Raw genomic sequence first — 45351 nt, 5'->3', positions numbered from 1 at the left:
GGCTCACTGCGTTACCTCAGGAGTATCGGTTTTTTTTGACAACGCTTTTTCAAAAGCCTCGGCAATACCGCGGGCTCTTTCAAGTTCAAGCCGAAGATTGCCGATTTCATCAAGTCGCTCTTCCGTTTCCAGCAGCCGACTCTCCAGCTTTTCTTTATCTGATATTGCGGTCCTGTATTGCTCTTGCATCATATGAGATTCCCTGGCTCCAGCCAGAAGGCTACGCACCGCACCTAGTAGATTACCCTGATCACTGTCCAGTAGCACCATTAGCTGATTAGCAAGCTGAACCGTGGCTTCTGTCTTGCTTTTCTCTGAAGACAGATTGTTTCTTTCTTCGCAAACCTGAATATATGCCTTCGACTTGCTGTCCAATCGGCTTTGCAGCTCCAGATTATGTTTTTTCAACTCCTGCTGTTCCTGGAGCTGGTTGCTTATCTTCTTTTCCAATCCCTGCTTTAACCTTCGCTCATCATCGACCACGCCAATCCAGTGATTCAGTTGCTCCTGGCTCCGTTGATCCATCTGCTTCTCCAGGTTGCTGATGGCCTGAAGATGAAGGGCTTTTTGCTCAGCAGCAGCAGATTGTAGTTGTTCAGTTTGTCTCTGTTCTGATTTCAGCAGTGACTCCAGTTCTTTCAGGTTCTGAGTTCTTTGTTGCAAAGTGAGCTTCGTTGCCTCGAGCTCTGCACTGATATGCTGAACCTGGTCCTGAAGTTCAGAGTTGTTGTGAGATAGCTGGCTATTCTTTTCTAAAAGCTGACTCAGGCTTTCTTTTAGTTCATCGATCTCCTGGTTTGCAGACTCTTCAAAATTCCGCTGGTCCTCGGACAATTGATGCTTCCACTGGGCAATGCCTCTTTTCAGGCCTCTGACCAGATCATCCGGCAATTCAAGCTCTTCGGCTTCACCAATAGCCCCTAGATATCGCCATTCATTGTAATAAGGCAGTACGGTCTGCTTTCCCATTTTCCCGATGCGGGCGACTTTGTCGGCGTTAATTCTCTCACCTTTCTCTTTCAAGTCATCAAGAATGCTGAAAATGTGCTGCCTTCTGACTTTGTCCTGCTCTGAGTTCTTCATATTCGCTGTAGTATTCCAAAATATAGAACCAATAATACCGGTATTGTAATACCAGTATTATCAGTACCACAACATAAACCTTTACTGCCGGTAACTGAACTTATCGGCAGTAATTTGCATTTGATAGCGGATATGGATAGCAATAGCCAGAGGGCAAAGCCTGTTGACGTTTTATTGATTGATTCGACGTATCAGAGCGTCCTTATGACGAGACCGGGGCACTTCAGGAATAAGAGACTTTCGTCGGGGTTTTGCGACAGCTTCAAAATGTCGAAGAAAAATGCTGGTTAAGACCAGAGGTAGATACAGTGAGGATAAGAATGCATGGGAGGAGGGTTAGGGCCCCTAAGAGTAACTTCTACAATACTCCTACAACCGTGTAGAGCCCTGGTGATACTGGTTTGTTCATTTCAGATATCGAGCTTTCTGCTTGATTTTTTCCACCAGTTTTTTGCCTTTGGCAGTCAGTGTCAGCTTAAAATAGCGACCATCATCTTCGTGCTGAACCTTTTTGATCAGCCCCAGGCCAGGCCTGTCGTGCCGTCCTTCACCCAGACGTTTAACACTGACCGCAATATCACTTGGGGTACCACAGGTGAGCTTTTCAGCATTTACAAGATCTGTAATGGTTTCTCCGGGGTTTTCTGCAACCACGAGGAGAATTTGCCATTGGATAACCGTCAGTGGTTGTTCCTGCATCAACTGGGTTAATTTGATAAGACCTTTTAAAGTCATTGGCAGTTACCTTTCTCTAGTTAGTTATGAGGTTTGTTGTGGACTAGTAGCGTCGTTTACTTTCCATGCTATTAGGCTTAAGCCTAGTCTGTACAACTGTTACGGCGACTGCTATACCAGAGTAAATGTTAGACAGTTTTCTACTGTTATAGCAAGTTTCCGTTCACAGTCGTTAAACATTTCGGCAATGAGTAACAAAACTGTTACGTTAGGAAACAAACGCTCAGAGGGAGATCCTTTCAGTCATGGAGCATCCGGATCGTCATTCAGCCCGCCAATTATTACGACTGAAGGCGGATAGAACTCAATGACGTCTAATGAGCAGTGTCTCCTTAATATCGGTAAAGAGTTAGACAACGATTTTTGGAAAAAATTCTCTAAAAAAATACATTACGCATATATTGTCGTGAAGAAAGCCTATGACAGGTGTTTTTTTTCTGAAAGATAGTGTTTATATCGATGAAATTAATATTCGCATAATATATATTATGTTAAATTAGAAATATTGGTTACATCCTATCGACGGCAACACCAAAACTACCCTGAACCTGCCCTAAGGTCATGATAAAACGATGAAAATAGTCAGCTTTAATGTCAATGGTGTGAGGGCGCGCTTACATCAACTCTCCCAAGTAATTGAAGACCATAGTCCTGATCTGATAGGCCTTCAGGAGATCAAAGTATCTGATGAACACTTCCCGGTGAAAGCCATTGAGGATCTGGGCTACAGCGTCTTGTGTCATGGCCAGAAAACCCATTACGGCGTTGCATTACTCAGTAAGACGCCTGCGGTGAGTGTTCAAAAAGGATTCCCTACGGACCTGCCTGACGCCCAGCGTCGTGTTATTATTGGCGACTATGAATTGAACGGGCAAATGTTGAGAGTCATTAATGGTTATTTCCCCCAGGGAGAAAATCGCAGTCACGAGACCAAGTTTGCCAATAAAGCTAAGTTTTACAATGATTTACAGGCTTATCTGCAAAGCTCCTGTTCCCCCTCCTCCAATATTTTAGTGATTGGTGACTTTAATATCTCTCATACAGACCTGGATATTGGCATTGGTCCCGCTAATGCCAGACGATGGCTAAGAACCGGCAAATGCAGCTTTTTGCCAGAGGAGCGGGAATGGTTTGACCGACTGCTTGGGTGGGGGCTAACGGATTGTTTCAGGGAGCTATATCCTGATGAAGACAATCTCTTCAGCTGGTTTGATTACCGAAGCCGTGGGTTTGAGAGTGAGCCAAAGCGTGGCTTGAGAATAGATTCTATTCTGGCAACGAACTCTTTAATGCAGATATGCCAATCCATTTTTATGGATTACAAAATCAGAGCCATGGAAAAACCCTCTGATCACGCCCCCGTCATCGCTGAATTTTCTGAGTTAATATAAATTCATTTTTATAGGATATTGATAATCTTTGCTCTATTTATCATGTGATAATCATTCGTATTTGCATCTTTGCAAAGCCTGTCTATTCTAAGCCCATTCAATAACAAATGATTGGGATATAAATATGACCGCTTTGCAAAAAAGCAGAATGCTTTTTATCATTCTCTTTGCTTCTCTTCCCGGGTATTGTCTGGCGGAGCTGGATGATGGTGTAAAAAAGCATGAAATATCATTAAATTATCTGGGCAAGGGAACATTTAAAGGTCATATTTGTGTGCAATGCTCTGACCCAAATAATGCTTGTGAATCTGTCCTGGAATTTGAACAGGATGGTGATTCTCCATACCTGCCCTTTTTAGCAGAAATGAAGTTTCATGGGCACTTTCAAAGAGATTTAAATGACTTATCAGAGCTGGGTTCAATCACCGCACAAAAAGACAGCAGGGAAACCAAAATTCCATTAGGTATTGATTATGATGAACTGTCGCTTGGTGATAAAGACAATTCGACCACCAGGGCTGTGATTGCGCATCTACACCCGTCCTTAATCCATCATGCCAAAAAAGAATTAGACAACATTACTGAGGCTGCAGACTACCTGAAGGGTACAACCAGAAACTCCCAGACCCTGCACTTATTTAAGCCGGAACCACACAACCTTTCATTTAAAGATTCAGAGAAGCTGGCAAGCTCTGTCCATGGCGATTTTATGGTGCTGGATATTGGTGAAAGTTACTCGATGGTCCTTATATTCAACCAGGAAAACATTCCGGAATTTATCTACGTACTTGACCGCTGGAAACTGTACAGAGATCCAATATTCAAAACCATTATCGGCTATGGTGATCTGGTTGGCCTGGTGTTGCACGGCATGGACTTTATCAAGTACAGCGGCTCATTGCTGGGCATAACAAGCCATGGTCATCATCATTCACACTTTGCCTTTTTGAAAAATCTTGCCGGTTCTGCTGGCATTGGACCGACGGTGTATCATACTTTGACCAGTCTGATAAGTTCCGGCTTCCATATTGCCGAGATAATTGACCATAGCCATGGTATCAGTGAATTTATCAGTGGTGGTCAGAAGCACTACCATGATCACCATCATGGTGCATGGGAAAACCTCTTTGGCCACATGCATTTAGCCCATACGGTTGTGGAAATGATTGCCGAGCCTTCTCTTGCCCATGGGCTTCAAACGATTTTAACCTTTGCCAGCTTTGGCTATCACCATGTGCCACATCATTATTATGAACATCCAATGTCGGATGTTCTTCGTCCGGTAATATACTCACGGGGTCAATCTACTCCTGATGCTAAAACTCTGAACTAGTGCATCCCATTTACTCAGAACTCTGATCACTTCTGAAATGGTGGTCAGAGCCTCCCTTCCCTTTTATCACCCGGTTGAACTATAAGAAACTGGACGCATTTCTTATGGGATATTGCGAGAATTCCGGATCTTATGGATACTAATACGCGTCCGGCGTTGTACTTTTTATAAATGATTCTTATCAATGCTTCGGTAACTCGCCGGATAGACGATGTAATACTACTACACGTCAGGGCAATGACTGCCAGCTCAGAATAAAAATATGATACTGGGGTAAACAAGAGTGCAAAAGTTAGTCAATGTAAACGGCTCATGGTTAGCCGCCAGTGTTATAGCGGTTGGCATTGGTATCTTCCTGCTGACTGCGGATGTCGTTAATATAAACGACACTGAAAAAGTCAGCCCTCCTTCCCGGGATAGTCAGGAAAATACGGTTATTCCCGTTGTCCAGGCCTCTCACTTTGAGCAATCACCGGTCAATCGTACACTTACACTTTATGGCACCACAGAAACTGACCGGACCGTCACAGTCAGTGCTGAACTGGCAGCCCGGGTTATTAATATCAGTGCTGAACGTGGTCAGCTGATGGCGGCGGGCGACGAAATTATCCGGCTACGTGAAGGCAGTCTGAAGGCTCAACTGAAGTCTGCTGAAGCTCGTGTCAGACAAGCTGAGCAGGATTACCAGTCAGCCCTTATGCTGCAAAAGAAAAAACACATTGCTGATAATCAGATTACTCAGCTAGAGGCTTCCCTGGCTGAGGCGCTGTCGCAAAAAGAGCAGCTCCAGACGCACTGGGACAATACCCTGATTAAGGCCCCCGTTTCCGGCATTCTTAACAAGCGCTATGTGGAAGTTGGTGACTTTATTGATAAAGGAAAACCGGTGGCTGAAATTCTCGACCTTGACCCGCTGGTGGTCCATGTCGATGTTCCCCAGAATCATATTAATTATTTTACCTCCGGCCAGAAAGCGGTTGTCCAGTTTCTCGGTGGAGCGACCAGCAAAGCGACTATTCGGTTTATTGATCGACAGGCTGATCCATCAACCCGGACATTTTCTGTCGAGCTAACCATCCCGAACCCTGATATGAAAATTCCCGCAGGCCTCAGCGTTGAAGCTGACCTGTTGATGGAAGCAGTTATGGCACTGGAAATAAGTCCTGCATGGCTTGCGTTGAGTGAAGAAGGCGAGCCGGGGATTAAATGGGTGACAATGGACAATCGGGTCGAGTTCACCCCCGTAGATGTCGTCAAATCGGAAAGTGACCGCCTCTGGGTGACAGGCATTCCCGAACAGGCCAGGGTCATTACCCGTGGTCAGGGCTTCGTTCGGTCTGGTGATCAGGTTGATGTCATCAACCCTGATGTTGCTCTGGTTGCCGGGGAGTAATGACCAATGCACAGTCTGATTGCTGCATCACTCATGCGGACCCGTACGGTCATGATGCTGCTGGCGTTAATCCTGATGACCGGGCTGGCCAGCTATCTTACGATTCCCAGGGAGTCGAACCCTGATATTACGATTCCGGTCATTTATATCTCCGTATCACACGAAGGCATCTCGCCGGAAGATGCCGAACGGCTGCTGGTACTTCCCCTGGAGAATGAACTCAGGGCGATAGAAGGTGTTAAGGAACTCAAGGCCACAGCATCCCAGTCCCTTGCCTCCATTACCCTGGAGTTTATCGCCGGACTTGATACGGATGAGGTCCTTGCCGACGTCAGGGATAAGGTTAACCTTGCCAAAAGTAAGCTGCCACAGGATACCGATGAGCCCATCATCAACCAGATTTCCTTTGCCAGTATGCAACCGGTGATTACGGCGGTATTGTCTGGCAATTTGCCTGAACGCGCATTGGTTAGAATAGCCCGGGAACTTAAGGATGTGCTGGAATCCAGAAAGCAGATTCTGGAGGTGGATATCGCCGGCGACCGGGAGGAAGTGGTTGATGTTATTATTGATCCACTCAAGCTGGAAAGTTACGGGCTGGTGCCTGCGGATGTGATCAATCTGGTCTCCCGGAACAACCAGCTGGTTGCTGCCGGCAACCTGGACAATGGTAAGGGGCGGTTCTCGGTCAAGGTCCCCGCCGTCTACAAAACCGTGGCTGATATCCTCTCACAACCCGTCAAGGCAGACGGTGATCGGGTGATTACCTTTGGTGATATTGCCAGCGTTCTCAGTACCTTCAAGGACGGTGGCGGCTACGCCAGAATGAACGGCAACAATAGTATCGCCCTGGAAATCAAAAAGCGCCCCGGGGAAAACATTATTGAAACCGTGATGCTGGCCAAAACCATTATTGCCGAGGGCCAGAAACTGGCACCGGAAACCCTGAAGGTTGATTATGTGGGTGATCAGTCGGTGGATGTGTTGGCTATGGTCAACGACCTGCAGAACAGCGTTCTGGCGGCCATCACTCTGGTGGTAACGGTGATTGTCGGGGCGCTGGGCCTGCGCAGCGCGGTGTTGGCAGCCATTGCCATTCCCGGCTCTTTTCTGACCGGTATTCTGATCATCGCCATGATGGGCTTAACCATCAATATGGTGGTCCTGATCTCGCTGATGATCGCCGTTGGTATGCTGGTTGATGGTGCCATTGTGGTCACAGAATATGCTGACCGAAAAATGAGTGAGGGGGTTGCCCGCAGGCAGGCCTATCAGGAAGCCTCGTTACGCATGGCATGGCCAATCATCGCGTCCACAGCCACCACACTTGCGGCCTTTTTCCCGCTGATGTTCTGGCCGGGCATTATGGGTGAGATGATGAAGTACCTGCCATTAACCTTGATTGCCACCCTCTCCGCATCTCTGGTGATGGCGCTGATTTTTATCCCAACCATCGGTTCCCTGATTGGTAAGCCCAGAAAACTCAGTGAGCTGGAAAAAAGGTCCATCACCGAAGCGGAAACCGGAGATTTACACAATGTGCCCGGTTGGGCCGGGATCTATATTCGCATGTTGGCGAAAGCGATCCGGCACCCTTTAAAAATATTGTTCTCTGGCATGGCGATGGTGGTAGCCATTTACGTTGCATTTATCAGTTTTGGTAAAGGCGTTGAGTTCTTTCCTGATGTTGACACCAATAACATTATGATCAAAGTGCGCGTGAACTCCAGCAACCTGTCCATAGATGAAAAGGATGAGATACTGCAACGTGTAGAAGCGATTCTGCTGCAACAGCCAGAATTAAAAACACTGTATGCACGTACCGGTGATAACCAGGAAGTGGGGACTATCCGCCTGAATATGGTGGACTGGAAATATCGCCGCAAAGCAGCCCTGGTGGCAGAAGAGATTGATCAGAAACTTGCTCATTTCGCCGGTCTCGATATCACCGTTGAACGAAGAAAAGATGGCCCTCCCCAGGGTAAACCCCTGGAGTTGGTGATCAGTGCCAAAGACCTTGATGTCCTCCACGAAACTGTGGGCAAAGTCAGAACGGTTCTGACCGGTATTGAGGGCTTTACCAATCTGGAAGACGATGGCCCTACTTCCGGCTATGAGTGGCGCATCGATGTAGACCGCGCCGGAGCTGCCCGTTATGGTGCCGATGTCAGCAGTGCCGGTGGTCTGGTACGGATGGTGACCTCTGGTTTAACGGTGGGCGGTTACCGTCCGGATGACAGCAGTGATGAAGTGGACATTCGTATTCGTTTTCCTGAGTCAGACCGCCACCTTGAGAGCATTGATCAGCTCCGGCTGATGACCCCGGCGGGCCTGGTTCCCATCAACAACTTCACGACCCGGGAGATTGCCCCCAAGGTTGACAGTATCAAGCATCTGGATGGTAAACGAACCGTCACAGTCAGTGCCAACCTGGCTGAGGGCATTCTGCTCAATGACCTGCTGCCCGAATTGCAGGCGCAGCTTGATGCATTGAAGGTGCCAGAGGAAGTAAGCTTTACCATCAAAGGACAGAATGAAGACCAGCAGGAAAGCAGTCAGTTCCTGATCAAGGCATTCGCGGTTGCCCTGTTTGTGATGGCTATGATTCTGGTGACTCAGTTCAACAGCTTCTACCAGGCATTCCTGATTATGTCAGCGGTGCTACTGTCTACCGGAGGTGTATTATTTGGCTTGCTTCTGGCTGGAAAACCCTTTGGCATTGTGATGTGCGGTATCGGGGTCATTTCCCTGGCAGGCATCGTGGTCAACAATAATATTGTGTTGATTGATACCTACAATTTGTTGCGCAAACAGGGCATGAAGGCTGAAGAAGCGATTCTCCGAACCGGTGCCCAGCGTTTGCGACCGGTGATGTTGACCACCGTCACTACTATTCTGGGGCTGATGCCAATGGTGCTCTCCACCAATATTGATCTGTTCAATCATCGACTTGAAATTGGTGGCCCCACTGCCCAGTGGTGGAATCAGCTATCAACGTCCATTGCCGGTGGATTGGCCTTTGCCACTCTGCTGACCCTGGTTCTGACGCCCTGCCTTCTGGTGATCGCTGGTCATAGGCAAGATAGAAAGATAGCTCAGAAATGATCTTCAAGAAGGAGTGAGAGGTATATACATTTGTTGACACCTTTCTGACTGCTATCTAGTATCTACATAAATAGATACTAAAAAGGTTTTACATGGAAACTGAAATCAAACGGTGGGGTAATAGCGCAGCTGTGCGATTACCCGCTAAAGTTCTCGCCAAAGCTGGCCTTGAGGTAAATAGCAGTATCCAGATTGAAGCACTTGATGGAGAAATCGTTATCAAACCTGCCAGCTCCCATAAAGAGTACACAATGGACGAACTGTTATCAGCAAGTCCTGCCAGTGCCTTCATTCTGAATGAAGAAGACCGGGAATGGCTCAATGATGCACCAAAGGGAGAGGAGCTTCTGTAATGGCGTATATTCCCGAGCGTGGCGATGTGATCTGGGTTGACTTTGATCCAACGCGAGGCTTGGAAATACAGAAGACTCGACCTGCACTGGTTTTATCTCCAAAAGCATTTAACCAGAGGACAAAGCTGGTTCTGGTAGCACCTGTCACCTCCACTGCTCGTGGTCATGCCTTTGAAGTTTCAATAGCGGGCAATCAGGTTTCCGGGGTTGTAGTGTGCCAGCAGGTTCGAACGGTAGATTACAAGGCAAGACACATAAAAAAGGTGGAAAGGGCTTCAAAATCGGTCATTGATGAGGCTCTCGCCAAGGTCAGGGCTATTGTGGCCTGACGAAAAACGACATCAGGCAATAGCATGTCCTATTGCCTGAATAACTCAATATTCCAAAATCGTAACCTTATCGCCTATCCGGATAATGCCTTCCCGGTCCGGAATAAGGTTCTGGCCAAAGATAACCCCCCTTTCCGTCCGACGATATTGAGCCAGCGTAAACAGCGGTTCACTCCCCTCTTTCTGCCCGGTTTCAGGATTGACTGTGGTCATCACACACCGTGAACAGGGCTTGGCTACCCGAAATGTGATCTCTCCTACCCTGATCACTGACCAGGTGTCTTCTTCATAGGGCTGTTGACCACTGATGACAATATTGGGCCGGAAGCGGGACATCGGCACTGCATCAGTCAGGCGTTGATTCAAATCAGCCAGAGATGCTTCATTGGTGAGCAGGAAAGGGAAACCATCGGCAAAACTGGTGTGATCCTCTGGCCGGGAGTATCTGGCATCGATTGGTCTGATTGATTGTTCCGGTTGATAAAACAGCCTGCATTTTATAGCCAGGAAATCACTGAACCACTGGGCAGCAGCATCCCCGGCATCCAGTGCCTGACAATCGTCTTTCCAGACCGTTACTGTGGCAGAGTAAGCCCCCTCTTCCGGTATCGCTACATAGAGGTTCTCGCCCGCTGGCCGGGTAATCAGTAATCCCCCATCAACAATGGATGTGACCACGGTTGCCAGGGCTGGATATTGCCGCTGAGTGATAAACTTGCCATGTTCATCCGTCAACAGCCAGCGGCGATCATGCTCAAAACCTCTTCGGGTGACATGGGCGCTTTCCAGGGGTATTCCCCTGGTTGATTTGATTGGATAGATAGCCAGCCCGGTGACTTGCATCCGCCATTGCTCCTGTAAATTTTTTAGCCTGAAAATATTAGCGCCTAAGGATACGGCTATTGCCTGTTGATGAGAACCTTGTTTATAAGAAGAATGAGCAGCAAAATATCCGGCAAACATACGGGTTATAACAGGATTCTCAATGACACAGCAGCTGGTGGATATAGGCGTTAACCTCAGTGATAAGGCTTTTGACCAGGATCGTGATGAAGTTGTCAGTCGTGCGGTTGAGCACGGCGTTACTACCATGATCCTCACCGGTACTTCTTTGACAGAGTCACAGAAGGTACTGGGGCTGGCCAGAAAATATTCGGAACACTGCTTTTGTACTGCCGGTATCCATCCGCACGGAGCGAAAGATGCCAATACCCGGACCTTTAAAGAGTTGAAAGCCTTATTCAGTGAACCAGAGGTGGTGGCCGTTGGCGAAACCGGTTTGGATTTTAACCGTGACTTTTCCCCTCGGCCTGTTCAGGAGAAAGTATTCGAGCGTCAGTTGGAGCTTGCTATTGAGTCTGGCCTGCCACTGTTTTGCCATGAGCGGGATGCTTCAGAACGCTTTGCAGATATCATTAAAAACTACCGGGATCAGGTCAACAAGCTGGTTGTGCATTGTTTCACTGCCGATAAAACCGCCCTGTATCGGTACCTGGACCTGGACTGTCATATCGGTATTACCGGATGGATCTGTGATGAACGACGGGGAACCCATCTCCACCCGCTGATGAAGGATATTCCTGCAAACCGATTGATGGTGGAAACCGATTCACCGTGGCTACTGCCAAGATCATTGGCAAAAAAACCGAAAAACCGGAGAAATGAACCGGCCTTTCTCTTTGAGGTTGTGCAAATGATCGCTACACACACCGGGCTATCCCCGGAACAGGTTGCCCGGCAAACCAGGGCAACATCACTGGAATTCTTTAATCTCACGGCTCCTCATCATGACCGTCAGGGTCAAGATGGACGATAACATCCGCTTCGGGCAGGTAGTCAAGCACTGCCCGCTTGGCCTGAACCCCCAGTTCATGGGCATAGATCAGCGGCGTATGCGGCTCAAGATCCAGATGCATCTGAATAAACGGGGTTGAGCCTGACATCCGGGTTTTGACGTCATGAATACCCAGAACACCGTCAACCGAGAGGGCCCGTTTCTCAATTTCCTGAAGTTCTTCTTCAGGCAGAGCCTTGTCCATCAACTGCTCGATGGATTCCCAGGCAAGACTCCTGACACTGAACAACATATAACCACCAATCAGCAGGGCAAGCACATTATCTATCTGGTAATAGCCATAGCTGGTACCAATCAGTGCAGCCAGCACCGCAATATTGGTCAAAAGATCTACCTGGTAATGCAGTGAGTCCGATTTTATAGCCGCTGAGTTGGTTTTTCGGATGACATACCGCTGTATGGATAACAGAATCAGTGTGGCAATGATGGAAAAGATCATCACCATAATACCGGCACTTTCATTATCCAGCACCACATCCTCACCAGTTATCCGGTCTAGCGTGTTAAGCACCAGAACAATGGCCGAACCACCAATGAAGGCTGACTGAGCCAATACGGCAAGCTGCTCAGCCTTCCCATGGCCAAATTGATGATCTTCATCCGCTGGCGCAATGGCAATTCTGACGGCAAATAATGTGATCAGGGAGGCCAGAATATCCATGGTGGAATCCAGCAAGGTAGCCAGCAGGCTCATGGAACCGGTCATAAACCAGGCAATGAGTTTGGCAATGATCAGCAGGCTTGCCGTTGCAACCGAGGCGTAGGTTGCCAATTTGAGGAGGCGGTTTTTGTCGTCAGACACGTTCTTTCCAGTGTTACTGTTATTAAGCCCGGACGATGCCATCCTTGCACGCGATTCTCGTCTTTGAGCCAGAGCGTAGTTAATCATGCGATCCCTGCCAATTAACAACCGTCGATGTTGTTATCCTATCCTGAAACGGGGGGGATCAGCCACTGATTCAACGCCTCAAGGGTAAATGGCCAGCCAAGTTCCCTGCCCTCTGCTGACGCGATGACCGGAATCCGGACACCATAAAGATCAACCAGACGATCATCCTCACTGATCTCTACAGCTGCCCATCGGCAAACCTGCTGCTTTTGCAGAAAATTGAGCATTTGTTCAGCTTGTTCACACAGGTGACATCCGGAAGTGGTATATAAAGTCAGTTGAATCATAAACTATTCCCTAAAAAGGGTGTCTATCATAGCGATAATATAACCGTAGAGTTAGTAAAGATTACGTAGATATAACTACAATACGATGTTTTTGCTTATACTCTCTCTGGGCATTAATAAATTCAGCTGGCGATCCCATGGACTTTACATTTTTCAATCAACTCATGCTTATTCTGGCTCTGTCAGCCGTCACTATTGCCTTTTTCAAGCGATTCCAACTGCCGGAAAGCCTGGGTTATTTATTTGTAGGCATCATTCTTGGACCAACAACGTCCGGACTGATACAGCAGGACTTTGATATTGCCCTGCTGGCCGAGATCGGGGTGGTTTTCCTGCTCTTTACCTTAGGCCTGGAATTCTCCATGAAAACCATTATGGCCATGAAAAAAGAGGTATTTGGCCTGGGTGGGTTGCAGGTACTCCTGACAGGAGTCGGCATTTTTGGCATTCTGATCGCTTTTGATTTTGCCCTACTCACATCCTTTGTCTGTGCATCGGCACTGGCGCTCTCCTCCACCGCGATTGTCTCCAAGGAACTCACCCAGAGTAACGAAATACGTTCCCGCCAAGGGCAGCTGGCCATCGGTGTCCTGCTATTTCAGGATATTGCCGCCGTTGTCTTTCTGATTATGATTCCCGCCCTGATCGGTGGAGGTAGTGACTCCATTGCCTCCTCCCTTGGGTTTGCCTTTGCCGAAGGGGTTGTGTTTGTGGTGATCATGCTGGCCATTGGCAAATGGGTTCTCCCTCATATTTTTCACGAGGTTGCCAAGGCCAGGAGTGAAGAACTGTTTGTTCTTATGGCATTGGTTATTGCCCTGATGGCCGCCTGGCTCTCACATGCAATGGATTTATCCATGGCTCTGGGCGGTTTTGTGGCTGGCATGATGATGGGTGAGAGCCACTACAAACATCAGGTTGAAGCCGATATCAAACCCTTTCGGGATGTGCTCCTCGGGCTGTTTTTCGTATCTGTTGGCTTAATGCTGGATATGGATGTGCTGGTCACTTTCTGGAAAGAGATTCTACTGGGTACAGTAGCATTGATTGTCTTTAAGTTTCTGGTGATCTACACACTGACCAGAACCTTTGCCGAGAGCAAAAATATCTCCCTCAGAACCAGCCTGTCCCTGGCCCAGGGTGGCGAGTTCTGTTTCGCCCTGGTTGCCCTGGCATCGCAATATGGTGAGAGTGGCGGCAACCTGACTTCCGTTGTACTCGCGATTACCATCTTATCGATGATCATTGCGCCGCTTCTGATCAGAAACAGCAATGCCATCGTTAAACTGGTCAAGTTCGATAAATCCGAACAGAGTATTCATCGGATAAAAGAAGAGGAAGTTCGCAAGCAAACTGCCCATATACACCACCATACCCTGATCTGTGGTTATGGCCGTGTCGGGCAGACCATTGCCCGCTTTTTGACCCAGGAAAACAAAGCCTATGTTGCCATTGATGATGACCCTATTCATGTACATGAAGCGGGTCTTGCCGGTGATCCGGTCTTCTTTGGTGACTGCAGGAAGTTAGAACTGCTGATGGCCGTTGGACTGGAGCGGGCAAGTCAGGTGGTTATCTGTATCGACCGCCCGGAAAATGCGCTTAAAATCCTACAGGCAGTTCGACAAAAATCGCCCGAGGTTCCCGTTCTTGTTCGCACGCGGGATGACAGTCAGTCAGACGCATTGAAAAAGGCCGGGGCAACGGTGGTTATTCCAGAGGTGCTCGAGTCAAGCCTGGTTATTGTCAAGCATGCCCTGTTGATGCTGGGTATGAACCCTATCCGTGTTCGTCAAAGAGTCCATGAAGCCAGAACCAAAGGGTATGAAATCCTCAACGGCTTTTATCCGGGCATCAGTGATTATTTGCTGGAGAATGATAAGAAAACCTATCGCCATGCCGTTACCCTGGGCAAAAAATGTGCAGCAGATCAGAAAACCATCGAGTCTCTTGACTTTAAAGGCACCGACGTTTCAATTGTCGAGGTCCGTCGAGATAATATGGTGCTGCAACCACAAGTCGGAATGATTTTAAATGCCGGTGATATTGTGGTTTTGACCGGAAGCAATAGCGATATTTCTCACATTGAGAAACTTTTTCACTAATTTATTGCCTAATAATAAGCAAACACCAATTATAATCGTCAGATTATTTCAGGCTAACGGTAGCTAGCCTGAAATAGTTAACCTTAGATTGAAATGGCAAGGGAATGCCTCCCATTCAGGATGGTAGGTATGCCAAGAATAATTGTGTCTAATGACCGCTTCAAGAGTTTCCAAACCCTTCGATTTGCCGGGTTATTATCCTTGATTTTCTTATTGTGTAACGCCTCACTGGCTTGCGCATCCCATCAAAATGAAATTTACCTTTTATCGCCAGACAGTAATTCTGATTTAGAAATAGTAGCTTCAGAACAGCAGGAAATCACAATTGCCATTGATACCAAAGGTCTTGAGAAAGATCTTCAGGGTAACATTCCTGTACAACTTATTTTGGAAAATGAAAGTCTGCTATTTGAAAATGGTGAACAGCAGATATTATGGCACGACCAAATTAATGCACTGAAAAAAGAAAGTAACAAAAGAGTTAATAATGATGAGCTGGTTTATATAACACTCACACCAGACCCAAGCCATTTTGGCAAGATTATAAAAATCAGAATAAGAAAAGAGAAAGATCTTTCCAGGCTATCAGCACTGGCTGCATTTTTTCCTCAAATGATTCCTGTTATCTTCATGGATGAAGTTACATTCGGTCCAAAGCCCGTTATTTTCTACGAAGCACTGATGAGATGGAATTATAAACTATTGGGAGGTGATATTGTTAAATCGATTCGAAACCTTGTTCTGAGCCAAACGTTTAGTAACCATAAATCCCTGGCAACGCAATGTTCAGCAGATTTCATTGAAGGGTTCCTGCTTTTTGAAGCTGCCAATTATGGAGAAACTTCGGCATCTTCCAGAACCAAAAGCCAAACCATCCGGGCATATGTTATGAGCGCCCCCTTCAAGAGGCTGATGGACTGTATCTCAAACACAGTGGCATCAACACTGTTTGATATTCAGAAAAATCACATTGGTGACGAGTGGCAATATTTGCAGGGACTGAACAAAGAGTCGATCAATGGCCTGGCAAAAATCATGGTCGGATATGGCTTTAATACCTTTGCCTTTGAGGCGGGAGACTTCTTCAAGTTACTGAAGCAAACCATTGGTTTTTCTAATGCAATTGAGGATCTTTCGTTACAGAATGAACTGGACCGGTCAATCGTTAAAGCCACCCAATATACTCTTCATGCAGGGTATGAAGATCTCTTTAAGGGCCAACTCAAAGCTCATAATTTTAATGAGCACTACGCTCTGCCAATGGCCACGGGTGCCGGGGTTATTGAAATCCTGTTGAGGCTTTATGCCCAACAGGGGATGGCTGGCCGCGACCAGACTCATCAGCTTCATTCATTGACCAAGCGGGCCGAAGCAATAGGAGTATCGATTAATAAGGCCCTGGCCCTACCGGAATTATCTGAACTTCAACTACTGACACTGGGTGTCGCAATACCTGCAGTTATTTATGGTGCATTTAAATTAACCACCGGATCTGATGTCTCATCTCCGGTGTTTAAACTATTTGACGCCACTTATGAAGGAATGGTGCTTGGTGCTGCCACGCATTTATTGTCACCTGTTCTTCAGAGGTATGGTATTTGGGCAGCAAACACTGTACAAAAGCCAATTCTTCAATATATGGAGGCAGAGCCTGGAAGCTGGTCAGAATATTTTCTGGCAGATACGATTCGTTACCGTATAGATGTGGTCACTGAAGATCGGCAGTTGAAAAACTGATTTTGATAATAGATATAAATTCTTATTAACCCATTTATGGAAATACAAAGGGAATAAAAAAAAATTTTGTATCTCAATTAATTATGATAAAAAAATCTTAAATTCGTTTAAAATATTTGAAAATTCGTCTCCATAACAGAGATAACAACTTTAAACAATATTATTCCAGATTTTTCTGTGGCAAAGGAAAGCCTGTCTACTTAGGTGGTAAATAATGGCTTTTCTATTATCCTTAAAATCCAGAAAAAAACCTGAAACATTTAAATCAGATACGACTGATTATTATCCCCCACCCCTGCTGTCACTCATACCTGAGTTATTTAACTGCAAAAGCTTTTTGATATTTTTTGTCTTCTCAGTTTTCCCGGTTAATTCTTTTGCAGTTAATATTTCGAAGCTATCTCCCGGCAATAACAATTCTGTGGAAATTACAGTAAAAGACAACACACCACTTCAACTGGAAATTGATACCGAGATATTAAAAGAACAAATTTACGGTAAAATACCCATACGACTTCAATCAGAACATAAGCATGCTTTTTTCAGTTCAGGAGACGCAGAGTCAAACAGAATGTACTGGCACGACCAGGAAACTTCTGTTGTTGAAAATGGGAAAATCCAACGAACAAATAATGATCGTTTCATTAACCTGACACTGAATACCACGGATGAAATGGTGGGTAAAAAAGTAAAAATCATACTTGAGAAGGAAGAAAACCTTTCCAGGGTAGCCGCTGTGGGTGCATTTGTTCCTCAGGTGGTCCCCATTATTGCCATGAACATGGTAACCTGGCAGCCACACTCATTCTGGCAAAACCTTTTACGATGGAATTATTTACTTCTGGGTCTTGATGTTATTCATTCAATCAGGAACCTTGTCCAGAATCAGGTGTTTACGGATACTGACTCTCTCTTTGCCCAGTGCGCTTCGGATTTTGTTGAAGGCTTTACGGCATATTCATTACTGACAAATCATGGCGAAAAGGTCACCGGCGATCCACAAAGACCAGCAGCGGCGGTAGTCAACACCGGGAAAATTGAAAAAAACGTAATTGAGACGAGCAAGATAGAAACGTTCAGACTTTTCATGAGGACAACACCCACCAATCGAATGCTTAGCTGCATGTCTTCCGTTGTTGGCAGTTCACTGAAGACGCTGCATAACGAAGGTCGTTTGCATCAGGTCTTTGGGAAATGGCCCATGCTCCATAGCCTGAATGATGAAACCATTGACGGTATCGCCATGCTGATGGTCGGGTATGGCCTCAATATGATTAACAACGTTCCCGGAGATGCACTGTCTTTAATTCGAAGAGACTTGGGCTTTGACCATTTGCCTGACCTTGCCGGTGATTTTAACAACTCGATAAAGACCAGTATTCAATACACCATTCACAATGGCTATATGAAGTACTTTAAAGGCAGGGGGTGGGATGCGACGTCAGCTTACGCCCTTGCATCAGGAGCCGGGTTGCTGGAAATCGGGTATCGTTTTTACCAGTTAAATGAAATGATACCTGCAGGTCAGGATGAACGCCTGAGCCTTTCAGGTTCAGAGGATTTAAACCTGATCGCCAATCTGCAGCACCAGATAACCTCTATTGGTGAGCGGGCGGAGGCGATAACTTCATCAGGATATCAACTGATCCCTCTGCCCGAAAACATCAGAGGCTATGTAGTACCTGTAGCAGCAGCAACCATTATCCCGATAGCAACCTATTACGCCATGAATGGGGTATTGAATTACTACACTACCGGTGGTTTGAACATTGCCTTGCAAAGAGCAGTGACATCCGCAACCAATGGCCTGGTTCTCGGTGCAATGGCTTATGTGTTACTTCCCTATGTCAAAGACCTGGGTGCCAGAGGTACCCAAATGTTGGCTGATCAACTGGTATCATGGACAGACGCTGATAAAGATAGCTGGATCGGTTACTTTGCAGCCAGAGATACCCAATACAGGATCAGGGTTATCGTCCTCAATTAGTCTTACCTGTTTGCCAACTGAAATAACAAGATCATAATATGGTCATGTTAACAGTTGATAAAGAGAGTTGGCTGATGTCAGAAAGAAAAGGGACAGGCATTAAATCAGTGGTGTTGAGTGCGCTGTCTGCTGCATTCGGTGTCCAGAAAAGGGCTAATCTGGAAAGGGATTTCCAACAGGGAAAGCCAGCGCACTACATCATCGCTGGTATCGCCGGAACCGCACTATTTGTTTTGATACTTATATCTGTGGTGTATGTCGTCACTCAAAACACCTAAGCTTTTACTGAGAACTGACCCAGTATACCGCCGTCGCAACAACCAGCATTATCAATGCAACAGCCGCAATGGCATCAATTGTACTGTCTTTCATTATTTATCTCCTTAATACTGTCAAAAGGGCACATATCGACCCAACTCATTTAAACTAGCGAAACCCTGACCAACCATCAACTTATTGCACCCCTTTGATTTATTACTTTTTAGCCTACTTTTATTAATAAATAATAGTTTTACTTATAAGTAAAAATCAGTATTCTTCCTCTGTCCCAGGTTTATGACCTGCTCCCTGGATGTGGCTAATCAGACGAACAATTCATGTATAAATACGATGATTACGACCAGCAGATAGTCGATGAGAGAGTCCTGCAGTTCAGGGACCAGACTCGTCGTTTTCTCGCTGGTGAGTTGCCAGAAGATGAATTCCTGCCTCTTCGTCTTCAGAATGGGCTTTATGTACAGCGCTTTGCCCCCATGCTACGCATTGCTATTCCCTACGGTATGGTGAGCAGTATACAGATGCGTAAACTGGCCTACATTGCCAGACGTTACGATAAAGGGTATGTCCACTTTACCACCCGACAGAACCTTCAGTTGAACTGGCCAAGGCTGGAAGAAGTCCCGGAAATTCTGGAAGAACTGGCCTCTGTCGAAATGCATGCTATTCAGACCAGCGGCAACTGTATCCGTAATACCACAACAGATCAGTTTGCTGGTGTAGCACACGATGAGATTATAGATCCCCGCCCCTGGTGTGAAATTATCCGGCAATGGTCCACTTTCCATCCGGAATTCGCTTATCTTCCCAGAAAATTCAAGATAGCGGTTTGTGGCAGTGAACAGGATCGGGCAGCAACACAGGTACATGATATCGGCATTCATGCTTTCTTAAATGAAAATAATGACGTTCGATTTAAAATCCTGGCTGGTGGTGGTCTTGGGAGAACACCCATGGTGGGCTCCGTTATCAAACCATCCCTTGAACCAGAGCACCTCCTGAGTTATCTGGATGCAGTACTGAGAGTTTATAACCGTTATGGACGGCGGGATAACAAGTACAAGGCCCGAATTAAAATTCTGGTGAAGGCACTAACGCCAGAGGTTTTTGCCAAGAAGGTTGAAAATGAGTGGTCTCAACTGAAAGAAACCGATGCCCGGCTTCCCCAACAGGAGATTGATCGGGTTCAATCTTTTTTTACTGAGCCTGACTACGAGAAGCTGGCCAATATCGACTTGACTGACCTGGCTTTATCCGCCGAACCGGATTTTCAACTGTGGCTCAGACGAAATGTCCATCCCCATAAAAAGCCGGGGTACAGTGCTGTCACCCTGACTCTGAAGGCAACGGCTGATGCTCCGGGAGATGCCAGTGCCGAGCAACTGGAAGCTATCTCAGACCTTGCTGACCAGTTCAGCTTTGGCGAGCTCAGAGTGAGCCACGAGCAGAATCTGATTTTTGCCGATGTTCCCCAAAGCAGGCTCCATGAACTCTGGCTAACACTGAAACCACTGAACCTGGCAACACCTAACCAGGGACTGCTTACCGATATGATCTGCTGCCCGGGAGGCGACTTCTGTGCACTGGCTAATGCCCGCTCCATTCCCTTGGCAGAAAGCATTCAGCGACGGTTTGATGATATGGATTTTCTACATGATATTGGCGAGCTGGATCTGAACATTTCCGGTTGTATGAACGCCTGTGGTCATCACCATGTCGGTCATATTGGTATTCTGGGTGTTGATCGTAAAGGTGAAGAGTATTACCAGGTTCAGGTCGGTGGTGCATCCGGGCATGACGCGTCTCTGGGCAAGATCCTTGGACCCTCTTTCAAAATGGATGAAGTGCCGGACATCATCGATAAAATCCTGAAGACCTACGTCGAGCTCCGCACTCCGGAAGAGCGTTTTATCGATACCTGTCGACGGGTTGGTGTGCAGCCATTCAAGGAGAAGGTTTATGCCAAAGCTGCTTAAGGATCAGCAAATCAGTATTGATGACTTTCAGATTCTGCAACAGGATCCGGAAGAGTCCGTAGTACCTGATGGCAATGTGCTCTTTCATGTGTCGTCAATTGATCAGGCTGTTAAGGCCAATGGCCTGCATAAAGGTCAGGTTGGCATCTGGTTTGACAGTGACGACGAACCTGAAACGGTGGCTAATACCCTGAACCAGTTTGAAGTCATCGCCGTTAACTTTCCTCGTTTTATGGATGGTCGTGGCTACTCTCTGGCCCGTTTGCTTCGGGAACGCTTTGATTACCGAGGGGATATTAGAGCCATAGGCGACATTCTTGTGGACCAGCTCTATTACCTCAAGCGCTGTGGATTCAGTAGTTTCAGATTAAGGGAAGATCAGAATCCGGATTATGCCCTGGCGGCTCTGAGAACATTTAGTAAGAACTATCAAACCGCTGCCGATAAATTATCACCTGTGTATCGGTTGAGGCATCAGCTTTAACCACAGTTTGGAATCTCTTCCTTATTTGGAAGAGATTTTTCCCTTCTTCTGCACGAAAACCAAACTGTTGGTTATACTGTCCTTTCCATAAATAATCCAAGAATGAGCCTGAATGATGGAAAGCGGTTCCCTGCTCTTCTCTTTTTTTCTTATTTTCACCGGGGCAGCGATTCTCGCTACTGGAGCCTTGTTCACCCGTCAGCCTCTGCTGGTAGCCTATATAGCCCTCGGAGCCATACTGGGTCCGTTTGGACTGGAAGTGGTTAATGACACTAATCTCCTCAATGATATTGCCCATGTTGGCATCATCTTTTTGCTGTTCCTTCTCGGGCTGGATATGCAGCCAAGCCACCTTGCCCATCTGCTCAGGAAAACGGCTACCGTTGGTTTACTGAGTTCATTTCTCTTTGCCTTGACGGGCTATGGACTCGGGCTGACATTTGGTCTGCCCCAGAATGAGGCTATCATCATTGGTGCAACCATGATGTTTTCCAGCACGATCATTGGCATAAAACTTTTGCCAACCACCGTGCTGCATCACAGACATACTGGTGAAATCATGGTCAGCCTGCTGCTTCTGCAGGATTTGATGGCCATTATTGCACTTCTTCTGCTTTACAATCTGAGTCCATCACATAGCACCAACTACAACGAACTGATCATGGCATTTATCGCCCTGCCAGCCTTGATCTTCACCGCTATTATGCTGGTCAAATACCTGCTGCTGCCACTGATGGTCCGCTTTGACCGTTTTCATGAATATCTGTTTTTGATGGCCCTGGGCTGGTGTCTTGGCTTTGCGGAGTTAGCTCATAGCCTGAACCTCTCCTATGAAATTGGTGCCTTTATTGCCGGTATCAGTATTGCCACCAGTCCAATCGCCCAATATATAGCCATCAATCTTAAACCGTTACGAGATTTTTTCCTGGTGTTGTTCTTCTTTTCTATCGGGGCCAGTTTCAACCTTGACCTTCTTGGCCAGGTACTTTTCCCGGCAGCGGTTATGACCGGGGCTGTTATCCTGATCAAGCCGGTGGTTTTTGGTTTTCTGCTGCGCAAGGTCAGTGAAAATCGGTCCACAGCCTGGGAAGTCGGCTTTCGATTAGGTCAGACCAGTGAGTTTTCAATACTGATAGCGGCTTTTGCCAGCGGACAGAATCTGATTGGCGAGATTTCAGCGCATATTATCCAGGCAACAGCGATACTCTCACTGCTGGTATCTTCCTACATCGTCGTGTTCCGCTTTGAATCCCCTATTGCCCTGTCAGAACGCTTGAGAAGGGATTAAGACAGATATGGAGCAGAATAATTAATTCTGCGCCATCTGCCGTCCCATAAAGTGGGGGCCATCACGCACCAGGAGAATTTTTCCTTGGGGAACCAGGCTACTGTCATAAGCTCCAAGGCAATCAATGAATTGACCATTTTCATCGACAGCAATAGTCACGTTGTTATCAATATCTATGACAATGACTGGCATTTTGGCAACCTGTGCCAGGAAAAAAGTATCTATATGGTCTGAAAAACATCCCGGAACGGCTATTTCGTCAAGTCCATTAGCTATTGTGGTATCGCCAGTTACGTAACCAACATCACCTTGTAATCGAGCATAGGCTCGTGCCTCGATGGGTGAAAAATTAATGTTGCCATCTGGATAGCGCTGCTGCCATTCTCTTGCAAAACGGGCGACCTGTTGACGAAGGTCTGTTGCATCTCTGGCTATTTCCGGGCATTGGTGGGCTGCTGCATCGTAAAGGCAATTACCGTCTCGGCCACTTCGATAAATAGTTTCCCCATGCTGCCTCAACAAAGCATCAACACGTGTTTCCTGCATCTGTATATATTCCTCTGGCCCCACTATTTTATAAGGTGGTGGCGACTCAAAAGGGTCTGCTACAACGAATCCCGGTAATGGCGTGTAGGCCGGGGGAGGCTCGTCAGGAAGGGGATTTGATGTAACTGAAGGCACATGCGCAGCCGCATTCCCTGCTGAAGTAGGAGGCTCAGCATAGGCGGAGTATGGAGGTGGCACCGATGGCACATAAGAAGCATTATGTGCAAACTCAGGCGGGTTTACATAAGGAGCAGTGGATGGCGTCGGCGGCGCTGGTGGAACATACGAAGCAGTGGATGGCGTCGGCGGCGCTGGTGGAACATACGAAGCAGTGGATGGCGTCGGCAGCGATGGTGGAACATACGAAGTAGTGGATGGCGATGGCTGAATAGAATCTTCAGGACTACCTGTATCCGCTGAGATGGGCTCTGGCGACTGTATATCAGGTGGTGTCGTTGTACTATTTTCACCCCTATGATGGTAAAAATACCCAATGATACACACGCCAAGCACTGCAGTTACGGCACCAGCAGCAATAATCGCAGCCAAGGGGCTGGCAAAAAAAGAAACAGCCAAGCCCGCAAGCCCACCTAAAGCTAACACGGCCACACCAGCAACCGCCCGAACGGTTCTGGACTGCGCCCAATGCTTAGTCTCACCGACACTATTGTCATTATGCGACTGATTATGATGGTAACCAGTCGTTACTGATGCTTCTACAGGGTTCATTATTATTGTCCATCTGAATAACTGATGGAACATTTGACTGCTATTTAGATCTATAGTTCAAAATTTAATCAGTGCAGATAAGAACAAAAATGATGAATACCTGAAGAACCGGGTACCGCTAAGAAAAGAAGCGACTGGTGTTAAACCGTCCCCACCACTTCATTAAGGTGTTATCCAGGGCTGACTCAGCCGCCATCCCCAGTTTGTCGGCAACGCCTTTTTTCATCACATACTCAACCTGTACCAGATCGACCTCATCGACCCTCCGGTAGATATACTCATCACTGGTGCAGATCTCATCAATAAGGTTGAGCGTCAGTGCTTTTTGACCATACCAGATTTCACCGGTTGAAACCTGATCAATATCAACAACTTCCCGCTCAGTCTTGACAAAATCCTTGAATAGCAGGTGTGTATCTTCCATATCCTGGATAAATTTCTGCCGTCCTTTTTCGGTATTTTGCCCAAGAACTGTCAAAGTGCGCTTGAACTCACCGGCAGTGTGTAACTCAATATCCACATCATGCTTTTTCAAAAGACGGTGAACATTGGGCAACTGCGCCATTACGCCAATAGAGCCCAGTACTGCAAAAGGTGCCGCAACAATATGATTGGCAACACAGGCCATCATATAGCCACCACTGGCAGCCACTTTATCGACGGTGACCGTCAACTTAATCCCTTTATCGCGGATTCGCTTCAGCTGGGATGCAGCCAAACCGTAGGAATGGACCAGGCCACCACCACTTTCCAGCCGGATCACCACTTCGTCCCGCTCTTTATCTGCCAGAGAAAGAACCGCCGTAATCTCTTCCCTCAGCGATTTGACCGCTGAGGCTTTAATATCGCCATGAAAATCCAGTATGAAGACTCTTGGTTTTCCCTCTTCCTCACACTCTTTATTCTTTTTGGCTTTTTTTTCCAGCTTTGCCTTTTCCTTCTGCTCTTTGGCTTCTTTTTTCAGCTCAGCCTTATCCAGCAAGGCATGTTTCAAATCTGCCTGAAGGTGCTCGTAGTGTTCATTAAGGCGAGTAATCTCAAGGTGCCCCTTATGCATTTTCCTGGCTTTCTGGCCAATTGCTGTCACCAGAGCCACTAAAACCACCACACCGCCAATCAGGGTGACTGTTTTGGCCAGAAACAAAATAAAGTCTGCCAGATACTCCAAAGGAGCCTCCTTAAAAGGTTTGCGAGTTGCAATATCAAAATGGCCTCTATGATAACTGATTTATCTTTGCCGTGGACTATAAAAATAATGAGAGCAGAAAGTTGTTACCAGCAGGAATTCATACAAGCGTTTGAATTTCATTGACACATTCGGCTAATGCTCATAAGATTCGGCTTGTCTAACCAGAAATGCTGAATGTTAAGAAGAAGGATAAAGAGACTATGAGCACTCCTGCAGAAATCGTTGAGTCCATGAAGAGCCGTTTCAATACAGATGCAGCCGCAGGCGTCGAAGAGGTTTTCCAGTTTAATATTGAAGATGCTGATGACTACCACCTGATCATTAATGATGGAAGCCTGGATATCGTTTCTGGCACCCATGACGACCCAAGCGTAACACTGATTATGGACAGCGAAACCCTGGCCGGTGTGATGTCCGGAGAAATTGATGGCATGCAGGCGTTTATGATGGGTAAGTTGCGTGCTGAAGGCAATATGATGTTAGCCACCAAGCTTGGTGCCTATTTCCCTAACTAACAGACGACAGTTTGTTAACTGTTTGTGAAAAAGTTGTCCCCTGATAGATCATCCTAATAAGCCAGCCTTGGATAGTTTCAGGGCTGGCTTTTTTTATCCTGAAAGCTCTCTCATATCGGGATATTCATTGCCATTTATCTGCAAATAGCCACCGGTTATCTCGAATGACGTGAGAACTGAGACCAGAAAAGATATACAAACCCTGACTTTTAATAACAATAGAAACAGCATCGCTAATAAAGATGGATGAAGAGATAAGAGAGCCCACAGCGGAAAATCCCGATGGCTTTACTTTGGTTGAATTGATCATCACCCTTGCCGTGCTGGGTATTTTGTCGGCTATTGCCTACCCTTCCCTGACCGAGAGTATTGCCAATAACCGGGTCCGCAGCCACGCCGAAGAGATACAGAGCATCCTGGCATTTGCCCGCTCAGAAGCGATCACCCGTGGTACTGATGTTATTATCTCACCGGATAATGGCTGGGCAGGCAACAATGGCACGGTAACCGCCAATGGTGTCACCATACTGCAACTCCCTCCCCTTTCCGGTACCGCGATCAATTCGGTTGCCGCACAGTTCAGTTTTGATGCACGGGGGCTTTTCACCGGTGCCGATGTTTCTATCAATGATGCCGGGGCTTCTCATACTGCAACATTAAGTATTGACGGTGGTGGCGCTACATCACTATTGATAACCGGAAAGGTTCAGGAACAGCTTGAGGCAGATACTGGTAATGGGCAGGAAATAAGTGATGAACAGAAATAACGGCTTTACCATGATTGAAGTGCTGGTGGCCATGATCATCATATCAGTGGGATTGTTAGGCATTGCCGGTCTGGTGGTTGAGTCCCGAAAGAACATTGTTGAAGTACAACAACGGTCCATTGCCTTACAACTGGCTGAGGATCTGTTAGCCCGTATTAATGCCAATAATTCCGGGCTGGCCAGCTATAACGGCGATATTGCTGCCGCGCCAGCTCAGCCGGTAATCCGTTGCGACGGGATGAATTCCAACTGTTCACCCGCGCAAACAGCTGCCTTTGATCTTTGGCAATGGGGGGCAGCTCTCTTTGGTAATGAGGTGCAAACTGCTGCAAACACAGGCGCGGGTGGACTCATTTCACCGAGGGCATGCATCAACATCAATAATACCGACGTGACCCTGACGATTGTCTGGCGGGGCAAATTTACCCGCCCCGATACCAGGGCAGCGGTTGCCTGTGGAGACGCAGATGCAGGCTATCGATCAACAGTAGATAATGATCTTCGCAGGGTCATGGTAATACAAACGACCATCGGTTAGATGCAGTACATGGATGTGAGGAAAGTCATGATAAAAAACTCGCGGGCCATCGGCAGTTATAAAAGACAACGAGGGTTTACCCTGGTTGAACTGATGGTCGCCGTGACCCTTTCGCTATTTCTGCTGGCTGGTGTGGCCGTTCTCTATCTCAACACCTTTACCGCCCAGCGTGACAGCAGTGCCATGATTACTCTCAATGATAATGCCCGCACAGCTCTGGCCATCATCTCCCGCGACCTTCGCTCGGCAGGGTATATCAATGGCTTGCCGCCAGAGAGCATTAATCAAAATGGTCTGGCGGTTACCGATGATTGCACTGGCATTGCCGCAGCCCTGACCCCTTCCCCCGCATTTATGGCCGGACGGACCAGTAACGATATTTTCGGCTGCGCTGCCGGGCAGCCCGGAGATTATACCGCCGAGGATGGCCTCCCTTCTGACTGGCTGCTGTTCCGGGGGGCAATTGGCGAAGTGGTGACCAATCCAGTGGCAGACACTAACTACCTGGTCGCCAATACTCAGGAAGGCCACCTTTTCCGTTCAGCCAATGCCCCGTTAATTTCCGCTGACCAGGAGATTCGGGAATATCAGTTCAGCCTGTTTTATCTTCGGGATAATCAGCTGAGGCTGACCCGTCTTGTCAATGACGCCCTGGTTGAAACCACACTGGCCAACAATATCGAAGCCATGCGCGTATTTCTGGGCATTGATGATAATGGCGATGGTCAGGTAAACCGCTACCAGGGAACACCAGCCAACACTAATAATTGGACAGAGGAACAATGGAATGACGTACAAAGCATCAAACTTTACCTGCTGGCCACTACCGATCAAATCAATGGCTTTGAAGATTTTCGCACCTACCAGATGGGCGACATTACTGTTCAGCCCAATGGCGATAACCGCAATCGTCGTTTAGCCAGTACCACCATCTTTCTTTATAACCAGGCCTATCGGTGACCGGGGATGACACAGTTCAAAGCAAAACAGGGCGGTATGATTCTGATGGTTTCCCTGTTGTTTCTAATGATGCTGACCACTATTGCTGTCACACTGGTTAACCAGTCCAGCCGGTCACCTCGCATGATCGCCAATGCGGAAATAAAGCTGATTACGTTCAACCAGGCACAGGCAACGCTCAACCAGATTGCGGTTATGGGCATGGACAGTTTTGACCGGGGCATCTGTGGGGCGGACCAGGCTCCCTATAACCCATACGACCCTGACAATACAATGGACCAGGCACAGCAAATGGCGCATACCTGTGGTGCCAACAATACAGCGCCCAACCCAAGCATTCACTATCAGGCTTCCAGCCAGACGTTACCCCGCAGCGAGAATGCCAGCGGCGTTGGTAATTACAGCGTTGAGTTTTACCAGATTCAAACGGACAGTGCACAGTCAGGCATAACAACCTCTCTGGCCATGAACACCTATAAAGTGATGTTGGGTGAACAGGGAGGGTCAGCGACTGGGGATCGGAATGTTATTGTCGTGAGTAGAGCGGCAACTGCAAGCCCATAGAAACAGCAAGAGATCCTGATTTTAGCATAAACATTAATAACAAATTGGTCGTAGAATGTGGCATAAAGTGATTTTACAGAGCATTAAATCTGCAGCAATAATCGCTGTACTTTTACAGTATCAACTTACTGCACGTGCTGACGACACGGAACTGTTTACTGGTGCCAATATTAACAATAATGCCAGACCCCAGGTGATGATCTTGTTAGATACATCCGGGAGTATGGACTATGATGCCCCTTCTATCCCCAAACGCCCCTATAACCCATCAATTACTTATGGTGGTAGCCGAAACCCCAGTAACCGCTACACCATTTACTGGAATTACCAGTTATTAGTTGATGGCAGCCCATGTACTCGAGTTTATTATTTCGGAACAATTGTTGGCGCAACCTGCCCTGGTAATTACCTTAACTGGTATAATCAGACTGAATTCCAATCTCCCGGAACCCGAATTAACCTGGCAATTAATGCAATTACCGATCTTATCAATAGTAACCCCGGAGTAGACTTCGGCCTTGCTGCTTTTCTGAATGGCAGTGATCGGGGCAGAGGGGGCTATATCAGACATCGAATAAGTCCGGATAGCAGCAATATTCTGAATGACCTGAATTATATTGATCCAGAAGGCGGAACACCTCTTTGTGGTGCCTACTACGAAGTCCTTAACTTTTTTATGGGTCGGGAATTATATCGGGCACAACTGACCAATAGTCGTGATACCAGTGTCGAACAAATTCTGGGAAGCCAATACAAAACCACCAGTGATTATGGTGATATTCCTGTGGTTAAACCCTGCCAAAACCTGTACATCATTTATGTAACCGATGGGGAGCCGAGTAATGAATCTACCGTAAATACGACAGTCAAGTCTGATACCCGGCTGCTGATCGATGGGCTGACACCCATTACCAGCTGCGATAATTATGCTGATAACAGCAATGGAATAAGTGAAAATTGTCTGCCAAAGCTTGCAGAATATCTTGCTAACCCGGGCCCTGGTGGACTTGATGGTGATATTGATACCGGCAATCAGAAAGCATTTACCTACACCATCGGTTTTGCTACCGACCAGCCACTGTTATACGACACTGCGGATAAAGGAAACGGTGTCTGCTATACAACCGTTGGCAGCAATACAGACTCTGACACCGGATGTGTGGTAGTCAATGATATCGCTTCAGCATTCCAGGGTGCGCTGGGGGAAATTCTCCAGCAAACCAGTACCTTTGTTTCTCCTGCAGTTGCCGTCAATACATTCAAGCGAACAGAGTCACTGGATAATGCTTACTATGCCATGTTCCTCCCGACCGACTCCGCTCGATGGAAAGGCAATCTGAAAAAATTGAAAATCTATAAGGATGGCTCCAGTCCTTCCTGCACAGAGTTGAAAGATCACGTGCCAGGCACCGTGATTGATCGGCGATGTGATGCAGCACTGGATGATGGCAGCAACCGGATCGCTGATGGCCGAAGTTCGTACTGGGGAACCGTTGATGATGGCAGTGATGTGGCCAGTGGGGGATTAGGGGCAACCCTTCTAAACTCAAGGGGGACGTTTTATACCAATTTGGTTAATGCTCAAAATCAGGAGTCAATTGGCTCACTGGATAATATTGATACGAGCCGTTTTAATCTTGACGGTAATGAGAGCTTCACCGCTACAGATCTGATTAACTGGATCAAAGGACTGGACAGCAATGGCAATACGCTGGACTGGGTTCTGGGCGATATTCTGCATTCAAGACCAGTAACTCTGAATTATGGTGATACTGATGGCGACGGCACCGAGTACAGTGAAAATAAACCCGATATACGACTGGCTTTTGGCACCAACTATGGCGTCCTGCATTTTATTGAGGACCAGGGGAATAACGTGGTTGAGAACTGGTCATTCTTTGCCGGAGAAACCGCCGGTAACGCAGCAAAGCTCTATGAAAACCGCGATGATGCAGGCCACCCCTACGGGCTTGATGGCCAGATAAGCGTGATCCGCCTTGACCATAACAAAGACGGCAATATCAAACATACCGATGGTGATCGCATGATCCTCTATTTCGGCATGCGCCGCGGTGGCAGCAGTTACTATGCCATTGACGTTTCCAATCCGGATGGCACTCCTACCCTGCTTTGGCGGATTGACCATACCATGCCCGGGTTTACCGAGCTTGGCCAAAGCTGGTCAACACCGGTACCTGTTATTTTGCCGGGCCATCGGGAGTTGGTGACGACCACCGAAGGCGAGGTAACGACCAGCTCAATCAACTATAAATATGCTCTTGCCTTTGGTGCCGGTTATGACTCAACCAATGATGATGATCGCCAGGGTGAAGATTTTATCGATGCAGCGGGTGACTCTCATAAAGTCAGGAAATATTCACAAAATGGCCGTGGCCTGTTTTTCGTTGACGCTTCGTCAGGGTCATTAATCCAATCATTTACTGCCCCTGACGCCATTGATACAGCAAACCCGATACAGTACGAAAGCAGTGATCTGAAATGGAGTGTGGTGGCACCCCCCGCCCCCATGGACAGTAATGGTGACGGCCTTACGGACCGGGTCTACTTTGCAGACACCGGTGGCAATGTTTTCAGAATCGATATCGGTAAGGCTTATCTTGATGCCAATGCTCCCGATGTTGAAACTGCCCTGTGGTCCATGATCAAGCTTGCAGAACTTGGGGCAGATGAGACAGATATACGTCCATCACCGGATATTATCGACGATCGTCGTTTTATGTATCAACCGGAGCTGGTGAGAACTACTTACCGGGGACGTGCATATGATGCGGTAGTACTGGGCAGTGGTAACCGGGCCAACCCCATGGCCACTTCAAATACTGACCGCTACTACGTTATCCGTGATACCAATATTTTCTATAACCGCTTTGGCAGTTGTAATGACTGCACAACACCGCCCAACATTATTTCCCATAGCGATCTGTACGATGCCAGCCGTAACCTTATCCAGCAGGGTACTGATCAGCAAACCGCTAATGGCTTGTCGCTACTGGACAGTAGTAAAGGCTGGTATATCAACCTTTCCGCTTCGGGAGAAAAGACAACCACCACTGGCGATGTTTACAGCGGACAGTTGCTTTATAGCACCTATGCACCTTCCTCTGCCCCGGGGGCTAACATTTGCACACCCAGTATCGGTTCCAGCCGCTTTTATGTGGTGGACCTTCACACTGCTTCGGCGATTCGTGACGTAGATAATGATAGTGATAAAGAGAAAAATGACCGCTTTTCCTTATTTTCTGTCGTAGGGCTGCCCGGTGATGCCACTATTGTCTCCCTAGGTAAAGACGGCAACCTGATCGATTTGAATACCGGATACAGCGGTGCTGCCAATGAAGTCGGTATGCATCGCAGTGGCTGGATAGAACAATAACAAAACATCAGGAACACAATAACATGGAAAACACCTCAGGCTTTACGCTTATCGAGTTAATTATCGCCGTTGTTATTGTCGGCATACTGGCCTCTATTGCCCTGCCAAACTACCAGGCCTTTATACAGGATGGTCGCCGGGCCGAAGGACAGACAGCACTGCTGGATATTGCTGGAAGACAGGAGCAGTTTTTCCTCGATAACCATCAATATACCGCCGATTTAAGGAATCTTGGCCTGGGAGTCAACCCATTTATATCGGAAGATGCCTGGTATTCAATCAGTGCAGCCTGTGGAGCTGTCGGAGATGCTTTCGCCTGTTCCGACGGCTTTGTGCTGATTGCAACCCCACAGGGAGGTCAGGTACCTGATGGAAACCTGGTCCTCGACTCTTTAGGTAACAGGTTTGGCAATTGGTAAAGATAAACAAATCGAAATTGGTCTGAAAACCCACTCTTGTCAGGCAAATACCCCCGCTATTCTCGGAGATCCTTCTGGTCGACAGGCTTCACCTGATGATTAACTTTGTTGGAGATATTTCAGGGTTATTTTTTGAAAATTATTAAATATGATTGGATAATATCAAACAAACAAATCCACCAGCTTTCTGGCTATAGTAAAACCCGGTGGCAGCTCTGGCGGATTATCCCGATGAAACCAGTCGCCAAAGCTGAGTTCTTTTTCTTCGAGGACAAGCTCACCACTTTTGTATTCCCCATGAAACCCCATCATCAATGAATGGGGAAAAGGCCAGCTCTGACTGAAACAGTAATGGAGTTTGCCCAGCGTGAGGCCTGTTTCCTCAAGTACCTCACGATGCACAGCCTCTTCAGCACTCTCCCCGGGCTCTACAAAACCTGCCACCAGCGTATGCATGGTTGAATTTTTGCCATGGCGATGATGTCGGACCAGCAGCATTTCCTCCCCCCGTGTCACCAGAACAATGACACAGGGAGAAATCCTTGGATAGGCATGGTGCCCACATTGGGTGCAAGCCATTGCCCACTCTCCGACTTTTTCCTGCATCTGATGACCACAACAGCCACAAAAGGCATGTTCCCTGCGTGAAGTCAGGATCTGCAGGCCATGGCTAAGGAAACTGTAAACCGTTGAGTCTGACCCAGACAGTAAGGCCCTGATGCTTATAGTACCTGTTTCAACAGTGAGGCTTGAGAGTTCAACAATCCCTACTGCCTTGCCATGAAGATAGCCGGTGACTATCGCCTGTTGTTTGATGGCCAGCTGAAACTTGTCGAGACTGTACCAGAGGAAGTTTTCTCCGGTGCTTTCGTCATTTAAAACAACCTGCCCTTCAAACAGTACCAGCCAGCACTGGCCAATGAGTTCAGGTTGCAGGCCTTGCAAAGGTGAATAGTTCACATCCATCACATCGGTAAGATCATGATTCAGTGGCAAAGTAAACTCCTTGATTCCTTTCCATACCCTGAAGACAGTGCCAGTCACCCTTCGTCCATGCATCCTGAGCAAATAAAGGACTCTCAGGGTGAACGGAGATTAGACACATTAAAATTATGAACTAATCGTTAGCAAGCCACAGGCAGTTACCCGACTGTTTTTGAATCTGTTCCAGCTTGTTCTGATGGTTTTGCAACTCAGTATCACTGACAGAGATGACTCTCAGTGCTGGCCTGCCAGCAGCCAGTCGCCGGATAGTACTACCGCCCTCTTCCGAATCACCAGCGCCATCATCACTGCTTACCAGGGAAAGAGCCGTCTGCCCGCCGGTCATGGCAAGGTAGACTTCCGCAAGAATCTCGGAGTCCAACAACGCGCCATGCAGGGTTCTCGAAGAGTTATCAATAAAGTAGCGCTTACATAAAGCATCCAGGTTATTTTTCTGTCCCGGATGCTTTTTCCTGGCAAGGGCCAGGGTATCAAGCACACCACAACAACCTTCTACATTGGGAAACCCTCGACGTAACAGGGAAAACTCGTGGTTGATAAAACCAACATCAAACGCTGCGTTATGAATAACTAGCTCGGCTCCGCGAATAAACTCGAGAAATTCATCAGCAATGGCACTGAAAACCGGCTTATCGGCCAGAAATTCATTGGTAATGCCGTGGACTTCGATGGCTTCCTGCTCTACCACACGCTGCGGGTTGATATAAACGTGGTAATGGTTACCGGTGAGCTTCCGGTCAATCATCTCCACGCAGCCTATTTCAATAACTCTGTGCCCTTGTTTAGGGTCAATACCGGTGGTTTCTGTATCAAGAATGATCTGTCGCATAGTTAACGGTTCTCAAATATTGACCAGGAGGCTGTCTACTTCTTGAAAGCTTCCGCACCCTTACAGGCCAGCCGGTCAGCAATTTCATTTTCCCGATGACCGGCATGACCTTTGATCCATCGCCAGTCGATATCGTGTCGTTGATTCTGTTGATCCAGCAGCTGCCAGAGATCCTGATTCTTCACTGGCTGACCAGCCGCTGTTTTCCAGTTTTTCCGTTTCCAGCCGGTCATCCATTCAGTGATACCTTTACGGACATACTGGGAGTCGGTAGTAAGAATAATTGAACAGGGCCGTTTAAGAGCCTTGAGCCCTTCTATCGCCGCCATAAGTTCCATCCGGTTATTGGTGGTTTCGGGTTCACCGCCAAAAAGCTCTTTCTCTACAGTGCCGTAACGGAGTAACACCCCCCAGCCTCCAGGCCCGGGGTTTCCTTTACAGGCACCATCGGTAAAAATTTCAACTGTCTGACTCAAAAGAACTCCAGTCTTTGTTTACTTTCACGGAACTGGTTCTACCAGCACTGGGGCGGGTCAATGGCTGACCGACAAAACGCCTGCGCACATCGGACCACACTTTTCTTACCGGGGTCAGGCCGGGGGTTTCGCGGGTGGCAATCATCATATAAAAGCCACCAACCGGTAACTGAAGTTGTTCCAGCCTTTCTTCAATCAGATCACCACGCAAACCGGTAAAGAAACGTTTCAGCGGTTGAACATAGCCACCATAAACGATTCTTTCCACATTGAAATTGAGCAGGGCAAGCCAGTCTTTCAACCTTGAGGTCGAAATAAAATGCGCATCCCTGAGTAGACGACGCTGACCTGGCACACACCACCGGACAATATTGGTCATGCTGTAGGGGTTGAAGCCAATAATTATCAGCTTACCGTCCGGTATAATGGTATTCGCCGCCTCACTGAGCAAACGATGTGGGCTGTCGGCAATTTCCAGCGTGTGTTGCAACAGAACAAGATCCAGGCTTCCCGGTGACACTGGCCAGTAATGGGGATCAGCCATCACCTGTGGTCTCGGGCAATCGGCAAGATGGCTGGAACCGAGGATAAACTGTCTTCTTACCGGACTGCTGAACATCAGATCTTTATGCCAGGAGGCAGAGTATTGCCCCGCATGGAAACCAAAGATGGTACCTAACTCTCGTTCCAGCAGACTTTTTTCATAGTCAACCAGTAACCTTCCTGAGTCGGTATCGAGCCAGCGGCGCAAGCCTCCAATACGGTCAGAGAAACTGCTTTTGGTCCTTTTCCGAAATCGTCGAATCATGCAAATTATTGTACCAATAAACAGTCAATACTTGTTTCACACCTGATCGGGTCTCAGACACTTTTCATCATCAGGCCTCTTCATGTTAACCTCGTTAAGACCGAGTTTATACAGAAAATATTATTCTATGACATCAGCAGATATCGGCTATAACATCTTCAACGCCCATACAGGCTCAAAACTAATCTTCCCTGTGCAACACATCAATGATGATTACAGGGATGACAGAAAGGACATTTAAGGCGATGCTGATTATATCTCCAATCCCCGCATTTAATGACAACTACATCTGGATGTTTCATTCGCAGGATAGCCGGGATGTTTTTGTGGTTGATCCCGGTGATGCCAGGCCGGTTGAACAGGCACTGAATCATCATGGACTCAATCTGGTGGGCATTCTCATCACCCACCACCACTTTGATCATACTGGCGGAGTCGCTGAACTGACCCGCAACAGAAATATTCCGGTTTACGGTCCTGATAACCCGAGCATCAAGGGAATCACCCACCCTTTGCGTGATAATGATACGGTTGAGCTCAGCACCTGCCAGTTTAAAATTCTGGCCACTCCCGGCCACACACTGGACCATATTGCTTACTTTACCGATTTCGGCGACGATGAAAATCCAGCGCTTTTTTGTGGAGACACTCTATTTGTTGGTGGTTGCGGCCGATTATTTGAAGGGACGGCAGAACAGATGTACAGCAGTCTGTCCCGTCTGGCTTCGCTCCCCGGCCATACACGGATTTACTGTGCTCATGAATACACTCAGGCCAATCTCAAATTTGCCCGGGCAGTGGAGCCAAATAACCGGAAGCTACAGGAACAGGTTATGCAAGTTGCTGAGTTACGCTCTGAAAACCGGCCTACTGTGCCCTCAACCCTGAGAAAGGAATTGGACACAAATCCGTTCCTGAGATCAGACCAACCGGAAGTTATTCAAGCCGCCTCTGACAGGGATCCGTCCTCAAGTGCCAGCCCCGTTGATGTTCTAAGGGTAATCCGAGCATGGAAGGATAATTTTTGATAGTGGTAAAATAATGAACTGATAATACTCAGAACCCTATATATGACCAAAGCCCCCTACTTAACAGGCCAGCCGTTTATTTTTGGCCCACCCCGACGGACTCTGCCAACGCTGGCCCTTTCGCTGTTTCTGACTGGTTGTCAGCTGGTGAGTAACTCGCCCTCATCTTCGGCATCCACCGTCAAGAAAGAAACCAGGCCAATTGTTGAAAAGCCTTCTGTGGAAAAAGTGGAGGTCACAACACCGGAGAAGATAACGCCTGAAAAAAAAGAACCGGTGGTCATCGACGACCTGTGGGTTCGCATTCAGTCAGGCCTGGCAATGGATCTTGACCAGAATAACCCGCGAATCCAGGCGGAACTGAACTGGTATAAACGTCACAAGTCTTACTTCAGCCAGATTTCCAAACGTTCAGAGCCCTACCTCTATTTTATTGTCAAAGAAGCGGAAGCGAGAAATGTTCCCCTGGAACTGGCTCTGATGCCCATTGTGGAGAGCAGCTTCGATCCCTTCGCCTACTCTCATGCAGGTGCTTCAGGGCTCTGGCAGTTTATGCCGGCAACAGGTAAACACTACGGCCTCGATCAGAACTGGTGGTATGACGGTCGCCGGGATGTGGTACATTCTACCCGTGCAGCACTGGACTATATGCAAACCCTGTACAATAGATTTGGCGACTGGGAGCTGGCACTGGCAGCGTTTAACTCTGGCCCCGGCCGGGTACATCGGGCTGTTCGGAAAAACAAAAAGCTCGGTAAATCTACCCGTTTCTGGGCACTTGATCTTCCCAGGGAAACCACGGCCTATGTCCCGAAACTGATCGCCCTTGGCAAAGTGGTTCGAAACCCATCCAAACATGGCGTCCGGTTGAACAAAATCCCCAATAAGCCCTACTTCGCCAAGGTAGATACCAGTGGTCAGCTGGATATGGCCAAGGCAGCCAAACTGTCGGGTGTCGAATTGGAAGAACTCTACCGACTCAACCCCGGGCTGAACCGCTGGTCAACGCCACCGGAAGGTCCTCACCACCTGGTAGTCCCAGTCACTCATGCTGAACATTTCCGGACTCAGCTGGCAAGCCTGCCGCCGGAGAAACGGGTAAAATGGGATCGCTACACAGTGAGTGCCGGTGACACCCTGAGTACCATTGCCATGAAATACCGGACCAGTGTCAATGTCATTACCGAGGCCAATAAACTCAGCGGAACCATTATCCGTATTGGTCAGGGCCTGATGATCCCGGTAGCCGCGAAAACAGCAGAAAGTTACACACTCAGTGCCAGCCAGCGCCTTGCAGCAAAGCAAGATCGTTCGGTGAATGGCCGTTACAAAGTTGAGTATCTGGTAAAGTCTGGCGACAGCTTCTGGACGATTGCCCAAAAGTACGATGTTGGTGTTAGCGAGCTGGCTCGTTGGAACAATATGTCTCCCAAAGATACACTGCGAATTAATCAGAAGCTGGTGGTCTGGAAGAAACAGGATTCACAAAATGCGGTTGTGAGAAAGGTACACTACAAAGTCCGTTCCGGTGACTCCCTGGCCAAAATTGCCTCAAAGTTTAATGTGAATGTCGCCCAGATCAGGGATTGGAACAGCGATATGAATGGCAAATTCATTCACCCCGGCCAGCAGGTCACATTATTTGTCAATGTAACCCGCAGCTTCTGACACCCCCACCTTTCCGGCAGATGCTATCCTGATAGCTTTTTTGCTGGAAGGTCCTGATCTTTGATCATCTCTCCCAAAAATAAGATAAGTCTTTAAGAGCAGACATCGGGATTACGGCTATGGGGTTTACCGTCTTCAGATTAACAACACCGCTGATCATCTGTGTCTTGAGTATCAGTCCAATGCTATCTGCTGCAGACCAGAACAGCAGGTTAAGACACGCCATCAGCCTTTATGGTGAGCCCGGGTATGCTGAGAGCTTTCGGCACTTTAACTATGTTAATCCCGATGCACCAAAAGGTGGTGAGCTGAAACAGGGCGTTATTGGTCATTTTGACAGCCTTATCCCTTATATTGATCGTGGCACAGCCGCGGCTGGCAGCCATATGATGTATGATACGCTGCTGGCCAGATCCTGGGATGAGCCCCTGACCAAATATGGCCTGATTGCCGAGGGTATAGAACTTGCCCCTGATAATACCTGGGTCTCCTTTGCCATAAACCCGGCGGCCCGATTCCATGATGGCCACCCCGTCACTGCTTATGATGTTAAATTCAGTTTTGACCTGCTCCGGGAAAAAGGGTCAACGTTTTATAAACAGTTCTATCAGGATGTCGAGAAGGTAGAAGCCACCAGCAGCCACAGAGTACTTTTTGTGTTCAGGCATAGCAATAATCGGGAACTGCCATTGATTCTTGGGCAAATGCCCATTCTACCGAAACACTATTGGGCAAACCGTGATTTCTCTTCTCCCGGTATGGAGATTCCTGTCAGCAGTGGCCCCTATAAACCTGTGAAAATAGAGCCAGGACGCTCAATAACCTTTGCCAGGGTCGAAAACTACTGGGGGAAAGATCTGCCCGTTAACCGGGGAAGAAACAATTTTGATCGCATTCAATACGAGTATTATCGAAACAGCCATGTCCTTTTAGAAGCCTTGCAGAAAGGAGAATACGATTTCAAAGCCATCAGCGATCCTCGCGTCTGGCATGACCAGATACGGGATGAATCACTGAAAAAAAACCAATTGATTCGCACATCTTTAAGCAATCGTAACCCGCAGACATTAACCATCACCTACAACACCAGAAGAGAGATTCTATCAGAGCCGGGTGTCAGAGAAGCACTGGGATATGCCGTTGAGTTTGACTGGATCAATCGACACTTATTCCATGGTATGTACCATCGGGCAGACAGCGTTTTTGCCGGGACAGAACTGGGGGCTTCGGGAAAACCCTCTCAACAGGAAACAGAACTGCTCTCAGTATGGAAACATGAAATTCCGGAACAAGCATTGGATCAGGCATGGATTCCACCGGGAGATGAGCCCCGGATGACCCGCCGGGATCGCAAAAGAAAAGCGCTATCGCTGTTAAAGCAGAGCGGCTGGACCATCAACAACAACCAGCTGGTGAACCAAAACGGCAAACCGCTGGAGCTTGAAATCCTGTTGTCCTCTTCTGAAGATGAACGGATCTTTATTCCAGTTCAAAAGACTTTGGAAAGCCTGGGGATCAGACTGAATATAAGAACCGTAGACGCTGCCCAATATGTAGAAAGGCTAAGAAACCAGGACTTTGATATGGTTCTGTACACCTTTCCCCACACGCCCTCACCCGGCACAGAGCAGGCCAGCTTATGGGGTTCAGCGACTGTTGACCAGCACGGTTCCAGAAATATTGCCGGTATCAAGCTGAAATCCATTGATAGCCTGACGGAGAAAATACCCCGGGCCAACTCCAGGGAGGAACTGCTAACGCTGGTCAAATCCATGGATAGAATCATTCTCTGGAATCACTATGTACTGCCACTTTGGTACCAGCCCCACTGGCTGATAGTCCACAAACAGCAATTGAGGTACCCGAAAAATCCTGCGCCCTATGCACTGGATTTGAGTACCTGGTGGTACCAGAAAAACCAATAAGTGTGACTGATTGAAAGGAACTCGCTGGATGACTGACTTTTTGAAAAATGGATTTCTATTTATCAGTCTTATCTACTCTGTGTATGCCTGCGCAAACCCTGCCGATAAAAATTCAACGATAGCTCATGGCCTGAGCTTTCATAACTCGCTGCAATATCCTGAGAATTTTACCCACTTTGGCTATGCCAACCCCAATGCCCCCAAAGGCGGTACTCTGAGAAAAGGCGTTGTCGGCAGTTTTGATACGTTTAATACTTTTGCCCCAAAAGGCATCTGGGCTGATGGCAGCTACTTTCTCTATGACCCGTTGATGGCAAGGGCCGGTGATGAACCCTATTCAGTCTATGGCCTGATCGCCCGGCAAATTGAGTATCCGGATGATTTTCAGTGGGTCATATACCATCTGAATCCTCATGCCCGGTTTCATGATGGACACGCCATCACCTCAGAAGATGTTGTCTATACCTTCCAATCACTGAAAAAACGAGGCCCACCTCACTACAGGCACCTCTATGGAATCATTGATAATGTCGAGGCTATATCGACAACGTCTGTTCGTTTCAGTTTTTCTGAGCCACCAGCCAAAAGTCTGATCCTTCGACTCTCTCAACTCAGGGTGCTGCCAGCGCACTACTGGCAGCGACCAGAGCGTGACCTCTTCAAGGCGACACTGAAGCCCCCACTGTCCGGTGGTCCTTACCGGGTAAAAGAGTTCAGCCCCGGACGCTTTGTTACCTATGAACGTGTTACGGATTATTGGGCAGCTGACCTGGCCGTCAACAAAGGTCGACATAACTTTGATCTTATCAGAACCGACTATTTCCGGGACGACAGCATAGCCCTTGAGGCCTTTAAAAAAGGAGAGTACGACCTCCGCATTGATGCCAATCCCCGAAGCTGGTCACAGGCTTATAAACCAACGCAGACAGGTAAGGCAAAATTCATTCAGGAAAAAATAGATAACAAAAGTCTGGGCATGCGAGCGTTTGTATTCAATCTGAGAAAGCCGGTTTTTGCCAGTCGAAAAGTCAGAAAAGCCATTTCACAGGCGCTGGATTTCAACTGGATGAATCAACACCTGTTTTTTGGGATGTACCATCAGGCCTACAGCCTTTTCTCTAACTCAGACCTTGCGGCTGATAAGCCACCTTCTGACAAAGAGAAGACAATTCTCGCTCCCTGGCAGAATAAGCTTCCTGATGAGCTGTTTACCAATCGCTGGGAGCCGGTTCAGACAGATGGTTCAGGCAACTGGCGAAACAACAAGACACTGGCCTTCCAATGGCTGAAAGAAGCAGGTTATCGCTACAAAAACAAAACGCTTGTTGATCCCCATGGTCAACCACTGAAGTTTGAAATTCTGCTGACTGATCCAGAACATGAACGTTTTGTGATTCCATTCGTCCGTAATCTCAGGGAACTGGGTATTGCCGCCAGCATCAATACCGTAGATGCCTCGCGGTACATCAATCGTCTCCGCAGGTTTGATTTTGATATGATCATTCACGGCTTTTACCCTGGCATTACCCCCGGTACCGAGTTGAAAAATTTCTGGGGCAGCGCCAGCGCAGACAGTGACGCGGGACAAAACCTTTCCGGCATTAAACTCGACTCGCTGGACCGTATGATAGATAAAGCCATCATGGCAACAACCCGTGAAGAGCTGACTCTTTACACCCGGGCCATTGATCGGATCGTACTCTGGCACTACGCGGTCATTCCTCAATGGTACCTGCCCTATTGGCCAATGGTTTACTGGCCGGGATTGCAACACCCTGAGCTTGCCCCGCCTTTTGACAATGGCTTAAGTACCTGGTGGCGGGAATATTGATATGCTGACAAAGCAGGACTGGTACTTAACAACCATCCATGGTTCAGTCTATATTAGAACGATTACTTATATACAAGACTGCACAGAGATTCTTAAATACTAACGGTTGCTTATGATGGTCATGAATTCTGGTTATCTTACACTTGCAGCGCTGACCCTTGGGGTGACTCTCTCTTATTCCAGCGGGTCATCAGCCACTGCCTCGGGACATACAACCGGGTCTGAGCACGAGGTCATCGCTAAAACGTCACTGGTGCTGCACGGTGAAGCGAAATATGGCAGCAAGCCCTTTACGCACTTTGATTATGTCAATCCGGATGCCCCCAAAGGCGGCAGTATTCGTATGGCTGCCAGTGGTACCTTTGACAGCCTCAATCCATATACCAACAAAGGAACCCCGGTTAGCGGTATCGGGCTTATTTATGACACATTGATGACCCAGAGCCGTGATGAGCCTTTCTCCCTCTATCCACTCATCGCCGAGTCCGCAGAAAAAGCCTCTGATAACAGCAGCATTACCTTTAATCTGAACCCCGACGCCCGTTTCCATGATGGTCAGCGGATCACTGCTGACGATGTAAAATACACCTTTGAACTGCTGACCCGTCAGGGACACCCTTTCTACCGCAGTTACTATTCCGATGTGGACACCGTCACCGTTCTTGCTGATCGTCGGGTCAAATTCACATTCAAACATAGCAATAACCGTGAACTGCCTTTTATTCTGTCAGAGCTGCCTGTGCTCCCTAAACATTACTGGGAACTGGATGAGAATGATTTTTCCTCTGCCTCACTGCAAATCCCCCTTGGCAGTGGTCCCTATCAGGTTAAAAGTGTTGATGGCGGCCGGAGTATTGTCTATCAGCGGGTCAAGGATTACTGGGCCAAAGACTTACCCGTTAACAGGGGCCGATATAATTTTGATGAGGTCAGTTACGACTACTACCGGGACGAACATGTTGCCCTGCAGGCACTGAAAGCTGGCGAATATGACCTGCGCTATGAAAATATTGCCAAAAACTGGGCCACTGCCTACGACGTACCCCCGGTTCACAACGGTGAACTGATTCTGGCCACCATCCCTACCCGAAACCCTGCGCCTATCCAGGGCTTTGCCTTCAACCTGCGACGGGACTTCCTGCAGGATCCCCTGGTCCGAAAAGCCATGGGCTATGCCATGGATTTCGAATGGCTGAATCGCAACCTGTTCCATGACAGCTACATTCGTTCGAAGAGCTATTTTGGCAATTCAGGCATGGAAGCCACCGGCATTCCAGAAGGCGATGAACTGAAGCTCCTTGAACCCTGGCGCAAGCAATTACCGGCTGAACTCTTTACCAGACCCTATAGCGTTCCGGTAACCAATGGTTCCGGCAATATCCGGCCGCAACTGAAAAAAGCACTGAGGCTATTGAAAAAAGCAGGGTGGACCCTTGAGAACAACCAGCTGGTCAATAACAATGGCCAACCCCTGGAGGTTGAGTTACTGCTCGGACAACCCTCTCTTGAGCGGGTGGCGCTGCCCTTCAAGAAAAATCTGGAACAAATGGGCATTGAACTGAAGATCCGAACCGTTGATATCTCCCAATACATCAACCGTATTCGTGACTTTGACTATGACATGATCGTTGCCGGCTATGGCCAATCTGCCTCTCCGGGTAATGAGCAGACGGGTTTCTGGGGCAGTAAAGCGGCAGACACCAAAGGCAGCCGTAACTACATGGGAATCAAAGATCCGGTGGTGGATGCCATGATTGATCATGTGATTGATGCCACCAGCAGAGAGGAGCTGACGACCGCAGTAAAAGCGCTGGACCGGGTGCTGTTGTGGGGTGAGTACCTGATTCCCCAGTGGTACTACCCTTATGATCGAATCGCCCATTCCAGCCGATTAATCAGGCCAGAATCAGAACCTTTGTACAGTACCGACATTTATACCTGGTGGATCGACAGTCAACCGGATGCAACAACTGAGTCATCCCGGAACAACGGTGATGCCGGGGCGACAGCCGATAACGCTGAAAACGACAGTTCATGGTTATACTCAGCACTGATATTGCTGGGACTTATTCCTGTCTGGATTTATCACCGCAGAAAAAACCGTTAACAGGAACCCTCCATGAGCAGCTATATCTTGCGCCGACTTGCCCTGATGATCCCGACCCTGTTCGGAATCATGCTGGTGAACTTTGTTATCATTCAGGCCGCTCCCGGTGGCCCGGTGGAACAGATGATTGCCAAACTTGAGGGTTTTGAAGTCAATGCCATCAGCCGAATCGGAGGTTCCGGTAACGCCGAAGTCCAACAGATGAGTCTGGATGAGAGCGGAGAATATCGCGGACGCAGAGGTCTTGACCCGGAACTGATCAAAGATATCGAGCAACTGTACGGCTTTGATAAGCCAGCCCATGAGCGGTTTGTGCAGATGATCAAAAACTACCTGACCTTTGATTTTGGCGACTCGTTTTTCCGCGACGCCAAAGTGGTCGACCTGATTAAGGAGAAACTGCCGGTCTCAATTTCACTGGGCCTCTGGAGCACCCTGATCATCTACCTGATCTCCATTCCGCTGGGTATTCGCAAGGCATTGAAACACGGCAGTCGGTTCGATATCTGGTCAAGCGCTGTGATCACCACGGGTTATGCGATTCCGAGCTTTCTTCTGGCCATTCTGCTAATCGTGCTGTTTGCCGGAGGCAGTTACTGGAACGTTTTCCCACTGCGAGGGCTGGTATCGGACAATTTCGACGAATTAAGCTTTCTGGGGCAGATACGAGACTATATCTGGCACATGATATTGCCCATCATCTGCATGGTCATCAGTGGCTTTGCCACACTGACCATGCTCACCAAGAATTCATTCCTTGATGAAATCCATAAACAATATGTGCAAACCGCAAGAGCCAAAGGGCTGGATGACCGAAAAGTCCTGTATGGCCATATCTTCCGAAATGCCATGTTGCTGGTAATTTCCGGCTTCCCTGCGGCGTTAATAGGCATCCTGTTTACCAGCTCCTTGCTGATTGAAATCATTTTTTCTCTGGATGGGCTCGGACTGCTTGGCTATGAAGCCGCCATCAACCGGGATTATCCCGTGGTTTTTGGCTCTCTTTATATCTTTACCCTGCTGGGTATGCTGATCAAACTCCTCGGTGATCTCACCTATGTCGCCGTTGACCCCCGTATTGACTTCGAAGCCAGGGACTGACGTGGAATGACAAGGTTCAAACTTAATCCGCTCAACCAGCGCCGCTGGCAGAATTTCAAGCTGAATCGCCGGGGCTATATTTCACTCTGGATATTCAGCATTCTCTTCGTCATAACCCTGCTGGCAGAGGTGGTTGCTAACGATAAACCGCTGCTGCTCTGGTATGACGGCAGCCCCTATTTCCCGACCCTGGTCACCTATCCGGAAACCACCTTTGGCGGAGAGTTTGAACTGGAAATGGACTACCGACAGGAATTTGCCAAAGAACTGGTCGAGCCCAAAGGATGGATGCTCTGGCCACCCATTCGCTACAGTTACGACACCATTAATTATGCCCGTATTGCGC

The 45351-nt window shown here is 47.8% G+C and carries 38 protein-coding genes and 1 pseudogene; 28 read left to right on the top strand and 11 right to left on the bottom strand.

The window, feature by feature from the left end:
- Positions 1–3: 3 nt before the first annotated feature.
- Both J7439_RS19345 and J7439_RS19340 read right to left on the bottom strand, forming a co-directional pair.
- The gene (locus J7439_RS19345) at positions 4–1083 is read right to left on the bottom strand and encodes a coiled-coil domain-containing protein (protein WP_209203591.1); all 1080 of its coding nucleotides are present in this window, start codon (positions 1081–1083) and stop codon (positions 4–6) included.
- Between the two features lie 405 nt (positions 1084–1488).
- A complete protein-coding gene (locus tag J7439_RS19340; protein ID WP_020583484.1) occupies positions 1489–1818 on the bottom strand; it encodes a MarR family winged helix-turn-helix transcriptional regulator in 330 nt (109 codons plus the stop codon).
- A gap of 572 nt (positions 1819–2390) precedes the next feature.
- Between J7439_RS19340 and xthA the strand changes: the two genes are divergently transcribed.
- The 6 genes from xthA to J7439_RS19310 all read left to right on the top strand — a co-directional run bounded on the left by xthA (position 2391) and on the right by J7439_RS19310 (position 9722).
- The gene (gene xthA, locus J7439_RS19335; RefSeq protein ID WP_209203590.1) at positions 2391–3209 is read left to right on the top strand and encodes an exodeoxyribonuclease III; all 819 of its coding nucleotides are present in this window, start codon (positions 2391–2393) and stop codon (positions 3207–3209) included.
- Positions 3210–3333: 124 nt separating this feature from the next.
- The gene (locus tag J7439_RS19330; RefSeq protein ID WP_209203589.1) at positions 3334–4542 is read left to right on the top strand and encodes a hypothetical protein; all 1209 of its coding nucleotides are present in this window, start codon (positions 3334–3336) and stop codon (positions 4540–4542) included.
- Between the two features lie 283 nt (positions 4543–4825).
- Positions 4826–5935, top strand: coding sequence for an efflux RND transporter periplasmic adaptor subunit (locus J7439_RS19325; protein ID WP_209203588.1), 1110 nt, complete (start codon positions 4826–4828; stop codon positions 5933–5935).
- Positions 5936–5941: 6 nt separating this feature from the next.
- A complete protein-coding gene (locus tag J7439_RS19320) occupies positions 5942–9040 on the top strand; it encodes an efflux RND transporter permease subunit (protein WP_209203587.1) in 3099 nt (1032 codons plus the stop codon).
- Positions 9041–9132: 92 nt separating this feature from the next.
- Positions 9133–9393: an AbrB/MazE/SpoVT family DNA-binding domain-containing protein gene (locus J7439_RS19315; protein WP_209203586.1), complete on the top strand. Its 261-nt coding sequence runs from the start codon at positions 9133–9135 to the stop codon at positions 9391–9393.
- Positions 9393–9722: a type II toxin-antitoxin system PemK/MazF family toxin gene (locus J7439_RS19310; protein WP_209203585.1), complete on the top strand. Its 330-nt coding sequence runs from the start codon at positions 9393–9395 to the stop codon at positions 9720–9722. Before J7439_RS19315 ends, J7439_RS19310 begins: the two co-directional genes overlap by 1 nt.
- 45 nt (positions 9723–9767) lie before the next feature.
- Here J7439_RS19310 and J7439_RS19305 read toward each other — a convergent pair whose 3' ends face one another.
- Positions 9768–10565, bottom strand: coding sequence for an MOSC domain-containing protein (locus J7439_RS19305; RefSeq protein ID WP_209203584.1), 798 nt, complete (start codon positions 10563–10565; stop codon positions 9768–9770).
- A 142-nt stretch (positions 10566–10707) separates the two neighbouring features.
- On the opposite strand from J7439_RS19305, the gene J7439_RS19300 reads away from it, so the two are divergent.
- Positions 10708–11538 (top strand): TatD family hydrolase, encoded by an 831-nt coding sequence (locus J7439_RS19300; RefSeq protein ID WP_209203583.1) that lies wholly within the window; start codon positions 10708–10710, stop codon positions 11536–11538.
- Here the strand turns inward: J7439_RS19300 and J7439_RS19295 are convergent.
- Positions 11495–12379: a cation diffusion facilitator family transporter gene (locus J7439_RS19295; protein WP_209203582.1), complete on the bottom strand. Its 885-nt coding sequence runs from the start codon at positions 12377–12379 to the stop codon at positions 11495–11497. The two genes, J7439_RS19300 and J7439_RS19295, sit on opposite strands and share 44 nt — an antisense overlap.
- Before the next feature lie 125 nt (positions 12380–12504).
- On the bottom strand, positions 12505–12753 hold the full coding sequence (locus J7439_RS19290) for a glutaredoxin family protein (protein ID WP_209203581.1): 249 nt from the start codon (positions 12751–12753) through the stop codon (positions 12505–12507).
- 137 nt (positions 12754–12890) lie between these two features.
- On the opposite strand from J7439_RS19290, the gene J7439_RS19285 reads away from it, so the two are divergent.
- The 7 genes from J7439_RS19285 (at position 12891) to J7439_RS19255 (ending at position 22606) form a co-directional block, all read left to right on the top strand.
- Positions 12891–14858 carry a monovalent cation:proton antiporter family protein gene (locus J7439_RS19285; RefSeq protein ID WP_209203580.1) on the top strand — a complete coding sequence of 656 codons (1968 nt, stop codon included), beginning with the start codon at positions 12891–12893 and terminating at the stop codon, positions 14856–14858.
- 129 nt (positions 14859–14987) lie between these two features.
- Positions 14988–16595: a hypothetical protein gene (locus tag J7439_RS19280; protein WP_209203579.1), complete on the top strand. Its 1608-nt coding sequence runs from the start codon at positions 14988–14990 to the stop codon at positions 16593–16595.
- Positions 16596–17016: 421 nt separating this feature from the next.
- Positions 17017–18582: a hypothetical protein gene (locus tag J7439_RS19275; RefSeq protein ID WP_209203578.1), complete on the top strand. Its 1566-nt coding sequence runs from the start codon at positions 17017–17019 to the stop codon at positions 18580–18582.
- 44 nt (positions 18583–18626) lie between these two features.
- Positions 18627–18860, top strand: coding sequence for a DUF2970 domain-containing protein (locus J7439_RS19270; protein ID WP_209203577.1), 234 nt, complete (start codon positions 18627–18629; stop codon positions 18858–18860).
- Positions 18861–19178: 318 nt separating this feature from the next.
- The gene (locus J7439_RS19265; protein WP_209203576.1) at positions 19179–20834 is read left to right on the top strand and encodes a nitrite/sulfite reductase; all 1656 of its coding nucleotides are present in this window, start codon (positions 19179–19181) and stop codon (positions 20832–20834) included.
- Complete coding sequence (locus J7439_RS19260) at positions 20818–21318, top strand: DUF934 domain-containing protein (RefSeq protein ID WP_209203575.1); 501 nt, start codon at positions 20818–20820, stop codon at positions 21316–21318. The genes J7439_RS19265 and J7439_RS19260 overlap by 17 nt, the downstream gene beginning before the upstream one ends.
- Before the next feature lie 115 nt (positions 21319–21433).
- The gene (locus tag J7439_RS19255) at positions 21434–22606 is read left to right on the top strand and encodes a cation:proton antiporter domain-containing protein (protein ID WP_209277460.1); all 1173 of its coding nucleotides are present in this window, start codon (positions 21434–21436) and stop codon (positions 22604–22606) included.
- Positions 22607–22627: 21 nt separating this feature from the next.
- Here J7439_RS19255 and J7439_RS19250 read toward each other — a convergent pair whose 3' ends face one another.
- Positions 22628–23881: an OTU domain-containing protein gene (locus tag J7439_RS19250; RefSeq protein WP_209203573.1), complete on the bottom strand. Its 1254-nt coding sequence runs from the start codon at positions 23879–23881 to the stop codon at positions 22628–22630.
- Positions 23882–23999: 118 nt separating this feature from the next.
- Entirely contained in the window at positions 24000–25049 is a 1050-nt protein-coding gene (gene sohB, locus J7439_RS19245; RefSeq protein WP_209203572.1) for a protease SohB, read from the bottom strand.
- Positions 25050–25270: 221 nt separating this feature from the next.
- On the opposite strand from sohB, the gene J7439_RS19240 reads away from it, so the two are divergent.
- The 7 genes from J7439_RS19240 (at position 25271) to J7439_RS19210 (ending at position 32227) form a co-directional block, all read left to right on the top strand.
- The gene (locus J7439_RS19240) at positions 25271–25585 is read left to right on the top strand and encodes an SCP2 sterol-binding domain-containing protein (protein WP_209203571.1); all 315 of its coding nucleotides are present in this window, start codon (positions 25271–25273) and stop codon (positions 25583–25585) included.
- 242 nt (positions 25586–25827) lie between these two features.
- Positions 25828–26352 (top strand): GspH/FimT family pseudopilin, encoded by a 525-nt coding sequence (locus tag J7439_RS19235; RefSeq protein ID WP_209203593.1) that lies wholly within the window; start codon positions 25828–25830, stop codon positions 26350–26352.
- Entirely contained in the window at positions 26339–26890 is a 552-nt protein-coding gene (gene pilV, locus J7439_RS19230; RefSeq protein WP_209203570.1) for a type IV pilus modification protein PilV, read from the top strand. Before J7439_RS19235 ends, pilV begins: the two co-directional genes overlap by 14 nt.
- A 27-nt stretch (positions 26891–26917) precedes the next feature.
- Positions 26918–27850, top strand: a complete 933-nt coding sequence (locus tag J7439_RS19225) for a PilW family protein (protein WP_209203592.1) — start codon at positions 26918–26920, stop codon at positions 27848–27850.
- 6 nt (positions 27851–27856) lie between these two features.
- Entirely contained in the window at positions 27857–28414 is a 558-nt protein-coding gene (locus J7439_RS19220) for a pilus assembly PilX N-terminal domain-containing protein (RefSeq protein ID WP_209203569.1), read from the top strand.
- 202 nt (positions 28415–28616) lie between these two features.
- Positions 28617–31808: a pilus assembly protein gene (locus tag J7439_RS19215; protein WP_209203568.1), complete on the top strand. Its 3192-nt coding sequence runs from the start codon at positions 28617–28619 to the stop codon at positions 31806–31808.
- A gap of 23 nt (positions 31809–31831) precedes the next feature.
- A complete protein-coding gene (locus J7439_RS19210) occupies positions 31832–32227 on the top strand; it encodes a type IV pilin protein (RefSeq protein WP_209203567.1) in 396 nt (131 codons plus the stop codon).
- A 162-nt stretch (positions 32228–32389) separates the two neighbouring features.
- Here the strand turns inward: J7439_RS19210 and nudC are convergent, their stop codons facing one another.
- The 4 genes from nudC to J7439_RS19190 form a co-directional block, all read right to left on the bottom strand.
- Positions 32390–33223: an NAD(+) diphosphatase gene (gene nudC / locus J7439_RS19205; RefSeq protein ID WP_209203566.1), complete on the bottom strand. Its 834-nt coding sequence runs from the start codon at positions 33221–33223 to the stop codon at positions 32390–32392.
- 121 nt (positions 33224–33344) lie between these two features.
- Complete coding sequence (gene dnaQ, locus J7439_RS19200) at positions 33345–34061, bottom strand: DNA polymerase III subunit epsilon (protein WP_209203565.1); 717 nt, start codon at positions 34059–34061, stop codon at positions 33345–33347.
- A gap of 35 nt (positions 34062–34096) precedes the next feature.
- Positions 34097–34537, bottom strand: a complete 441-nt coding sequence (gene rnhA / locus J7439_RS19195; RefSeq protein WP_101745800.1) for a ribonuclease HI — start codon at positions 34535–34537, stop codon at positions 34097–34099.
- Entirely contained in the window at positions 34521–35345 is an 825-nt protein-coding gene (locus tag J7439_RS19190) for a methyltransferase domain-containing protein (RefSeq protein ID WP_209203564.1), read from the bottom strand. The genes rnhA and J7439_RS19190 overlap by 17 nt, the downstream gene beginning before the upstream one ends.
- A gap of 245 nt (positions 35346–35590) precedes the next feature.
- Between J7439_RS19190 and gloB the strand changes: the two genes are divergently transcribed.
- From gloB to J7439_RS19155, 7 genes and pseudogenes are all read left to right on the top strand, one after another.
- Positions 35591–36373 (top strand): hydroxyacylglutathione hydrolase, encoded by a 783-nt coding sequence (gloB, locus tag J7439_RS19185; RefSeq protein ID WP_209203563.1) that lies wholly within the window; start codon positions 35591–35593, stop codon positions 36371–36373.
- A 42-nt stretch (positions 36374–36415) separates the two neighbouring features.
- Positions 36416–38041: a lytic transglycosylase gene (locus J7439_RS19180; RefSeq protein WP_209203562.1), complete on the top strand. Its 1626-nt coding sequence runs from the start codon at positions 36416–36418 to the stop codon at positions 38039–38041.
- Between the two features lie 119 nt (positions 38042–38160).
- Positions 38161–39966: an extracellular solute-binding protein gene (locus tag J7439_RS19175; protein ID WP_209203561.1), complete on the top strand. Its 1806-nt coding sequence runs from the start codon at positions 38161–38163 to the stop codon at positions 39964–39966.
- 28 nt (positions 39967–39994) lie between these two features.
- On the top strand, positions 39995–41797 hold the full coding sequence (locus tag J7439_RS19170; RefSeq protein ID WP_209203560.1) for an extracellular solute-binding protein: 1803 nt from the start codon (positions 39995–39997) through the stop codon (positions 41795–41797).
- Between the two features lie 121 nt (positions 41798–41918).
- A complete protein-coding gene (locus J7439_RS19165; protein WP_209203559.1) occupies positions 41919–43904 on the top strand; it encodes an extracellular solute-binding protein in 1986 nt (661 codons plus the stop codon).
- Between the two features lie 12 nt (positions 43905–43916).
- A complete protein-coding gene (locus J7439_RS19160; protein ID WP_209203558.1) occupies positions 43917–45005 on the top strand; it encodes a microcin C ABC transporter permease YejB in 1089 nt (362 codons plus the stop codon).
- A gap of 6 nt (positions 45006–45011) precedes the next feature.
- Positions 45012–45351 (top strand): annotated as a pseudogene (locus tag J7439_RS19155) (ABC transporter permease); the annotation flags it as partial.

Origin of the sequence: Salinisphaera sp. G21_0 (assembly GCF_017744115.1) — a bacterium.
Lineage (GTDB): Bacteria > Pseudomonadota > Gammaproteobacteria > Pseudomonadales > Endozoicomonadaceae > Endozoicomonas.
This window is presented reverse-complemented; position numbering and strand designations above follow the sequence as displayed.

Excerpts from the sequence above, each read along its gene's own strand:
- J7439_RS19345 (WP_209203591.1), bottom strand. The coding sequence starts at position 1,083 with ATGAAGAACTCAGAGCAGGACAAAGTCAGAAGGCAGCACATTTTCAGC.
- J7439_RS19340 (WP_020583484.1), bottom strand. The coding sequence starts at position 1,818 with ATGACTTTAAAAGGTCTTATCAAATTAACCCAGTTGATGCAGGAACAA.
- xthA (WP_209203590.1), top strand. The coding sequence starts at position 2,391 with ATGAAAATAGTCAGCTTTAATGTCAATGGTGTGAGGGCGCGCTTACAT.
- J7439_RS19330 (WP_209203589.1), top strand. The coding sequence starts at position 3,334 with ATGACCGCTTTGCAAAAAAGCAGAATGCTTTTTATCATTCTCTTTGCT.
- J7439_RS19320 (WP_209203587.1), top strand. The coding sequence starts at position 5,942 with ATGCACAGTCTGATTGCTGCATCACTCATGCGGACCCGTACGGTCATG.
- J7439_RS19315 (WP_209203586.1), top strand. The coding sequence starts at position 9,133 with ATGGAAACTGAAATCAAACGGTGGGGTAATAGCGCAGCTGTGCGATTA.
- J7439_RS19310 (WP_209203585.1), top strand. The coding sequence starts at position 9,393 with ATGGCGTATATTCCCGAGCGTGGCGATGTGATCTGGGTTGACTTTGAT.
- J7439_RS19305 (WP_209203584.1), bottom strand. The coding sequence starts at position 10,565 with ATGCAAGTCACCGGGCTGGCTATCTATCCAATCAAATCAACCAGGGGA.
- J7439_RS19300 (WP_209203583.1), top strand. The coding sequence starts at position 10,708 with ATGACACAGCAGCTGGTGGATATAGGCGTTAACCTCAGTGATAAGGCT.
- J7439_RS19290 (WP_209203581.1), bottom strand. The coding sequence starts at position 12,753 with ATGATTCAACTGACTTTATATACCACTTCCGGATGTCACCTGTGTGAA.
- J7439_RS19285 (WP_209203580.1), top strand. The coding sequence starts at position 12,891 with ATGGACTTTACATTTTTCAATCAACTCATGCTTATTCTGGCTCTGTCA.
- J7439_RS19280 (WP_209203579.1), top strand. The coding sequence starts at position 14,988 with ATGCCAAGAATAATTGTGTCTAATGACCGCTTCAAGAGTTTCCAAACC.
- J7439_RS19270 (WP_209203577.1), top strand. The coding sequence starts at position 18,627 with ATGTTAACAGTTGATAAAGAGAGTTGGCTGATGTCAGAAAGAAAAGGG.
- J7439_RS19265 (WP_209203576.1), top strand. The coding sequence starts at position 19,179 with ATGTATAAATACGATGATTACGACCAGCAGATAGTCGATGAGAGAGTC.
- J7439_RS19260 (WP_209203575.1), top strand. The coding sequence starts at position 20,818 with ATGCCAAAGCTGCTTAAGGATCAGCAAATCAGTATTGATGACTTTCAG.
- J7439_RS19255 (WP_209277460.1), top strand. The coding sequence starts at position 21,434 with ATGGAAAGCGGTTCCCTGCTCTTCTCTTTTTTTCTTATTTTCACCGGG.
- J7439_RS19250 (WP_209203573.1), bottom strand. The coding sequence starts at position 23,881 with ATGAACCCTGTAGAAGCATCAGTAACGACTGGTTACCATCATAATCAG.
- J7439_RS19240 (WP_209203571.1), top strand. The coding sequence starts at position 25,271 with ATGAGCACTCCTGCAGAAATCGTTGAGTCCATGAAGAGCCGTTTCAAT.
- J7439_RS19235 (WP_209203593.1), top strand. The coding sequence starts at position 25,828 with ATGGATGAAGAGATAAGAGAGCCCACAGCGGAAAATCCCGATGGCTTT.
- pilV (WP_209203570.1), top strand. The coding sequence starts at position 26,339 with ATGAACAGAAATAACGGCTTTACCATGATTGAAGTGCTGGTGGCCATG.
- J7439_RS19225 (WP_209203592.1), top strand. The coding sequence starts at position 26,918 with ATGATAAAAAACTCGCGGGCCATCGGCAGTTATAAAAGACAACGAGGG.
- J7439_RS19220 (WP_209203569.1), top strand. The coding sequence starts at position 27,857 with ATGACACAGTTCAAAGCAAAACAGGGCGGTATGATTCTGATGGTTTCC.
- J7439_RS19210 (WP_209203567.1), top strand. The coding sequence starts at position 31,832 with ATGGAAAACACCTCAGGCTTTACGCTTATCGAGTTAATTATCGCCGTT.
- dnaQ (WP_209203565.1), bottom strand. The coding sequence starts at position 34,061 with ATGCGACAGATCATTCTTGATACAGAAACCACCGGTATTGACCCTAAA.
- J7439_RS19190 (WP_209203564.1), bottom strand. The coding sequence starts at position 35,345 with ATGATTCGACGATTTCGGAAAAGGACCAAAAGCAGTTTCTCTGACCGT.
- gloB (WP_209203563.1), top strand. The coding sequence starts at position 35,591 with ATGCTGATTATATCTCCAATCCCCGCATTTAATGACAACTACATCTGG.
- J7439_RS19180 (WP_209203562.1), top strand. The coding sequence starts at position 36,416 with ATGACCAAAGCCCCCTACTTAACAGGCCAGCCGTTTATTTTTGGCCCA.
- J7439_RS19175 (WP_209203561.1), top strand. The coding sequence starts at position 38,161 with ATGGGGTTTACCGTCTTCAGATTAACAACACCGCTGATCATCTGTGTC.
- J7439_RS19170 (WP_209203560.1), top strand. The coding sequence starts at position 39,995 with ATGACTGACTTTTTGAAAAATGGATTTCTATTTATCAGTCTTATCTAC.
- J7439_RS19165 (WP_209203559.1), top strand. The coding sequence starts at position 41,919 with ATGAATTCTGGTTATCTTACACTTGCAGCGCTGACCCTTGGGGTGACT.
- J7439_RS19160 (WP_209203558.1), top strand. The coding sequence starts at position 43,917 with ATGAGCAGCTATATCTTGCGCCGACTTGCCCTGATGATCCCGACCCTG.